The sequence below is a fragment of the Phycicoccus flavus genome (assembly GCF_004025965.2).
Lineage (GTDB): Bacteria > Actinomycetota > Actinomycetes > Actinomycetales > Dermatophilaceae > Phycicoccus > Phycicoccus flavus.
Genome location: NZ_SAYU02000014.1, coordinates 1 through 57,522 on the forward strand (window position 1 = coordinate 1; position 57,522 = coordinate 57,522).

A 57,522-nucleotide genomic window follows, 5' to 3' on the forward strand; every position below is an offset into this window, starting at 1 on the left:
CCGTTCTTCTGGCTCCCGTCCCGGTAGCGGAACGACACCGCGCCCGCGTCCCGGTCCTCCCCACCGGCGATGAGGACGAACGGCACCTTGGCCTTGCTCGCGTTGCGGATCTTCTTGGGGAAGCGGTCGTCGGAGGTGTCCAGCTCGAAGCGCAGCCCCGCGGCCCGCAGCTTCTCGCCGACTTGGGACAGGTACGGGACGAACTCCTCGGCCACCGGGACGCCGAGCGCCTGCACCGGCGAGAGCCACGGGGGGAACGCGCCGGCGTAGTGCTCGACGAGGACCCCGATGAAGCGCTCGATGGACCCGAACTTCGCCGAGTGGATCATCACCGGCTCCTGGCGGGAGCCGTCCGCCGCCTGGTACTCCAGCCCGAACCGGTGCGGCTGGTTGAAGTCGTACTGGATGGTCGACATCTGCCAGGTCCGGCCGATGGCGTCGCGCGCCTGCACGGAGATCTTCGGCCCGTAGAACGCGGCGCCTCCGGGGTCCTCGACGAGGTCGACGCCGAAGGACTCGGCGGTGCGGCGCAGGACGTCGGTGGCGGCCTCCCACTGCTCGTCGGAGCCGATGAACTTGTCCTTCTTCTCGCCCTCGGTGGCCCGGGTGGAGATCTCGAAGTAGTAGTCGTCGAGGCCGAAGTCGGCGAGCAGGCCGACGACGAACCGGAGCAGGTGCTCGACCTCCCCCGGCGCCTGCTCGGCGGTGACGTAGGAGTGGCTGTCGTCCTGGGTCATCGCCCGCACCCGGGTGAGGCCGTGGACCACGCCCGACTTCTCGAACCGGTACACCGACCCGAACTCGAACAGCCGCATCGGCAGCTCGCGGTAGGACCGGCCCCGCGAGCGGAAGATGAGGTTGTGCATCGGGCAGTTCATCGCCTTGAGGCGGTACTCGGAGTGCTCGAGCTCCATCGGCGGGAACATCGTGTCGGCGTAGTACGGCAGGTGCCCGGAGGTGTGGAACAGCCCGTCCTTGCTGATGTGCGGGGTCCCGACGTACTGGAAGCCCTCCTCGATGTGCCGCCGGCGGACGTAGTCCTCCATCTCGCGCTTGACGACCCCGCCCTTGGGGTGGAAGACGACCATCCCGGAGCCGAGCTCGTCGGGGAAGGAGTAGAGGTCCAGCTCCGAGCCCAGCCGGCGGTGGTCCCGTCGCTCGGCCTCGGCCAGCCGGTCCAGGTAGGCCTTGAGGTCCTCCTTGGTCGGCCAGGCGGTGCCGTAGACCCGCTGCAGCTGGGGGTTCCTCTCCGACCCGCGCCAGTACGCCGCGGCGCTGCGCATGAGCTTGAAGGCGTTGCCGAGCACCTTGGTCGAGGGCACGTGCGGGCCGCGGCACAGGTCGCCCCAGGCCACGGAGCCGTCGCGGCGGACGTTGTCGTAGATGGTCAGCTGAGCGCCGCCCACCTCGACCGACGCGCCCTCCCCGAAGGCCTCCAGCGCTTCGCGCTGGTCGCCTCCGTGGGCCCGGGCGGCGTCCTCGGCCGAGCCGCCCTTGAGGCCGATGAGCTCGATCTTGTACGGCTCGTCGGCCAGCTCGACGGCGGCATCGGCGTCCGACACCTCGCGGCGGCGGAAGGTCTGGCCCTCGTTGACGATGCGCTGCATCGCCTTCTCGAGCGCCTTGAGGTCCTCCGGGGTGAACGGGTCCTCGACGTCGAAGTCGTAGTAGAACCCGTCGCGCACCGGTGGCCCGATGCCGAGCCTGGCCGACGGGTTCACCTGCTGCACGGCCTGGGCCAGGACGTGGGCGGCGGAGTGCCGCAGCACGTCGAGACCGTCCTGCTCCGCGGCGGTGACCGGCTCGACCGACTCGCCGTCGGCCGCCGGGAGGTGCAGGTCGCGCAGCTCGCCGTCGACGCGGGCGACGAGCACCGCCCGGTCTTCGCCGACGAGGTCGCCGTAGGTCGTGCCCGCGTCCACCACTCGCTCGCTGCCGGCGACGTGGACGGTGATCTGGGCGGACATGGTCGGCGCTCCTCGTGGGGGTCGGGGCGCGCGCCGGCGTCCCCGGCGCGCCCGACGATGCTATCGAGGCGCTCCATGGCGGGGCGCGCGAGTTCCGCCCGGCCGGCTCAGGGCGTGGGAGGCGGTGCCGGGGTGACGACCCACGAGACGCCGACGGCCAGACAGAACAGGGCGAGCGAGACCATCCACAGCAGCCGTCCCCGCTGCAGGTCGTGGCGGGCGGCGGCCGTCCGGATGTCCCAGCGCCGGGCGGAGGCGTCCGCGTCGAGCTCGCTGAGCCACGTCGGACCGTTGGCCGCCCGGACCATCCGGAAGAGCGAGACCAGCGCCGCCCCGAGCGAGGCGGTGAGCAGCACCATGAGGACGTAGCGGGGGACGCCCTGGTACTTCATGAAGCCCTCGCCGGGCTTGATCGCCAGGCTGGCGAGGACCAGCGTGAACGTCCCGGCCACCCCGTTGCGCCACCCGTCGGCGCGCGTGCGGACGGCCTCGAGCTTGGCCTTCGCGACCGCGACGTCGGTCGGCCGGTCCGGCTGCCCGCGGCCTCTCTTGGCTTCGTCCTCGGCCTCGGCCTCGAGCGCCGCCCGACCGTCGCTCTCCAGTGCGTCGAGCCGTGAGTCGATGCTGGACCTGCGCAGCGCCGCCCGCGCGGACCCGACGGTCATCCTGGCCATGGCGGTCCCTCCTCGCTCGGCCGGCGGGCCGTCCGGGAGGCGGTGCCGGTGGCCGGATTCTGGCCCTGCCGGTGCGTGCCGGCAACCGCAGCGCGGGCCCGTCAGCGCTCGGGTGGGTCGAGGACGAACCGGCCGGTGTCGAGCCAGTGCCGCAGCCGGGTCACCGTGCGTCCGAGGTACTCCGGGAGCATCGCCCGGAACTCCGGGGTCGAGGAGGTGAGCAGGCTGTTGGCGAGCAGCAGCTGGCGCGAGGCGACGAGCGCCTCGAACACCTCCGGGTCGAGGTCCGGCAGGGGCGCGACCTGCGCGTACCCGGCGCGGACGGCCGCCTCGGCGGGGACGCCCTCGGCGTCGCGCAGGTAGAACGTCGCGACGGCGAGGTCGAGCGCCGGGACCGCGAGGCCGGCGTCGTCGAAGTCGAACACCGCGAGGCGGCCCTCGTGCCACTTGAGGTTGCCGCCGTGCAGGTCGCCGTGGACGACGACCGGTTCCGCGCCGGCCAGCACCGTGTCGAAGGCCGCGCGGGCCCGGCCCAGCGCGGTGTCCAGCACGGCGCGGCCGCCCGGACCCGGGACGTCGACGGTGGAGATCCGGTCCGCGTCCCCGAGCAGCGGCTCGGCGAAGAGCGGCAGCGAGGTGCCCTCGGGCAGCCGCCACCGCGCGGCGTGGAGGTGCAGGGTCGCCATGGCCTCCCCGAGGGCGTGCGCCTGCTCGGCGTCGCACTCCTCGACGTCGGGCCCCTCGAGCCAGGCGTGGGCGACGACGAGGAAGTCGCGCCCGGCCGCGGCGGAGGCCACGGTGGTGAAGGGCGCTCCGGTCAGGGTCGGGACCGGGTCCGGGACTCCGACCCCGGTGTCGCGGGCGATGGCGTGCACCCACGCGAGCTGGGCGGTGAGGTGCTCGGGGGTCGCCAGCGAGTTCGTGTTGACCCTCAGCGCGACGTGCCGTCCGTCGCGCGCGGTGACCTCGAAGGTCGTGTTGAAGCCGTGGAGCACGAGCTCGAGGCGCTCGACGTCGAGCCCGAAGTGGGGCGCGGCCGCGGTCGCCACCCCGCGCAGCAGGTCGACCTGGGCGTCGGTCCCGAGGTCGGCGAAGGCGGCGGAGGCGGTCACCGGGCCAGTGCACCAGAACGCCCGGGGCGGCCGCCACGCGGATTCGGCCACGAGGCGGCCACCTCCGGAGCGGGCCCTACGAGCCGGTGGACCCGGGCTCGCAGGTGATGACGAAGCTGATGTCCTTCTCCGAGGTGTAGGTCCCGGCGCCGAACGGGCTCATCGCGACGAGCGTGTAGTCGGTGCCGGCCTTGAGAACGACGAAGCCGCTGCCCTGGGCGACGGTCCACTCGGAGACCCCGTCGGCGAGCTCGACCTTGTCGCACGAGTACTCGCCGTTGTTCTCCCAGTAGGACGGCTTGTTCTGGTCGGGGACGGCCCGGGCGACGGCGGGTGTGGTGCCGGCCAGCAGACCGGCGGCGGCGGCCGCGGCCCCGGCGGCCAGGACCCGGGTGGTGACGCGCATGACGGATCGACTCCTTCGTCGGGGTACCGGCTGCCCTCTGCAACCACCGGTCCGGCGGACCGGAGCCGTCACGCTAGCCAGGCCGCGGTGCCGGGCACCATGGCCCGACCGGGCCACGGCCGGGTCGGGGACGACGTGCCGCGGGGGCGTCCGGGCGTGGGACGTCGCCCGGCACGGACCTCCCGGATCGGCATACTGGCGGGCGTGGACGACCTGCTCGCGCTCTGCGCCGACCTCCCCGTCCGGCAGGTCGCCCCGGGCGAGGTCCTCCTCGAGGAGGGCGCGGCCGCCGGGGCGCTGCTCGTCCTGCAGTCCGGCTCCGTCGTCGTCGAGCGCGGGGGCACTCCCTTCGCCCGCATCGACACCCCCGGCGCCGTCTTCGGCGAGCTGGCCGTCGTCCTCGGCGTCCCCGTGACGGCGACCGTGCGCGCCGACGACGAGGTCGTCGTCAGGGTGGCCGAGGACCCGCGGGCGTTCCTCACCGAACGGCCCGGGGCCGCGCTGGCCGTCCTGCGGACGACCGCGGCGCGGCTCGACGGGCTGACCCGCTACCTGGCCGACGTCAAGGAGCAGTACGCGGGTCTCCCCGGCCACCTGGGCATGGTCGACGGCCTGCTCGACACCCTCGTCCACCACCAGGGCCCGCAGGCCCGGCCGGGCTCCGCCCGCGACCCCGAGGGGCACCTCGGTCACTGACCGTCCGGCGCCCGCAGGTCACCCCCGGTGCGCTCCAGCAGCAGGCGCGCGGCCGCGCGGCCCGCGGAGACCATCCGGTCGAACTGGTGGAACTCCAGCAGCCCCACGCCCATCGACGACGGGGAGACGACCCACGCGCCGTGCCTGCGGGCGGACTGCACGGCGCCCCCGCTGCCGATCATCATCGTGCGCACGAGGGTGTCGCCGAGTCCGGGCACGCGGGGCCGCCCACCACGGTGTGCGCCGGACCCGCCGGTGCCGATGGAGACGGCGACCGTCGGGCCCTCGTCCCGGCGGACGAGCAGGTCGGTCGGCAGGGCGTCCAGGACGCTGCCGTCGACGAGCAGCCGCCCCTCGTCAGTCGGCACCGGTGCCCAGAGGACGGGCAGGCGGCAGGAGGCGACGGCGGCGTCGACGAGCCGGCCGCGCTCGTGCTCGACCCGGCCGCGGCCGACGAGGTCGACGCTCACGGTCCTCAGCGACCGTGGCAGCCCCTCGAGCACCTCGTCGGCGCCCAGCCCGCGCGACAGCCCGACGACGAGGCGGCGGCCCTTGGACAGCGAGGTGATCGGGGCCCGCCAGTCCGAGAACGGTCGGTGCCGGACGAACTCGTCGTAGCAGACCTCCTCCAGCTGTGCCCCGTCGCGGCCGATGGCGTAGGCCGCCGCAACGACGGCCCCGAGGCTGCACCCGGCGAGGCGGTCGATGGTGAAGCCGGCCTCCTCGAGCTCGCGAACCACGCCGATGTGGGCGATGGCGCGGGCGCCGCCGGCACCCATGACCACGCCGAGGGAGGCTCCGGCGAGGCGGTCCGCGAGGGGCCGCAGCCCGGCGGCGAGGTCGCCGTCGACGACCGTCAGCTGCCAGGCGTCGGTGGCGGCCACCCAGTCCGCGCGGCGGGCCGGCACCGGGCGCGGCCCGACGAGGACGAGCTCGGGACGGCGGCCCGGGACCGGTCCTGCGGTCTCGTGCGGGGGGTCGGTGGCCGCGTCGGCGACGAGGACGACGGTGTCGGCCTGCCGGACGCACAGCTCGTGCCAGGCCCGACCGTCGGCGTCGGCGTCCGCGCCGGGAGCGACGAGGACCACGCGGTCGTGGCCGCTCTCGGCCCGGGCCAGGCCCTCGGGGTCGACGCGACCGGGCGCGAGGACCGACACGTGGTGGCCGATCCGGGCCACGAGCCGCTCGGCGACCTCGTGGACCGGCGCCCCCGGGTGCAGGCCGACGACGGAGACCACGGTGGGCCGCTCGGGTGGCGGCGCGGCGACGGCCGGTGCCGCGGTGCGCAGCCGCTCGGCGACCTGGCCGAGGACGAACCGGCTGGCGGCGGCGTCCGTCGCGAGGACGCTCTCGACGGCGTCCCGCGGCAGCTCCAGGACCGTGCTGTCGCGACGGGCGCGCACGGTCGCCGACCGCGGCTCGCCGGTGAGCAGGGCGAGCTCGCCGAGCACCTCCCCCGGACCGACCTCGCGCACCGTCCGCCCCCCGACGAGCACCTCGAGCCGGCCGCGGTGGACGACGAAGGCCGACCCGGAGGGCCCGCCCTCCTCCACGAGGGCGGTGCCCGCCGGGACGTCGCGCAGCCGGGCGGCCTCCTCGAGGCGCTGGCGGGCGGCGACGGGGAGGGCGGCGACGAGCGGGACGGCGGCTAGGTCGGTGGCGCCCGCCCCGACCTGCCCGCGGGCCGACCATTCCGCCGGAGGGTCGGGCGCGTGGACGAGCGGCGGACGGTCGCCGTCGTCCGCCTCGTCCTCGGGGGCGGGCCGCAGGACGCCGAGCGGCAGCGCGAGGACCGCGACGACGACGAAGGCCGTGACCGAGAGCAGCCAGCCGTCGCGGAAGGCGCCGACGGCCTCGGCCGGCGTCGGGTCGCCGATGACGACGACGAGGACGGCGATGCCGAGGACGCCACCGAGCTGCCGGGCCGCGGAGTTGACCGCCGAGGCCGTGGCGTACCGGCCGCCGGGCACCTGGGCCAGGGCGGCACTGCCGAGGAGCGGCAGGGTGGCGCCCACGCCGATGCCGCTCAGCAGCTGTCCGGGCAGCCACTCGGACCAGAAGGCCGGCTCCAGGCCGACCCGCTGGTGGTACCAGAGGTACGCCCCGGCCCACACGAGGGCCCCGGGGACGACGAACCAGCGATAGCCGTGCCGGTCGGCCAGCGGACCCAGCCGGGAGGCGACGACCGCGGCGACGACCGCCCCCGGCACGAGGGCCAGCCCGGCCTGGAGGACCTCGTAGCCCCAGACGTACTGCAGCCACAGGATGTTCGTCAGCAGGTAGGCGTAGAAGCCGAAGCCGGCGACGACCGCGGCGAGCGAGCCGAGGTCGAAGGAGCGCACCCGCAGTAGCGCGGGCGGGACGAGCGGTGAGGGGTGGCGCCGCGAGCTGACGACGAAGAGCGCGAAGACGAGCACCGCGCCCGCGAAGGAGGCGAGGACGCCGGTGCTGCTCCAGCCCCAGTCCGAGCCCTGGACGATCCCGAGGTTGAGCAGCGCGAGCGACAGCGCGAGGGTGGCGGCGCCGAGCAGGTCCGGCAGCACGCGCCGACCGGGGGCCCGGCTCTCGACGAGGTCGCGCCGGGCCAGGGCGAGCGCCGCGATGCCGAACGGCAGGTTGACGAGGAAGGCCCAGCGCCAGCCGCCGACCTCGGTGAGGGCGCCGCCGATGGGCGGTCCGAGGCCGGCGGCCACCGCGGCGGACGCGCCCCACAGGCCGATGGCGTGGGCCCGCTTCTCCCCCGGGTAGGCGGCGATGACCAGGGCCAGCGACGCCGGGACGAGGGCCGCCGCGCCGAGCGCCTGGAGCACGCGGGCCGCGACGAGGAGGTCGACCGAGGTCGCGGCCCCGCACAGGACCGAGGCGACCGTGAAGACGAGCACCCCGCCCGCGAAGCAGCGCCGCCGGCCGATGAGGTCGGTGAGCCGGCCGAAGACGACGAGGAAGGCGGCGAAGACGATGTTGTAGGCGTTGAGGACCCACGAGAGCTCGCCGATCCGGACGGTCGGGAACGACTCGCGGATCGAGGGGAAGGCGACGTTGACGACGGTGGCGTCGAGGAAGGCGAGGAACGCGCCGAAGCAGGCGACGAGGAGGACCCGGCCCGCGGGCACGCGCGCCGAGCGCGGGGTCGGTGCCGGGGCGGCAGGGGCTGCTGAGGTGTGCGGACTCGCGCCCGTGCGTGAGGTCGGCACCCGAGGAAACTATCCCGGCGCGCGGGCGGGGGGATATGGCCCGATGTGACTAGTCCCCCGGCGTGTCGAGCGGCACGGTCTCGGACTCGAAGACGCCGTACCAGAACGCCGTGCGCTCCGCCGCGTCGAGCACGACGTGCGGCGGCACCGGCCCGATCTGCTTGCCCGCGTTGAAGACCCACGTCGGACCGAGCCGGGCCCGCCACGAGCCGCCGCGGGCCCACGGCGCCTGGTGGATGTGCCCGCAGAGGACGACGTCCGGGCGGTGCCGCCCGATCCACGCCGCGAGCTCGTGGTCGGGGAACTCCCGCCGGCCGTCGGTGCACAGCGGGGTGCCCGCGGGCGGCGCGTGGTGCACCCAGACCCACGTCTCCGGTCGGCCGGGCGCCGCCGCGGTCAGCTGCCCGTCGAGCTCGTCCCGACCCAGGGGGCCGTCCCACCACGGGCACACCGTGACCCGCACCGGCCCGAGGTCCAGGCTCGCCCCGTCCGTGACGACGCCGTCGAGCCGCAGCCCCCGCAGCCAGCCGGCCGTCTGCTCGCCGTTCGCGCCCGGACCGTCGAGGTCGTGGTTGCCGGACGCGACGGCGACGACGGCCCGCTCGGCCAGGCGCTCGAGGTAGCCGCGCAGGACCACGGCCTGCACGTGGACCGGCACGGGGTTGACGACGTCCGCGAGGTCCCCGGCGAGGACGACGAGGTCCGCGTCCGCGGCGGCACCGAGCAGCCAGTCGTAGTGGGGCAGCCGGTAGTGCAGGTCCGACACGGAGAGGATGCGCACCGGTCCGCCGTCCGCTCAGGGCGTGAGGACGAGACCTTCGCGGGCGGTCACGACCTCGAGGTCGGTCGCCACGAGGGTGGCCATGGTGTCGAGGGCGTCGTCGACGCGCCCGGGACCGTGGTGGAACAGCACGAGGCGCCCGGCGCCGACCCGCTCGGCCAGCCGGACGGCGTCGTCGACCGTCGCGTGCCCGAAGTCGCGGGCCCGCGGCCGCTCGCCCTCGAGGAACTGCGCGTCGTGCACGAGGACGTCGACGCCCTCGAGCGCTCGCAGCAGGTCCGGCGACACCCCGACCGCCGGGGCGTGGTCGGGGACGTAGGCGACGCGCCGCCCGCCCTCCCCCACGACGTAGCCGTAGGTGCGCCCGCCCTTGTGCTCGACCTCGACGGCGGTCACCTCGAACCCCTCGCGGGTGGACGTGCCCGGGTCGACGGCCTCGAAGGACCAGTCCCCGACGAGGCCCTCGGGCTCGATGGGGAAGGACGGCGGCGACATCTGCCGGGCGAGCAGGTCGCGCCCGGAGGACGAGCCGTCGGACGGCGCGACGAAGGCGACGCGGGCGTCCGGCCGGTCGATGGCCGGGAGGAAGGGCAGGCCCTGCACGTGGTCCCAGTGCAGGTGGCTCACGAGGATCGTCCCGTGGAACGGCCCGCCGTCGAACATGGGCTGGGCCGCCCGCAGGCCCGACCCGGCGTCGAGGAACAGCGTGGGGACCGTGCCGCCGGACGGGGTGACCGCCACGCACGAGGTGTGGCCGCCGTACCGGACGAAGTCGGGGCCGGGCGAGCACGCCGACCCCCGGACGCCGAGAAAGGTCAGCTTCACGCGGGAACCCTCGATCTCCGTGCGGTCGGAACGGTCGGTCCCGCTGGGCAGGCGGAATACTAGCGGGGCCGGCCGCGGACCGCCCGGCCTGACGTCGGAGGGAGCGGACCGAGGTGAGCGACCTGCGACGCCACGTGCCCCCGGTCGCCCTCGCCTGGGACGCCGAGAGCCCAGGGTCGCTGTGGCGCGCGGTCGACGGCACCCTCGTCTTCGCCGACGTCTCCGGGTTCACCGCGCTCACCGAGCGGCTCTCGCGCCGTGGCCGGATCGGCGCGGAGCAGGTCGTCGAGACCCTCAACGGCGTCTTCGGCCCGATGCTCGAGCTGAGCGCCGCCCGGGGCGGGGAGATGCTCAAGTTCGGCGGCGACGCGCTGTTCTTCCTCTTCCGGGGGCCGGACCACGCCGTCCGGGCCTGCGACGCGACGGCCGAGATGCAGGGCTCGCTGCGGACCGCCGCGAGCCGGGTCGGGGACGGCGGGCGGCTGTCGCTCTCGATGTCGGTGGGGATGCACTCGGGCGAGGTCCACCTCTTCCTCGTCGGCTCCCCCACCCGGGAGCTGCTCGTGCTCGGACCCGCGGCGTCCGCCACCGCGGACGCCGAGAAGACCGCCGAGGCCGGCGAGGTCGTCCTCACGCCGGCCACGGCGGCCCTGCTGCCCCGGGACGCGGTCCGCACCCGGGACGACGGCGTGCTCCTGCTGCGCCGCCGGCGGCCCGCGCGGTCCGGGTCGGACTCCCCCGCACCGCTGCCCGCGAGCGACGACCTCCTGCGGGGGCTGTTCCCCCGCACCCTCGGCGAGTACCTCTCCCCCGGGCCGCCGGAGCCCGAGCACCGGCTGGCCACCATCGCCTTCGTCCGCTTCTCCGGCACCGACGCCCTCCTGGCGTCGGCCGGACCGGCCGCGCTGGCGACGACCCTCGACGCCCTCGTCACCGGCGTCGAGGAGGCGCTCGCCACCGAGGGGGTCACCCTCCTGGCCACCGACCTGGACCGTGACGGCGGCAAGTTCTTCCTCGGCTCGGGGGTGCCGGTCAGCCGGGAGGACGACGAGGGCCGGATGCTGCGCGCGCTGCGGCGCGTCCTCGACGCCGACCTCCCGCTGCCGGTCCAGGTGGGCGTCAACCGCGGCCACGTGTTCGTCGCCGAGGTCGGCGTGGACCGGCGGGCCGCGTACTCGGCGATGGGCGACACGACGAACACCGCCGCCCGGATCACCGCGGCCGCCCCCGCCGGCCGCCTCTACTCCCACCCCGGCGTGCTCGACCACGCCCGCACCCGGTTCGCCACCCGCCCGCGCGGGCCCTTCCCGATGAAGGGCAAGGCGGCGCCGGTCCTCGTCCTCGAGGTCGGGGACGAGACCGGCACCCGCGAGGTCCAGGAGGAGCGCCGGCTGCCCTTCGTGGGACGCGAGTCCGAACGCCGGCTCGCCGCGGGCGTCGTCACCGAGGCGCTCGGCGGCGCCGGCGGCGTCCTCGTCGTCGAGGGCGGGACGGGCCTGGGCAAGTCCCGCCTCGTGCACGAGGTGCTCGCCGCCGCGGGACGCGCCGACCGCCTCACCCTCCAGGCCGAGCCGTACGGCGCCTCCAGCGCCTACCGGGTGCTGCGCGACCCGCTGCGCTCCCTCCTCGGGATCGAGCGCGCCGACCCCGCGACCATGGGCGGCGCGCTCGTCCGGGCGGTCCAGGAGTCGGCGCCGGACCTCCTGCCGCTGCTGCCGCTCCTGGCCGACGTCGTCCAGGTGCCGGTGCCCCCGACGCCCGAGGCGGACCTCGTCGACCCGCAGTTCCGCGCCGACCGCACCGCCGACGTCGTCGTCGACCTCCTGGGGCGGCTCGTCGCGGGACCGCTCGTCGTGCTCGTCGAGGAGGCGCACTGGGCCGACGCCGCGTCCTCCTCCCTCCTGGAGCGTCTCGCGGCGGCGAGCACCGGACGGCCCTGGCTCGTCGTCGCCGTCCGGCGGCCCGTCGAGGGCGGCTTCTCCCCGGCGACGGCGACGCACGTCGTGCTCGACCCGATGCCCGCGGCCGCCCTGCGCCGGCTCGTCCTCGCCGCGACGGCGGAGTCACCGCTGCGGCCGCACGAGGTGGACGCGGTCGTCGAGCGCGCCGAGGGCAACCCCCTCTTCGTCGAGGAGGTGACCCGGCTGGCCCGGGGCGAGGTCTCCCTCGAGAGCCTGCCCGAGTCGCTCGCGGCCGCGATGAGCCGCCAGATCGACGAGCTGGGGCCCGCCGCCCGCCGGGTGCTGCGCTACACGGCGGTCCTCGGCCGCAGCTTCCGCCGGGCCATCCTCGACGCGACCCTCTCCGCCGACGGCCTCCACGTCGACCCCGGCACCGAGGACGCCCTGAGCGGGCTCCTGGTCCCCGACGGACCGGAGCGGATGCGCTTCCGCAGCAGCCTCGTCCGCGACGCGGCGTACGAGAGCCTGCCGTACCGGGTCCGGGCCCGGCTGCACCGGACGGCGGGCGAGGTGCTCGAGGAGCTGAGCGAGGACCGGGACGCCGACGCCGCGACGATGGCGCTGCACTTCGACCGGGCGGGCGACGCGGTCCGCACCTGGGAGTACGCGCGGCGGGCCGGGCACCACGCCCGTCGCCGCCACGCCAACGCCGACGCCGCCGACCACTTCTCGGTCGCCCTGGGCGTCGCCCGCCGCGTGCCGGAGGTCAGCGGCCCCGACCGCGCGGCCCTGTGGTCCGTCGTCGGGGAGCTGCGGGAGCTGGCGGGCGAGTTCGAGCAGGCCGTCGAGGCCCAGCGGCAGGCCGCGCGGCTCCTGCGCGACGAGCCGGAGGGCCGGGCCCGGGCCCTCGTGGCCCTCGCGACGGTCCAGGAGCGCACCGGCGCCTACCCGACGGCCCTGCGCACCGTCGCCCGGGCCCGCGCCCTGCTGCCCGGCATGCCCGGTGCGGAGGCCCGGCGGCTCGCCGTGCGGCTCGACACCCTCACCGCCCTGGTCCGACTGGGCCAGAACCGTCCGGCCGACGCCCGCACCTGGGCCGAGCGGGCGGCCGAGGGCGCCCGCGAGGTCGAGGACCACGAGACCCGGGTGCGCGCCCTCATGCTCCTGGACTTCGCCGACCTCCAGACGGGGGCGGCGGGCCTCGGGGAGCGTCACCGCGAGGCGCTGGACATCTGCGTCGAGCACGGCTTCCGGCAGCGCGAGTCGGTCGCCCGCGCCAACCTCGGGGCGTTCGCGTACTACGCCGGCCGCTGGACCGAGGCGGCGCGCTGGTACGACACGAGCCGGACCGTCGCCCTCGAGGCCGGGAACGCCTTTGGTGCTGCCGAGACCGAGGTCAACCTCGGCGAGCTGCTCATCAACCAGGGCCGTCTCGAGGAGGCCGACCGGGTGCTCGCCGACGCCGTTCGCGTCCTGCGGGCCTCGGGGGCGGTGACCTTCCTCGTCCTCGGCGAGCTCCAGCGGGCCCGGCTCCTCGTGAGCCGTGGGGAGCTCGAGGAGGCCGCCCGCACCGCCGAGCGGGTCCACGAGCAGGCCCGCGGGCTCGGCCAGACGACGAGCGCGATGGAGGCCGCCCTCGTGCGCGCCGACGCCGTCTCCCGGGAGGGCCGCGCCGAGGAGGCCCTCGCCCTCGTCGCCACCGCCGAGCGGGAGCTGCGGGCCGACGCCGGCTTCTCCCTCGCCCGGATCTGTCTCCAGCGCGCTCGGGCTCTGCTCACCCTCGGCCGCTTCGAGGAGGCCGACGAGATGGTCCTCACCGGTCGGCAGGCCGCCCGCGAGCTCGGCCTCCCCTACGAGGAGGCCCTCCTGCTGCGCCTCGAGAGCCGGGTGGCGCGCCACCAGGGTGACGACGAGCGCTGGCGCAGCAGCGACGCCGAGGCCCGCGAGATGCTCGAGGGCCTCGGCGTCAGCGTGTGAGCGGCGCGGGCGACCCGCCCCGCCCGCGGGTCAGACCCGCAGCCAGGCGTCCCCCGCGACGTAGACCCCGAAGGTCACGGTCTTGACGCCCTTGACCGTCGTCTTCGACGTCGTCGCGACGCAGGCGTACATCGCCGACGGCGGCGCCGTCGTCCCGGGCACGAAGCCCGTCGGGCACGGGGCCAGGGTCTGGGTCGTCTCGACGACCCGGCCGGCGGCGTCCAGCGACTCGAAGGTGATCCGCGGGGTCGGGACCGGACCGGAGTAGACGAACGACGTCGTCCAGAGCGCCTGGGCGTCGGTCTCGAGCTGCAGCGGCTTCTGGAAGTGCGCGTAGCTGCCTTCGGCGTCGACCCCGGTGGTGTTCCAGTACGGGTAGGCGACGCACGGGCCGCCGTCGAGGTTGCCGAGCCGCTTCCACGTCGAGCTCACCGTGTCGCTGCTCGCCGTCGCCGAGGTCTGCCCGCAGTCGAGGGTCGGGACGAGCTCGAACACCGAGGCGGAGCGGTAGTCGCCGAACGAGGCCGGCATCGGGTGCGCGGGGTCGTCGACCGGGCCGTCGCCGCCGCCCTCGAGCGAGAAGGATCCGGAGTCGGAGGTGAGGACGAGCGCGTCGAAGCCGATGATGCTCTTCGTGCCGCCGGTCCACGTCGGGGCGTTGATCTGCCACCGGCAGTGGTCGTTGGTCCCGCTGTCGGGCCCGGAGTCGGAGACGAGGTTGCACGACTGGGTCGTCGCGGGCAGCGACGTGCCGGCCGCGGTGCCGCTGACGAGCCGGAAGGTCCCGACGGTGACCCCCGCGAGCTGCGCCGTCGCCGTGATCGAGGCGTTCTGCTTGAGGTCGATGTCGAGCGAGGCCGACGAGGCGACGAGCTTGCGGGTGCCCGAGGCGTCCCGGCCGACCGAGACGACGAGCGACTCCCCGGCCGAGGAGTCGACGGCCGCGCACGAGACGCCGGACGCGGTCGCGCGCTCCCGGACCCCGACGCCGCCGGAGGCGTAGCCGACCCCGAAGTCCGCCGGCCGGGCGGCGAACCCGAGCAGCGACCGGCCACCGACGAGGAGCTCGCAGCTCTTGCCCGCGGTGAGGGTCTGGGTGGCCGACGAGGTCATCGTCGCCGGGTCCAGGAGGTCGACCGACCCCGTCGCGCCGGTCCGCAGCGCGAGCAGCGCCGCGACGTGGGAGGGGCTGCCGGGCGGTGCCGGGGCCGCGCTGCTCGGGGCGAGCGCCCCGAGGGTGGTGAGGGCCAGGACGGCCCCCGTGGCGGCGGCCCTGCGGGCGACGGCTCTCATGCTGGTGTCCCTGTCTGCGAGAGGACGACCGGTGCCCGGGCCCGCACCGGCGGGCGCATGTCCCGCCGCCGGGCCGTCGGCTGCCGGCCGAGGTCTCCGCGACAGTAGCCCGGGGTCGGGCTCGTCACCATGACCCGATCGGGCCATGCGGCGCACGCCGCCGCAGGTCAGGGCCCGTCCCCGGCGGGCGGGTCAGCGCTCGGCGGTGAGGACGAGGTGCGTGCCCCCGGGGTCGCGCGACGACCGCAGCGCCGCCGTGACGAGGCCGTCGCCCCCGGCCCGGACGAGCTCGACCGTGGACGGCAGCGGGACCGGCCGGGTGAAGCGCACGTGGGTCGTCACGGCACCCGCCGCGACCCGGCCGAGGGCGGCGACCGTGCGGGCCCAGGTCCACGTCCCGTGCGCGATGGGGCGCGGGAAGCCCAGCGGCCGGGCGGTGAGCGGGTGCAGGTGGATGGGGTTGACGTCGCCGGAGACCGCCGCGTAGCGCCGGCCGAGGTCGGCGGGCAGCCGCCACCGCGCGGCCGGCGGGCCGGTGGGGGCGTCGGGGACCGCGTCCCGGGGCGCGGCGTCCTCCCCCGGGCCGCGGGAGAGGTAGACGTTCTCGCAGGTCCAGACCGTCTCGCCGCCCGCGCTGGCCTCGACCCGGGTCGTGACCGTGCGGCCCCGCCGGTGCGGGCGCAGGTCCCCGGCGGTGACCTCGAGGGTCAGCGGCTCTGCGGCGTCGACCGCCCGGGTGCCCGTCGCGCGGCTGGACAGGTGGACCAGTCCCGGGAGGGCGAGCGGGAAGTCCGGCCGCACCATGAGCGCGGTCTGCACCGGGAGGGCGAGCACCCAGGGGTAGGGGTGCGGCAGGGTGTCGGACACGGGGAAGCCGGTGAGCCGCTGGTAGGCGGCCAGCCGGTGCCGGTCGACCGCCACGTCCGCCACCCGCACGCTGACCGCCGGCACGGTGTCCCCGCCACGCCCCCGCGCGGTGAGGGCGGCGCGCACCAGGAGCGCCCCGGTCGACGGCAGCGCCGGCAGCGTCTCGGTGGCCACGCTCACGCCCCGAGCAGGCTTTGCCCGCAGACGCGGACGAGGGCGCCGGTGACGGCGGCCTGGGCGTCGGCGGCGAGGAACGCGACGGTCTCCGCGACGTCGACCGGCAGCCCGCCCTGGGCCAGGCTGTTGAGGCGGCGTCCGACCTCCCTCGTGGCGAGCGGGATCCGGGCCGTCATCTCGGTCTCGATGAACCCGGGCGCCACGGCGTTGACGGTGACGCCGCGGCGGGCCAGGCCGCGGTCGGCCGCGTAGCCGTCGAGCAGGCCGATCACCCCCGCCTTGGACGCGGCGTAGCTGCTCTGGCCGCGGTTGCCGGCGATCCCGGCGACCGAGGAGACGAGGACGACCCGACCGCCGTCGCGCAGCCCGTCCTTCGCGAGCAGCGCCTCGTCCATCCGCAGGATCGAGCGCAGGTTGACCTCGAGGACCGAGGCCCAGCGGTCGGAGTCGGTGTTGGCGAGCAGCTTGTCGCGGGTGATGCCGGCGTTGTGGACGACGACGTCGAGCCCGCCGTGGCGGGTGCGGGCGTGCTCGGCGATGCGGGCGCCGGCGTCCGGCGAGGTGACGTCGACCTGGAGCGCGGTGCCACCGACCTCGTTCGCCACCGTCGCGAGGTGGGCGCCGGCGGCGGGGACGTCGACGCAGACGAGCGTCGCGCCGTCGCGGTGCAGGGTGCGGGCGATGTCGGCGCCGATCCCCCGGGCGGCGCCGGTGACGACGGCGACCTTGCCGGCCAGGGGGGCCGAGGGGTCGGCGCCCGCGGGGACGGCGGCGTCCCCGACCCGGACCACCTGGCCGTCGACGTACGCCGAGCGCGCGGACAGCAGGAAGAGCACCGTGCCGAGCGCCGCGGCCTCCGCGCCCTCGGTGACGAGGACGAGGTTGGCCGTCGCCCCGGCGCGCAGCTCCTTGCCGACCGAGCGGGTGATGCCCTCGAGGGCGCGGCGGGCGGCGCGCTGCGCCACCCCCGTCGCCTGCTCGGGGTGCCGGCCGACGACGACGACGTGGGCGCACCGGCCGAGGCGCTTCAGCGCCGGCGCGAGCGTGGCCCGCAGCGACTCCAGGTCGGCGGGGTCCTGCGCGGCGGTGAGGTCGACGACGACACCGCCGAGCCGGGAGCCGTCGGGGACGGTCTCGGTGAGGGTCGCGCCTGCGGCGGTGAGCCCGCCGCGCAGGGCCGTGACCGCCGGGGTGTCGCCGTGGCCGCCGACGAGGACGGGTCCCTCGACGAGCGGCGCGCCCGGGGTGTACCGGCGCAGCGGTACCGGCTGCGGCAGGCCGAGGGCGGAGGCGATGCGCCGTCCCGCCCCGGTGCCGACGAAGGTCGTGTACCCGTCCGCGCGCGGCATCTCAGGCCCCCTCGAGGATCGCGACGACGCCCTGCCCGCCGGCGGCGCAGACCGACACGAGCCCCCGCGAGCCCGCGCCCTTCTCGTGCAGCAGCCGGGCCAGCGTGGCGACGACCCGGCCACCGGTCGCGGCGAAGGGGTGCCCGGCGGCGAGCGAGGAGCCGGTGACGTTGAGCCGGTCGCGCTCGATGCTCCCCAGCGGGGCGTCCAGGCCGAGCCGGTCGCGGCAGAAGTCCGGGTCCTCCCAGGCGGCGAGGGTCGTGAGGACGGTGGAGGCGAACGCCTCGTGGATCTCGTAGTAGTCGAAGTCCTGGAGGGTGAGGCCCTGCCGGGCGAGCAGCCGCGGCACGGCGTAGGCCGGGGCGAGCAGCAGGCCCTCGTCGCCGGAGACGTGGTCGACCGCCGCGGTCTCGCCGTCGACGAACCACGCCAGCGGCGCGAGGCCGTGCTCGGCCGCCCACTCCGGCGAGCCCAGCAGCACGGTGGACGCGCCGTCGCTGAGCGGGGTCGAGTTGCCGGCCGTCATCGTCGCGGTGTCGCCCTCGCCGAAGACGGTGCGCAGCGACGCGAGCTTCTCCGGCGTGGTGCCGGGCCGCAGGTTCTCGTCGCGGGTGAGGCCGAGGTAGGGCGTCATGAGGTCGTCGAAGAAGCCGCGCTCGTAGGCGGCGGCGAGGTTGCGGTGCGAGGCGAGCGCGAGCTCGTCCTGCGCCTCGCGGGTGATGCCCCAGCGCTCGGCGGTGATGGCCATGTGCTGGCCCATCGTCATCCCGGTGCGCGGCTCGGTGGCGCCGGGCACCTGGATGCCGAGGTCGGTGGGCCGGATGGCCAGGGCGGCCTTGGCCCGCTCGGCGGTGGTCCGGGCCCGGGTGAGGCGCAGCAGCTTCCGGCGCAGCCGTTCGGGGACGACGATCGGGGCGTCGGACGCGGAGTCGACACCGCCCGCGACGCCGGAGTCGGCCTGGCCGAGCGCGATCTTGTTCGCGACGAGGATCGTCGCCTCGAGCCCGGTGCCGCAGGCCTGCTGCACGTCGTAGGCCGGCGTGGTCGGGGCCAGGCTGGACCCCAGGACGGCCTCCCGGGTGAGGTTGAAGTCCCGGGTGTGCTTGATGACGGCCCCCGCGACGACCTCCCCGAGCCGCTCCCCCGCGAGCCCGTGGCGGGCGACCAGGCCCTCGAGCGCGGCGGTGAGCATGTCCTGGTTGGACGCCTCGGCGTAGGCGCCGAACTGGCGGGCGAAGGGGATGCGGTTGCCGCCGAGGACGGCGGCGCGGCGGGGAGTGGTCACCGGTCTGGCTCCTGGTGTGGCTGGCGGTCCCGGGGCGGGCGGCCACGGGAATCTATCCGGTACCGACGGTATCAGGTACCGCTCGTCCCTGTTACCGTCCACTCTCGTGACGACCTCCCCCGCCGACGGCCGCAGCGCCCGCTGGGACGGGCACCGGCAGGCCCGCCGACGCGAGCTCGTCGAGGCGACGCTGCGGGCGGTCCGCGCGCACGGGGCGGGCGTCGGCATGGACGAGATCGCCGCCGTGGCGGGGACGTCCAAGACCGTCTTCTACCGCCACTTCACCGACCGCGCGGGGCTCTACGGCGCCGTCGCCGACCGGGTCGACGCGACGATCGTGCGCGGTGTCACCCGGGCGGCCGGCGCCGGTGGCGACCCCCGCGACGTCGTCCGCGGGGTCGTCGGGGCCTACCTGCACCTCGTCGAGGACGACCCCGAGGTCTACCGCTTCATCGTCAACGCGCCGATCGTCCCGGCGGGCGAGCGACCGGCGGGCGACGTCACCGCCGGGATGACCGGGCGGGTGGCGGAGCGGGTCGCCGAGATCGTCCGCGGCGTGCTCGGCCCGGGGACCGACGACGACGCCGCCCTCCGGGGGGTCGCGCTCGTCGGGATGGTGCGCGCCGCGGCCGACGCCTGGCTGGCCGCCGGCGGGGCGGCCGGGGGGCGCAGCGCCGACGACCTGGCCGACGCCCTCGCCACCCTCGCCTGGGAGGGCCTCGGGCGCGAGGTCTGAGCCGTGACCGCCGCGGTCACCGGCGCGCCGCCCGCCGGGTCGAGGAGCCACGACGCGCGACACCGAGGTACCGCCGTCCAGCGCGTCACGACTCCTCGACGCCCGGGTCCCCGACGCGGTCGCCGGCGACGCCGGACGGGCTCAGCGCGTCAGGCCGTCCACCAGGGGCGCAGCGGCAGGTCGTGGCGGCCGGCGGCGTCGGTCTTGACGCCGAGCACGTGGTGCAGCTGGATCTCGTTGCGCTCGAACCCCAGCCGCGAGCCCGCCATGTACAGGCCCCAGACCCGGGCGGTGCCCTCGCCGACCTCGGCGACGCAGTCGTCCCAGTTCTCGACGAGGTTCTCGCACCAGCCGGCGAGCGTCCTCGCGTAGTGCTCGCGGAAGTTCTCCTCGTGGACCACCTCGAGCCCGGCGTCCTGGACCTCGGTGATGATCCGCCCGGACCCGGTGAGCTCCCCGTCGGGGAAGACGTAGCGGTCGATGAACGCGCCGGTCTCGATCGAGCGGTTGTGCGGGCGGGTGATGCAGTGGTTGAGCATGAGCCCGCCGGTGCGCAGCCGGTCACGGATGAACCCGAAGTACGCCGGGTAGTTGCGCACCCCGATGTGCTCGGTGAGGCCGATGGACGACACGGCGTCGAAGCCGGTCTCGACGACGTCGCGGTAGTCGCAGTGCCGGATCTCGGCGAGGTCGGATAGGCCCTCCTCGGCGACGGCCTTCTGGCCCCACAGCGCCTGCTGGCGCGAGAGCGTCGCGCCGACGACGCTGACGCCCCGCCGCGCGGCGTAGCGGACCATGCCACCCCAGCCGCAGCCGATGTCGAGCAGCCGGTCGCCCTCCCGCAGGCCCAGCTTGTCGAAGACGAGGCGGTACTTGTTCTCCTGCGCCTCCTCCAGGCTCGCGCCGGCGGACGGGTAGACCGCGCAGGTGTAGGTCATCGACGGGCCGAGGACCTTCTCGTAGAACCGGTTGGACACGTCGTAGTGGTGGTGGATGGCCTCGGCGTCGCGGGTCAGCGAGTGCCGCAGCCCCTCGGCCACCCGGCGCCAGCGGGGCAGGGTCTCCTGCGGCGGCGGGGGCGGCGGGGTGAGGCCCTTGACCCCGAGGGTCCGGGCCAGCTCGAGCACCTGGTCCTTGTGCGGACGCCGGTAGCGGACGCCCGCCATCGTCGACAGCAGCTCGTAGGGGTCGCCGGGGTGCCCGCCCTCGACGGTGAGGTCGCCGGTGACGTAGGCCCGGGCCATCCCGAGGTCGCCGGGGGCGGTGGCGAGGTAGGAGACGCCGCGCTCGTTCTCGATGCGCAGGCGGTAGCGCGCGTCGGCGGGGCCGGCGGACGAGCCGTCGTACGCCTCCAGGCGCAGCGGGAGGGGTCCGTCGACGACGGACTCGACGATCTGGGCGATGCTCACGGTGGTGGTCCTTCCTGCTAGGCGCCGCGCACGGCCTTGGCGTAGAGGTCGGGCAGCCGGTGCCCGGGGTCGTAGCGCTCCTTGAGCGCGGGGTAGTCGGCGCCGCCGTAGTGGCGCCAGAAGGTCTCCTCGTCGTAGAAGGCCTCCGAGTACAGGGACTTGTGGCCGCCGAGGTCGCCGACGGCGGCCTCGATGCGGCGGTTGGTGGCGCCCGGCCCGCCGCGGGGGTCGACCGGCACCGTGGACCAGAAGCCGACGTTGACGTAGGCCTCCCCCGGCTCCAGCGGGTAGAGGGTCCACGTCGCGTCGTCGCGCAGGGTGAGGGGGCAGAGCCACACCGGCTCGATGGGCACCTCGCGCAGGAACCAGCGGAGGAACTCGGCGGTGTTCGCCAGCGGGATCTCGACGTCCTGGACGACCCGCTCGCGCGGCGGGCGCCCCTGCCGGGCCTCGAGCCGGTCGGCGACGTCGAAGCGCCGGTCCAGGGCCACGAGCTTCCAGTACACGCTGGAGCGCAGCCAGCGCCGCGGCCACACCCGCCGCAGGTACGGGTTCTGGGCGCCGAAGGCGCGCGAGCACCAGAACCAGTCGGTGTCCCAGCGCCAGAGGTAGTCCAGCGTGGTCAGGGTGTCGCGGACCGGCCGCGGGCCCTCGTGCTGGATCGACCGGTAGAAGACGTGCCGGCCGGTGTAGTCGCTCGTGGGGCCGGGCTCGTCGCTGCGGCGGCCGAGGACGAGGTAGGACTCGTGGAGGGAGAACACGACGCCGTCGACGTAGTCGACCGGCTCGCCGTCGTACTCCTTCGTCGCCATGACCTCGCCGACGGCGGCCACGAGGGCGTCGAGGTCGTGGAAGCGCACGTGCCGCAGGGAGACGGTCCGTCCGACGGGCTCGAGCTCGATGCGCAGCCGGGTGGCGTAGCCGAGGGTGCCGTAGGAGTTCGGGAAGCCGCGGAACAGGTCCGGCGCCCGGTCGCCGCGGTCGGTGGTGACGACCTCGCCGCTGCCGGTGAGGACGTCCATCTCCAGCACCGACTCGTGCGGCAGGCCGTTGCGGAACGACGTCGACTCGATGCCGAGGCCGGTGACGGCCCCGCCGAGGGTGATGGTCCGCAGCTGGGGGACGACGAGCGGGGTGAGGCCGTGCGGCAGCGTCGCGTCGACGAGGTCCTCGTAGGTGCACATGCCCTGGACGTCGGCCGTCCGCGCCTGCGGGTCGACCGAGACGACCCCGGTGAGACCGGAGACGTCCAGGCCCGGGGCGTCGGTGGCGGTGCGCGCGCGGAAGAGGTTGCTCGTCCGCTTGGCCAGCCGGACCGGGGCGCCCGGCGGGATGGCGCGATAGCTGTCGACGAGGCGCTGCACGGCGGCGTCGTGCGCCGCGGCCCCCGTCGTGGGCGGGCTCTCGAGGGCGGTCACGAGGCGTCCTCCACGACCTCGACGACGTCACCGACGGCGACGGTGCCGGCCTCCCCGACGGCGGCGTACAGCCCCGCGCAGTGGTTGCCGGTCGGCTCGACGGCGAGGAGCACCGGGCCCACCCGCAGCAGCCGGCCCGCGAGGGCCTCGACGTCGGTGGTCGGCGCGTCGAGGACGAGGTTGGCCCGGGTGCCCGGCGAGTCGTGCCCGACGACCGAGACCGCCGCCCGCCTCCGCCGGTCCCCCGCCAGGCCCTGCGCGCCGACGGCGCACGCGTCGTGGGCGATGCCGGGCTGCCGGGGTTCGGGAAAGGTGAGGACCGCCCGCACCGTCATCTGCATAGTCCCTATGAATACACCCGCGGTGTGTCGCCGAGGTCACGCGGTCCGCGCCGGCTCGCGTCGGGGAGGTCGCCGGCCGCACCCGTGCCGAACGGCTGGAGGACGGGCACGGTGCACGGGACGGCCCGACATCGGGGGCGATCCGGTGCTGCCGGCGTCGGTGACGCACCCGGGCCACGACCACTGCAGCCACGAGGACTGCGCCGGTGTGACGTGTCGTCGCCGCCTCCGGGTCAGCGACCTCGTGGCCGAGCACACCTAGGCTGGTGCCGTGCTGATCGAGGACTCCGAGCGGGTGCTGTCGGCGCTGCTCGCGGACGCCGGCGTCACGCCCGGCCCGGTCGACGGTGCTCAGGTCGGTACGGTCGTCGACGTCGTCCGCCGGTTCGTCCTCCTCCCCGTGGAGGACGCCGCAGCGTCGGCCGAGGACGGCGACGGCCTCCTGGCCCAGTACGGCACCTCCACGTCGTGGGGTCCACGGACCTTCGAGGTCGACCTGACCCGCCAGCTCGTCGAGGCCGTCGAACCGGATCCGCGGACGTGGCAGCTGTCCTGCTCACTGAGGTGGGCTCCCACCGAGGAGACCGCCGCCCTGGGCAGCGCGAACCTGTGGTCGTTCGGGACGTCGTGGGACCGGTTCTTCGCCGAGGCCATGGCGCTGCCCGGATGGGAGTGGGCCCTCGGGACGCGCCGTCCGGCGACGTTCGCCGTGGACCTGTCGCTGGTCTGACGTCGGCTCCTGGTCCCCGCGAGGACGGCCCGTGCACGTCCAGGTCCCGCTGGACCTCGACCGGCCGAGCGAGCTGCGACCACCGCAGGACCACGCGTGGGTGCCGGCGCGCATCTGGTCGAACACGTGCCGAACGGACACGGCCCCGTGATCTGCGCTTCCACAGGTCAGGGGCCGTTCACGGTGGTGGATGTGGAGGGACTCGAACCCCCGACCTCTCGCGTGTGAAGCGAACGCTCTAACCAGCTGAGCTACACATCCTGGTGCTGCGGCCTGCCGAGGATACCCGGGCGCCCGACGCCGGGGGAAATCGGGGACCGCGCCGCCCGCCGGCGTCAGAGCCCGAGGTTGGCCTCGAGCCAGGCCGTCGCGACGTCGGGGACGAAGCCCGGGACGCCGAGGACCTTCGCGACGACCCAGACGACGGCCGCGACGAAGGCGAAGGTGGCCGCGGCGACCGCGAGCTGGACCCACCGTGGCTGCTCGCGCATCCACCGCTCCCAGCGCCGCAGCCGGTCCTTGGCGAAGTCCAGCAGCCGCTGCGCGGGCATGATCTCCGAGGCCCAGACGGCGATCCCGACGATGACGATGAGCCAGCCGGGCCCGGGCAGCGGCACGAGCACGAGCCCGCCGCCGACGAGCACGAGCCCGACGAGGGCCACGGTGAGGCGCAGCGCCGGACGGGTCGTCGGGTTGCGCCGGAGCCGAGCCCGCCACGCCCACTCGTCCTCGTCGTCCGCAGGCCGGAAGAACGGGCGCGCCTCCTCCTCCTGGGTGCTCACGGGTCGGCCGTCTCCGCCGAGCGCGTGGACCAGACCTCCATGACCCGCGCCGTCACCGGTCCGGGGACGTCGAGGACGCGGCCGTCGACGCCCGAGACCGGGAACACGTCCTTGATGGAGGAGGTGAGGAAGACCTCGTCGGCCTCGGCGAGCACCTCGACCGGCATCGCCTCCTCGCGCACCTCGAGGCCCGCGTCGCCGCACCACTCGAGCACGAGCTCGCGGGTGATGCCGGCCAGGCAGCCGCTCTCCAGCGGCGGGGTCCGCAGCACCCCGTCGGTGACGACGAAGACGTTGCTGCCCGTGGCCTCGCACAGCTCGCCGCGGGTGTTGGCGAAGATCGCCTCCAGCGCGCCCTGGGCGTGGGCGCGGGCCAGGGCGACGACGTTGTCGGCGTAGGACGTCGTCTTCAGCCCCGCCGTGGCCGAGCGCTCGTTGCGCGTCCACGGGACGACGACGACGGTCCCGGCCACGGGCGGCCGGGCGTGCGGCACGGCGGTGACGACGTAGGTGAGGTTCGAGGCCATCCGGTCCGAGCCGAGCGGGCCCCGGCCGGCCGTCACCGTCCACCGGAGACGGCCGAACTCGATGGGCGCTCCGCCCAGGACGGCGCCCACCCCCTCGCGGATCCGGTCGTGGTCGGCGGCCGGCAGCCCGAGCCCGGCCATCGACCGGTCGAGCCGGGTCAGGTGACGGCCGAGCGCGAATGGGACCCCGGCGTCGACCTTGGCCGTCTCGAACACCCCGTCGCCCACCGTCACCCCGTGGTCCACCGCGCTCACCGCGGGGGCGTCCGCCTCGACCCGGGCGCCGTCGACCCACACCCTGACGTCCGTCATGGGGACACTGTCGCAGAGCCGTCGTCCGCGGCGGAGGCCAACCCGACGAGACGCGCCGCCTTGAGCTCGGTCTCGTGCCACTCCCCCTGCGCCGAGCTGCCCCAGGTGATGCCGGCGCCGGTCCCGAAGCGCAGCACCCGGCGGCCGTCGTCGGCGCGGTCGGCCCAGAACGTGCGGATCCCCACGGCGAGCACGGCCTCGTCGCGGTCGGCGTCCACCCAGCCGACGGCGCCGCAGTACGGCCCGCGGGGCACCGGCTCCAGGTCGCGGATCGCCTCCAGCGCGGTGTGCTTCGGGGCCCCGCTCACCGACCCGGGCGGGAAGGTCGCGGCCAGCACCTCGGGCCAGCCGGCGCCCTCGCGCAGCGTGCCGGACACCTCCGAGACCAGGTGCGCCAGGCCCGGGTGCTCCTCGACCCGGCACAGCGCGTCGACGGCGACCGTGCCGGGCCGGCTCACCGGCGCCAGGTCGTTGCGGACGAGGTCGACGATCATGACGTTCTCGGCGTAGTCCTTGCCCGCGAAGCCGTCCCGCCGGGACGCGGTGCCCTTGATCGGCCCCGACGTCAGCCGGTCCCCGCGGCGCACGAGGAAGGCCTCCGGCGACGCGCACGCGACCTCGAGGCCGGCCTCGGGCAGGTCCAGCGTCGCCGCGTACGGCGCGGGGTTGCCCGCCGCCAGCCGGCGGCCCAACGCCGCGACGGAGGCGTCCGGCGGCAGGTCGTGCTCGAGGACGCGGCAGAGGTTGACCTGGTAGACCGTGCCGGCGGCGACGCGACGCCGGATCTCCTCGACGCCCGCGACGTACGCGGCCTCGTCCAGGCTGCTGCGCCACGCGCCGGCGAGCCCCGGCCAGCGCGGCCCGCCGGAGGCGGTGCCTCCGGCCCCGCGCTCGACCTCGCCCAGGCGGACCGCGGTGAGGCGCCCCTCGAAGGTGAGGACCACCGCCCAGAACCCCGAGCGGAGGTCGGCGACGTCGTGGGTGACGGCCTCGACCCCGCGGGCGAGGACCGACCCGAACCGCGCCTCCGACACGCCGAGCAGCCTAGGGGGTGCCGGGCGTCGCCTCGGGTACCCCTGGGGACAGCCCCCGACGAGCGAGGACCCATGGACGCCACCGGAACGGACGACGGCACGCTGCGCGGTCTGCGGCGCTGGAACCTCGCACTCACCGTGCTCCACGCGGCCCAGGCGGTCGCCGTCCTCGTCCTCGCGGGCGACTTCGCCATCACCGTCACCTCGCAGTTCCCGCAGGGCCCGCCCGGCTCCCCCGCCCCCGCCCCGGAGGCCCTCGTCGACGTGCGCGTCGGGGCGGCGGTGGCGGTGTTCCTCGCGCTGGCGGCGCTGGACCACCTCCTGACCGGCACCGTGCTGCGGCGGCGCTACGAGGCCGACCTGCGCTCGGGCGTCAACCGCTTCCGGTGGGTCGAGTACTCCGTGAGCGCGACGATCATGGTGCTGCTCATCGGCTTCTACAACGGCATCACCGGCGTCGTCGAGGTGATCGCGGTCGTCGGGGCGAACGTCGCGATGATCCTCTTCGGCTGGCTCCAGGAGCTGATGAACCCGCCCGGCCGCACCCGCACGACGATGCTCCCGTTCTGGTTCGGGTGCGTCGCCGGCGCCGCCCCCTGGGTCGCCGTCGTCGTCAACCTCGTCGGCGCCGGGTCCTCCGGCGAGGTGCCGGGCTTCGTCTACGGCATCGTCGTGTCCCTCTTCGTGTTCTTCATGAGCTTCGCGCTGAACCAGTGGCTCCAGTACCGCGAGGTCGGGCGGTGGGCCGACTACGGGTTCGGCGAGAAGGCCTACCTCGTCCTCAGCCTTATCGCCAAGAGCGCCCTGGCCTGGCAGATCTTCGGCGGGTCGCTCGCCGGCTGACCGCCGCCGGGAAGCACCCGGCCGCGCAGGGCGTTGCGCGGGCATGACCCTCGCTCTCACCGGTTCCACCGGCGCCCTCGGCGGCCGTGTCGCCCGCCTCCTCGCCGACCTCCACCCCCGGCTCGTGGTCCGCGACCCCGCCCGCGCCCCCGACCTGGGCGGCGACGTCGTGCGCGCCTCCTACGGCGAGCAGGAGGCGTCGGTCCGTGCGCTGGAGGGGGTCGACACGCTGTTCATGGTGTCCGGCGCCGAGGCCCCCGACCGGCGCGCGCAGCACCGCGCGTTCATCGAGGCGGCGGCACGGGCCGGGGTGTCCCACCTCGTCTACACCTCGTTCTCCGGGGCCGCTCCGGACGCCACCTTCACCCTCGGCCGGGACCACGTCGACGCCGAGGAGGCGATCGCCGGGTCGGGGATGACCTCGACGGTGCTGCGCGACAACTTCTACGCCGAGATGGTCCCCCTCTTCGCCGACGAGGCCGGCGTCGTCCGGGGGCCGGCCGGCGACGGGGCCGTCGCCCTCGTCAGCCGGCTCGACGTGGCCGACGTCGCGGCCGCGGTCCTGCGCACGCCCGCCGCGCACCGCGGCGCCGTGTACGAGCTCACCGGCCCGGAGGCCCTGACCCTGGCCGAGGCCGCCCGCCGGGCCGGGGCCCCGCTCGGCCGGGACCTGCGCTACGAGGAGGAGACGGTGGAGGAGGCGTACGCCTCGCGGCGGGCGGCCTTCGACGCCGAGGACTGGCAGCTGGACGCCTGGGTCAGCACGTACACCGCGATCGCCGACGGGTCGGTCTCGCGGGTGACCGGCGACGTCGAGCGGGTTACCGGCCACCCGGCCCGGACCCTGGAGGACGCGCTGCGCGGCGCCTGACCCGGCGGCGACCGGACTCGTCGCCCTCGCCCGGCCGGCACCGGGCCGGCGCCGGGCGGGCCGGCCGTGCGGACCACGGCCGACCCGTCCGGTCAGGCGGTGACGCTGGCCTCGTGCTCCAGGGCGGCGGCGACGCGGCGGTGGGCGGCCCAGATCTCCTCGGGCAGGTCGGGGAACTGGCTCAGGTGCTCCTCGCGGTGGGTCATCTCCTCGCGCCAGCGCTCGACGTCGACGGTGAGGATCCGCTCGAGATCGGCGGCGGGCAGGTCCAGGCCCTCGAGGTCGAGCTCCTCCTCCCGTGGCAGGATGCCGACCGCGGTGGGCCGGCCGGTGACCTCGCCCTTGCGCAGCCGGACCAGCCACAGCAGCGCGCGCAGGTTCTCGCGGTAGCCCGGCCACAGGAAGTGCCCGTCCTCCTCGTCGCGCTGGAACCAGTTGACGTGCGCGAACAACGGCTGCTCGCTCGCCGCGCCGACGACGTCCAGCCAGTGCCGGGCGTACGCGCCCTCGGGGTAGGACATGAACGGGCGCATCGACATCGGGTCGTAGCGCAGCTTGCCGTCGACCCCCTCGGCGGCGAAGGTCGCCTCGGCGCCGAGGGTCAGCCCGTCGTAGACGCCCTCGGCGAGGTCGGTGATGGCCCGCACCAGCGGCTCGCGGTCACGGGTGCGCCCGCCGAAGATCACCGCGTCGATCCGCACGCCCCGCGGGTCCTCGAAGTCCCCGGCGACGTTCGGCACGTTGGCCAGGGTCGTGGTGAACCGGCTGTTCGGATGCGCCCAGGGCTCGTCCTGCTCGTCCGGTCCGCGGTCGGCGACGAGCTCGCCCTTCCAGTCGCGCCACCCGGTCGCGTCCGCCGGCGGGCTCGGGGTGCGGCCCTCCCACCAGACCTCGTGGGTGTCCTCGTTGTAGGCGACGTTCGTGAACAGGGCTCGGGTGCCGGCGCCGACGGAGTCCAGGGCGCCGGGGTTGGTGCGCTCGTTGGTGTCCCGGGCCACGCCGAACACGCCGTTCTCCGGGTTGAGCCCGTAGAGGTGACCGTCCTTCCCCACCCACAGCCAGGCGATGTCGTCGCCGTAGAACGACACGTGGTACCGCTCGCCCAGGGCGTCCGGGGCCAGGGTCATCGCGAGGTTGGTCTTGCCGGACGCGCTCGGGAAGCCCCCGCAGACGTGGTGGGTCTCCCCGGTCTCCTTGTCGGTGATGCCGAGGAGCATGAACTGCTCGCCGAGGAACTCCCCCGACGCCCACCCGTCGTACGCCGCCTGGCGCAGCCCGTGGGCGATCTTGCCGAGCAGGGCGTTGCCGCCGTAGCTGGACCCGAAGTGCAGGATCGTCCGCTCGTCGGCGACCGTGACGAAGTAGCGCTGGTCCTCCTCGGTGCCCTGGCCCAGGTTGGGCAGGTCCCCCGTCACGTGGACGGCGCGGACGAACATGTCCGGGTCCGCCAGGTCGTTGATGAGGTCGATGCCGACCCGCGCCATCCGGATCATGTGCAGGCACACGGTGCGGTTGTCGGTCAGCTCCACCCCAGCGGCGAACCGCTCCAGCGGGCTACCGGGCGGGGCCATGAGGTACGGGATGACGTACATCGTCTTCCCCGCCATCGCCCCCTCCATGAGGCCCTCGACCACCGGGCGGATCTCGTCGGTGTGGCGCCAGTTGTTGTAGACGCCCTCGTCCTGCGGCCGGCTCGTCGCGACGATCGTCCGCTCCTCGGAACGGGCCGTGTCCTTGCTGTAGCTGCGCGAGTAGTAGACCCCCTCCCCCGCCGGCTCGATCTCCCCCGCCTTCAGCGACTCCCGGACCAGGCGGGCGTCGTCGGCGGCGCTGACCACCTCGACCCGCTCGGCGCCGAGGAACTCCGCCCAGTGCAGGACGTACTCCCGCACGGCGGTGTTCGTCAGCCCCGCCTCGTCCAGTGACTGCTCCAGCTCGGCCACGATGCTCACCCTTCTGTCGTCGGTACGCGGTGAAGCCCGAGACCGGACTCCGCGCCGTCGAGGTGTCCGCTCTGCGAGACCGCCATTGCACCGCACGGCCCGGGGAGGCGACCACCGCCGCGGGTGACCCCGGGAGAGTCCTTCCTCACACTGACGGCGGGCCGCGAGACCTGGGTCACACGTACCCGTCGGTAGGTCGGTGCGTAACCGGTTGCACGTCCCTGACAACGTTGTCAGTGGTGAGGTCGAGCCCGTCGTCGCGGAGGGCGCGGGGCGTCCGCGGCGGCCACCGCGAAGCGGTCCAGCTCGCGGGCGGTGACGAGGTCCGGCGCCGTGCCGCCCCGGTGGGCCGGCCACCACCAGGCGTCCTCACCCGGCCGGGGCGGGTCCGGGTAGCGGTCGAGCAGCTCCTCGACGAGGTCGGCCAGGGCGAGGTGCAGGCGTCCGGTGAGCTCGGCCACGCCCTCCCCCGGCCGGGCGTGCAGCGGCTCGCCGACGACGACCTCGACCGCGCGGCCCCGGCGCAGGGACCACCGGCCACCGACGGTGAGCACCCGGTGCAACCCGACGTGGGCGACGGGCAGCAGCGGCACCCCGGCACGCAGCGCGAGGAAGGCCGCGCCGTCCTTGAGGTCCTCGCGGGCCTTGAGGGCGAAGGCGTGCCCGATCGTCGCCTCCGGGTAGACCCCCACCAGCTCGCCCGCCCGCAGGGCGCGCCACGCGGAGCGGGCGGCGGGCGCCCCGGACCGCCGGTCGACGGGGATGTGCCGCATGGCGCGCATGAGCGTCCCCGCCACCGGCCACCGGAAGACGGCCTCCTTGGCCATGAACCGCACGAGCCGCCCTCGCCGGACGGCCGGCTCGCCGACGACGAGGAAGTCGAGGAAGCTCTGGTGGTTGGCGGCCAGGACGGCCGGACCGGTCGTCGGGACCCGCTCGGCGTGCCGCACCGTGAGGCGCAGGCCGAGGACCCGGAAGAGGACGTGCGCGGCCCGGACCACCACGCGGTAGACGACGTCGGTCACGGGCGCTGTTCGGAACCGAGCGGCGCGGTGGACGGCTCGGCCGCCCGGTCCCCCTGCTCGACGTGACGGCCGACCGCGCACCCGCCGGGATGTGTCATGGGCCCAGTGTCGCCCTCGCCACCGGCGGCCGGGGCGGTGTCGGTCCGTCTCCCGGCCACAGGCCACCCACAGGCGAGGGACCTAGCCTGCAGCGGTGAGCGACGACGTGGCGACCCGGACCCGGCGGCCGCGGACGTGTCGGCACGTCCGCGTGATGAAGGTGGGCGGCGTCCTCGCGGCCGTGGCCGTCGCCGCGCTCGCCGCGGGGTGCGGGTCCCCGGCACCGCCCCGCCCCGCCTCGCCGTCGTCGGCGTCCGCGGGCACGAGCACCGGGCCCGCCCCGTCCACCTCGGACGCGTCGGAGACCGCGGCCGCGGACGGCGCGGTGTCGGGCGTGGCCGTCGGCGACATCGTCTGCGAGGCCGGCGACGAGCCCTCGTCCGAGGCCTGCCGCCAGCAGGACACCGCCGACCTCGCCGCGGGGCTGCACCCGCGGTTCGTCCTGGCCCTCGGCGACCTGCAGTACCAGCAGGGCGCCCTGGACCAGTTCGAGGCGGCGTGGAGGCCGTCGTGGGGCCGCTTCGACGACATCCTCGCGCCGGTGCCGGGCAACCACGAGTACGAGACACCGGACGCCGCCGGCTACACCGCGTACTTCCACACCCCGCCCTGGTCGGTGCGCACCATCGGCTCGTGGCGGGTGTACCTGCTGGACTCGGACTGCGACCACGTCGACTGCGGCGCCGAGGCCGCCTGGCTCGCCGCCGACCTCGCCGCCCACCCCACGACCTGCAGCGCGATCACGATGCACCACCCCCGGGTGTCCTCCGGCCCGCACGGGGACAACGAGATGGTGCAGCCGCTGTGGCAGGCGGCGGTCGACGGCGGGGTGGACCTCGCCCTCATGGGCCACGACCACGACTACGAGCGCTTCGCCCACCTCGACGCCTCCGGCGCGCCGACCGACCCCGACCGGGGCATCCGCGAGTTCGTCGTCGGCACCGGCGGCCGGTCGCTCTACCACCTGGGGGACCGCAAGGCCGGCTCGGAGTTCTCGCAGGACTCCACGTTCGGGGTGCTCGACCTCACGCTGGAGGACGGCGCGTACTCCTGGTCCTACGTCGCCCTCGGCGGCGACGTCCTGGACTCCGGCAGCGACTCCTGCCGGGCCTGACCGCGCGCCCGTCCGGACGGCCGGCAGGGCGCCGGCCCCCGGCCGGAACACCCTGCCGGCCTCGCGCCGGGGGTCCCGGTCCCGGGGCGGGGCGCCGATAGGCTGCCGGGCATGGTCGGCCACCAGCCGGGAGGGGTCCCGGACCGGGTCCGCCGGCCCGCCGACCGCGCGCTGCTCGTGCTCGCCCTCGCGGCCCTGGCCGTCGTCGTGCTCGGCGTCGTGGCGGCGTCCCGCTCCGCGACAGGGCTCGACCAGGGCCTGACCCGCGCCCTCGACGGCCTGCCCCGCGTCGTGCTCTCCGCCGTGAGCATCGTCGGTGGCCTCGGGGCGGTGCTCCTCCCCGTGGCCCACGCCGTCGACCTCGGGCGGCGCGGCCGGCTGCGCTTCCTGCCCGACCCGATCCTCGCCGCGGCGACCGGCGCCCTCCTCGCGGCCCTGGTCGAGACCGTGGTCGGCCGGGGGGTGCTGCCCCGCGACCTCGTCGGCGCCCTGACCCAGCCGGTCGGGGGCGGCGAGGCCACGAGCGCCGTGTCCGAGGTGGTGGTGGCCACGTGCGCGTTCCTCGTGGCGATGACCGGCGGCGCCCTGCTCGTGCGCCTCGGGGCGGGCGTGGTGCTCGCGCTCGGCACGACCGCGGTCGTCGGTGGCGACAGCACCCTGGCCGCGCTCCTGCTCAGCGGCGCCCTCGGGGTCGCCGTCGGGGCGGCCGTCCGGGTCGGGGTCGGACGCCCCGCGACGATGGCCCCGCTCGCCGACGTCCTCGCGGCCCTCGGCCTCGTCGGCCCCGCGACGGGGCAGGTCGCGACCGACCCGCCGCGCTGGGACGGCGTCCGCCGGCTGCGGGGCACCGCCCCCGGTCTCGTCGTCGACGTCTGGGACCGCGATGCCGTGGGCGCCGGACTGCTGCGGCGGTCCGGCCGCTACCTGCTGCTGCGGCCCGGCGCCGGCCGGGGGCCCGAGGTCGCGACCCGCGCCCAGGTCGAGCACGCCCTGCTCATGTCCTACGCCCTCGCGGACGCCGGGGTCGCCGCGCCCCGCGTCGTCCGGGCGGCCGACGTCGGCGGCGACTCGCTCGCCGTCGCCTGGACCGTCCCCGACGGCGTCGCCGTCCCCGTCGACGGCAGCGCCGACCCCGCCTCCGTGGTCTCGGTGTGGCGGCTGCTCCGGGCGCTGCGGGCGGGCGGCCTGGCCCACCGGGCCCTCGGCCCCGAGACCGTGCTCGTGGACGCCGCCGCCGACGCCGACGACCCCGCGGCCCTCACCGACGTCGGGCGCGGCGACGTGGCCTCGCCCGAGCTCGCGCAGCGGCTCGACGTCGCCGCCGTCCTCGCCTTCACGGCGCTGGCGTCCGACGCCCCCACGGCGGTCCGGCACGGCATCGAGGCGGTCGGCCTGGACGCGGTCCGGACCGCCCTGCCGGTGCTCCAGCCGATCGCGCTGCCGGCGGCGACCCGCGCGGCGCTGCGCGAGCGTCCCGGTCTGCTGACCGAGGTGCAGCAGGCGGTCCTCGACGCCTCGGGCGAGACCGAGCCGCCGCCGGAGACCGAGCTGCGCCGCGTCACGCCGCGGACGGTCCTCAGCGTCGTCGGCGGCGGGGTCGCCGGCTACCTGCTGCTGGGCCAGCTGTCCCGGGCCGACCTCGTCGGCACCGTCCTCGGCGCCGACCTGCGCTGGGTGGCGGGCGCGGTCGGCTTCGCGGCCCTGACCTTCGCCGGCGCCTCGCTGACCCTCGTCGGCGCGAGCCCGGTCCGCCTCAGGCTCCCGCAGGCCGCGCTCACCCAGCTGGCCATCGCCTTCGTCGGGCTCGTCGCGCCGGCCATGCTCGGGAACGTGGCCCTCAACTCGCGGCTGCTGCGCCGCGCGGGCGCCGGGCCGGGGGCCAGCGCGGGAGCGCTCGGGCTCATCGGGCTCACCCAGTTCGGCAGCTACTCGCTGCTGCTGGCCGCGTCCGCCGTCGCCGCGGGCGTCGGGCCCCGCGCCTCCTTCACCCCGTCGCCGGTCGCCGTCGTCCTCGTCCTCGCCGCCGTCGCGGCCGGGGCGGTGGCGCTGGCCCTGCCGTCGGTGCGCGGGTGGCTGGCGCGCCGCTTCCTCCCCGAGCTCGCCGAGGTGCTGCCCGCCGTCGTGTCCGTCCTGCGGCGGCCGGCCCAGGTGGTGCGGCTCGTCGGCGGCGCGCTGCTGCTCGACGCCTCGTTCGTCGCCGCCCTCTTCTGCGCCACCCGGGCGGTCGGCGCCGAGACCCCGGTGGCGTCGGTGGCCGTCGTCTACTTCGCGGGCGCCATCATCGGGTCCGCGGTCCCCACCCCCGGCGGCCTCGGCGGCATCGAGGCCGCCATGACGGCGGGGCTCGTCGCCGTGGGCACGGCCGCGGGACCGGCCCTCTCCGCGGTGCTCCTCTACCGGGTGGCGACGTACTGGCTGCCCATCCCCCTCGGCTGGGCGGCGCTGCACCGGCTGCAACGCGCCCGGGTCCTCTGAGCCGGGCCGCGCCCGGACTCCCCCACCACCCCGGCCCGGCCGCTCAGCCGGGTGGGAGGACGTCGAGCGCCGCGAACAGGGGCCCCGCGGCCACACCGAGCAGCACCGAGACCGCCGCCGCCACCCCTGCCGTCCACGCCGACCACGGCCGCACGCTGGCGAGACCGGCGGCGGGCTCGGTGCGGCGCAGGGCCGGCGCCACCCAGCGCAGGTAGTAGAAGAGCGAGGCGAGGGTGTTGACGAGCACGACGACGACGAGCCAGGCCATCCCGCCGTCCCAGGCCGCGGTCGCCGTCGTGAGCTTGCCGACGAACACGGCCGTCGGGGGCGTCCCCACGAGCCCGAGCAGCGCGACGACGAGCGCCACCGCGAGCCCCGGCCGCACCCGGACCAGACCGGCGTAGCCCGAGAGGTCGCGCACGTCCGGGAGGGCCGTCGTCACGGCGAAGGCGGCGACGTTGGTCACCGCGTACCCGGCGAGGTAGACGAGCAGCGAGGGCAGGGCGAGGTCGCTCACCCCCGCGACGGCGACGGGCACGAGCAGGTACCCCACCTGGCTCACCGTGGACCAGCCGAGGAGCCGGCGCGGGTCGTCCTGTGCGAAGGCGGCGAGGTTGCCCAGCGTCATGCTCGCCACCGCGAGCACGGCCACGAGGACGCCCCAGGCCAGGACGTCCGGCAGGGCCTCGACGAGCCGGAAGGCCGCGAGCACCGCACCGACCTTCGGGACGGTCGTGACGAACGCGGCGGCCAGGCCGGTCGCGCCCTGCGCGGCGTCCGGCACCCAGAAGTGCGCCGGGACGGCCCCGGCCTCGAAGGCCACCCCGGCGACGACGAGGACGACCCCGGCGGCCAGCGGGACGAGGGGCGCCCCGGCGAGCGCGCCGGCCAGCTGCGGGTAGGAGCTCGTCCCGCCGACGCCGTACAGCAGGGTCACCCCGAGCAGCAGGAGGATCCCGAACAGCGCGCCGACGAGGTAGGCCTTGAGCGCGGCCTCGGCGCCCCGGGCCGTGCGGCGCAGCCCGACGAGCCCGTAGAGCGGGATGCTGGCAAGGAGGAACCCCACGGCGAGCACGAGCAGGTCGGCCGCGCCGGCGAGGACGAGCGTCCCGGTGGCCGCCAGCAGGACGAGGCAGTACGTCTCGCTCTCGCGGTCGTCCCCGGCCACCTCGTCGCCGGCCAGGAGGAGCACGAGCAGGGTCGCCCCGGCGACGACCACCCGGGCCGCCGTCGTCGCGCCGTCGACGACGAAGGACCCCTCGAAGGCCGGGCCGGACGCGCCGCCCACGACGGCGGCCACCGCCGACCCCAGGAGGGCCAGTGCCGCGACGACCCGCAGCCGCCACTGCCGCCGCCGGGGGGTGAAGGACCCACCGAGCAGGCAGACCAGCGCGCCCGCGAGGAGCAGCATCTCCGGGAGCATCGCCAGCGGACGCATGGCCGACCCCACGCCGGTCAGCCCCCGAGCACGGCGACGACGGCGGCGGCGGCCGGCTCGACGACGGCCAGCAGCGCGCGCGGGGCGATGCCGATGACCAGGGACAGCACCAGCAGCGGGGCGATGGCCCAGAGCTCGTGGGCGCGCACGTCCGTGAAGGTGGCGGACGCCGGGCCCGCCTCGCCGGTGAACAGCCGCTGGAGGGTCCACAGCAGCAGCGCGGCGACGAGCAGGATGCCGAGGAGGGCGACCGCGCTCCACGGGACGGCGGCGATGCTGCCGGTGAAGACCTGGAACTCGGCGACGAACCCGGACAGGCCGGGCAGCCCGAGCGAGGCGAACGCGGCGACGGCGAACAGGCCGGTGGTCCGTGGGGCCGGGCCGGCGAGGCCGCCGAAGGCGGAGATCTCGTAGGTCCCCGACCGGTTCCAGAACAGCCCGGCCAGGAGGAACAGGGCCGCGGTGACGAGGCCGTGGCTGACCATCTGGGTGACGGCGCCGGACACGGCCACCGAGCGGGCCTGCGCGGTGCTGCCGCCGACCACCCCGACCGCCCCGACGGCCAGCACGACGTACCCCATGTGGTTGACCGAGGTGTAGGCGATCATCCGCTTGAGGTCGCGCTGGGCCAGGGCCACGAGCACGCCCCACAGCACCGAGACGACGCCGACGACGAGGACCACCCACGCCCAGGACCGCCAGGCGTCCGGCAGCAGGGTCATCCCGAGCCGGACGAACCCGTAGGTCCCGAGCTTGAGCAGGACGCCGGCGAGCACCGCGGACCCGACCGCGGGGGCGTCGGTGTGCGCCGGGGGCAGCCACGTGTGGAACGGCACGGTCGGCGTCTTCACGGCGAGGCCGAGCAGGATCGCGCCGAGCACGACGACCCCGGCCGTGCCGCCGCCGGCGAACGGGTCCTGCCGGGCGAGCTGCACCATGTCGAAGGTGTGCGGGTCGGCGGCGAGGTAGAGACCGATGAACCCGGCGAGCAGCGCCAGCGAGCCGAGGAAGGTGTAGAGGAAGAAGGTCAACGCCGAGCGGGCCCGGTCGCCGTGGCCCCAGCCCGCGATGACGACGTACATCGCGACGATCGAGAGGTCGAAGAAGACGAAGAAGAGGATGAGGTCGGCCGCGGCGAACACGCCCACCGACACCGTCTCCAGGAACAGGAAGAGCGCCGCCCGTGAGGCGGGCCGGTCCTCGTCACGCAGCGCGAAGAGCGCACAGGCGAGGAAGACCACCGCGGTCATGGCGACGAGCGGCAGGGACAGCCCGTCGAGCCCGACGTGGTAGCTGGAGCCCACCCCCGGGATCCACGGTACCTGCTCCTCGAACGCCAGCGCGCCGGGCGCCGGCGTCTCGTACCGGGCCCAGAGGACACCGACGAGAACGACCTCGGCGAGGGACGCCGCCACCCAGCCCCAGCGCACGACGGCGGACGGCAGCCCCGGCAGGAGCAGCACGGCCGCGAGAGCGAGAGGGAGGAAGATCGTCAGGGAGAGCACGGTCACCTCGTGAGGACGAGCAGGACGGCGCCGAGCGCCACGAGGGCGACGGCCTGGACGTAGTACTGGTGGAGCTGCCCGGTCTGCGGTCGGCGAGCGGCGGCCCCGGCCCGCCGGACCGCACCGGCCAGCGCCACGACCCCGCCGTGCACCCCGCGCTCGTCGGCCACGCGCGCCCAGCCCGCGAGCGCCCGCACCGGGCGGGCCGTCCCGACGACGCCGCCCGCGAACCCGTGGTCGGCGCGGTCCGCCGCCGGTGCGGCAGCCTCCCGCACCGGCCCCGCCGCCCCGTGCAGCGCCGCGCCGAGGTGGGCGTCGACCCGGTCCGCGACCCGCGCCAGGGCGAGCGTGGGCCGCACGAGCGCGCGGTGCGCGGCGGTCTCGACCCCGCCCCAGGACCCGGCCCACGTCCCGAGTCGTACCGGGCGCCACCACACCGCCGCGACGACGAGCAGCGACAGCGCCCCGGAGCCGACCACCTCGAGGACGCCCGGCTCGACGAGCGGACCCCCGACCACCCGGGCCAGGCGCTCGGCGACGGGCGGCAGCGCGAGCACCCCGAGCCCGCCCGCGACCGCCGCGAGGAGCACGACCGCCGCAGTCAGTATCCCCGGGACGACGCCCCGGGCCTCCTCCTCGGTGCCCCGCAGGGCCCGCGCCGCCTCGGCCTCGCCGGGCGCGAGCGGTGCCCACAGCACCCGCAGCACGGTCCCGGCGTACGCGGCGGACAGGGCCGCCCCGGCGAGCCCGACGACCCCGAGCACCGGGGAGTCCCGCCAGGCGGCGGCGAGGACGAGGTCCTTGGTCGCCCACAGCGACAGCGGCGGCACTCCCGCGAGGGAGAACAGGGCGACGGTGGCCGCCACGCGCAGCACCGGCGAGGTCGCCACCTGGCCCCGCAGCCCGGCCAGCGCCTTGGTCCCGAGCGCCGACAGCCACGCCCCGGCGGCGAGGAACAGCGCCGCCTTGGTCGCCGCGTGGGCGACGAGGTGCGCCGTCCCGGCCGCCGGCGCCCCGACCCCGGCGGCGAGGACGACGAACCCCAGCTGGGCGGACGTGGAGGCTGCGAGGAGCTGCTTGAGGTCGCCCTGGCCGAGCGCGACGAGCCCGAGCGCGACGGTCGTCAGCGCCCCGGCCCAGGCCGCGGCGGGACCGGACCACGTCGTCGCGGCGAGCAGCGGCTCCAGCCGGACCAGGAGGTAGCCGCCCATCGCGACCATGGCCGCCGAGTGCAGCAGGGCGCTGACCGGCGCCGGGCCGTCCATCGCCCGGGAGAGCCAGAAGGCCAGGACGACCTGGGCGGCCTTGCCGAGCGCGGCGACCAGCACGCCGGCCGCGACGAGGTCACGCCGGCCGGGCGCCACGCCGGCCAGGGCGTCCAGCGCCAGGTCGCCGCCCCCGGCCATCGCCGCGCCGGCGGCGAGGTAGAGGCCGAGGTCGGTCGTGCGGGTCGTGACGAAGGCGGTGAGGCCGGAGGACACCCGCCGGGCCTCGCGCCACTGCAGGCCGATGAGCGCGTACGACGTCGCGCCCATGACCTCCCACCCGAGCAGCAGGGCGGGCAGCGTCGTCGCGGTGACGGTGAGCAGTGCGGCGGCGGTGAAGAGCAGCATGAGCCCGTGGAAGCGGGCGCGGCCGGTGCGGACGTCGGCCGCTCCGCCGAGCAGCACCAGGGCCGCGACGCCGGCGACGGTGGGCGCGACGACGACGGCCGGCCCGCCGACGGCGAGCCCGAGGTCGGCGCCGGCGAGGAAGGGCACGCCCACCTGCGGCCGGGCGACCGCCACGACGACGGCGAGCACCGCCGTCACCGCCGCGACGCCCACCGCCGTCACGGGCGCCACCCGGTCCGCGAGGCCGCGCGGGAGGACCAGCAGCACGCCCCCGACGAGGGCCGGGAGCCCGGCGAGCGCCCACAGCGAGGCCTCGGCGGGGCTCACGACGACCCGCTCATCCGGCCAGGTCCGTCGCCGAGTCGGTCATGTCGCTCCCCCGGTGGCGGTGGACGAGGGTCGCCACGGCGAACCCGGCCGCCATCTCGACCGTCATCGCCGCGAGGACGACGAGCAGCAGCACCTGTCCGGCGGGGTCCGGCGCGAGGAACCACCACATCGCCCCGGCGGCGAGGAGGACGGCGTTGACCATGACCTCGAGGCCCATCATCACCATGACGACGACCTGCTGGGAGATCGCGCCGTAGAGGCCGACCGCGAAGAGGGCGGCGGCCACGAGCAGGACGGTCTGGAGGGTCATCGGCCCACCCCACCCCGGTGGGGGTCGCGCGGCGGCGAGGCGTCGAGGTCGTCGCCGAACCGGTCGTAGCGGGTGCGCCCGGCGGCCAGGACGACGCCGGTGACGATGGTGGCGACCATCACGGGGCTGACGACGACCATGACGAGCATCTGCCGGCCCATGAGCGCCTCGCCGAGGGCAGCCGTGACGTCGGGCGCGGGCACCCCGCGGCGCACCGGCCACGGCACGAGCAGGGCCCCGGCCGCGAGGACGACGAAGGTGGCCGCCGAGACGCCGAGGGCCGCCCGGTTGTCGTGGACCATCGACATCGGCATGAGCGCCGGGTTCATCCCCATGTACATGACCATGTAGACGCCCATGACGGCCATCTCCATGAGCATCATCAGCACGGTGACGACCCCGACGTAGCTCTGCTCGAGCAGCAGCAGGGCCAGCCCGACGGCGACGAACGACAGCGCCAGGGCGTAGGTGGCCCGGGCCATCGAGTCGACGACGAAGACGAGGACCGCCGAGGCGACGGCCACGAGGCCGAGGACCCAGAAGGCGACGTCGAGGAGCATCCCGGTCATCCTCTCGCGGCGACGACGACGGCGACGACGAGGTCCTGCACGAGCACGGCGGGCAGGAGGACGACCCAGCCGACCTCCATCGCGAGCTCGGGCCGCACGGCCGGCAGCCGTCGGCGCAGCGCGACGAGCGCGCCGAGCAGCAGCACCGTCTTGACCAGGACCCAGGCCCAGCCCGGCAGCACCGGACCGCTCCCCCCGCCGAGGAACATCGGCACGGCGAAGGCGGCGCCGGCCGCGAGCAGCGCGTACCGCCCGGCCTGGACGAGCAGCCGGTCGACCCCGCTCAGCTCGGCGAGGACCCCGCCCGCGACGTCGCGCCCGAGCGGCACCGCGAACGGCCCCCAGAGCGAGAACGCGAGGACCCCGAGGCAGTAGACGACGAACGCGACGGGCATCCACACGACGAACCAGAGCCCTTCCTGCGCCGCGGCCACGTCGGCGACCCGCAGGCTCGCGGCCCCGACGGCGGGCGCGACGATCGCGAACATCAGCGGCAGCTCGTAGGCGAGCGCGAGGGCGAGGAAGCGGTAGCCGCCGACGAGGGAGTGCACCGAGTTCGGCCCCCAGCCGACGAGCCACACGAGCACCCAGACGGCGACGTCCATGGCGTTGAACCAGACGACGCCGACGTCGAGGTCGGCGACGACCCAGCGGCCGAGCGGCACGACCGCGACCATGAGCAGCGCGACGACGACGAGCCCCCCGCCGCCGAGCCGCCACAGCAGCACGTCGGACGACACCGGGGCCCGGCGTCGCTGGCGCAGCAGGCGCACGGTCTCGTCCAAGGGGCGGGCGACGGCGGCGCCGGCGGGCAGGCCGGCGGCACGCGCCGCGAGGACGCCGTCGAGGACGACGGCCGCGAGGGCGAGGGCGAGGAGGATGCCCCCGGCGGCCGCGACCCCGCCCGGGCCGACCGTCACCGGCTGCGGGTCAGGCACCGGCGGCCTCCCGCTGCGGCACGGGGTCGGGCACGAGGTCGGACCCGAGGCTCGCGACGACGAGTCGCGCGGCCCCGAGGTCGCACCCCTCGAGAAGGGGGCCGACGGCGGTCAGCGGGACCGCCGGGACGTCCGGCACGGGCGCATCGAGCCCGGACGCGCCGTAGCGACGGGCGGCGGCCTCGGCCCGGGTGATGAGCACGAGCAGCCGGTCGCGGCAGTCCCCCACGACGTCCTCGGCCAGGCCGAGATCGCGCGCCCGCTCGGGCGTCACCGTCCCGGTGCCCGCGAGGGACCAGCGCAGCCACCGGGAGTGCTCGACCCGGTGGCGCAGGTCGACCAGCGTGGCGCGGGCGTCGTCGCCCCGGCGGGCGAGCAGCACGTCGCGGGCCGAACGGGCGGCGCGGGCGCCCTCCTCCCAGCCGGCGAGCGCGAGGACGGCGGCGACGTCGTCGCACCGGGCGGCGGCGACCGTGGCGGTGTCCTCCGGCAGCGGCTCGGACACCGGGTCGTGCTCCGGACCTCCCACGGCCGCGGCCGCCGCCGTGACGACGAGGTCGCCGTGCAGGACGACGTCGATCACGAGCCCGGCGGGCCAGTCCGGCAGGACCGGGCCCAGCCGCACCGGCAGCGCGTCCATCTCCAGGCCGTCCCGGTCCTGCTCGGCGCCCTCGGCGAGCGGGATGCCGTCCGGGGCCATGTCCATGTCGTCGTGGTCGTGACCGCCCGTGTCGTCGTGGTCGTGACCGCCCGTGTCGTCGCCGGGCCCGGCGCCTGCGGCGTCCCGCTGCTCGGCGTCCGCGCGCTGGCCGCGCCCGTCGACCAGGACGGCGGCGGCGCGGGCCAGGGCCGCGGCGGCGTCGCCCTCGGTGCGCACGTCGGCACGCGCCCGGGGTCCGGGCAGGGCCTCCCAGAGCCGGTCCACGACCTCGTCGAGTCCGCCGCGGACCTCGCCGACGACGAGCAGGACGTCCGCGCTCGCGGGCGTCTGCGCGATCCGCCAGCCCCGCGCGGCGACGGCCTGCTCGGCGGCCATCCGTGCCGGGCGGGCCCCCGGGCACTCGACGACGAGCACCCGGGCCGCGCGCACGGCCCGTCCCACGACCCAGCGCCTCAGGCCCACCGCAGCGCCCCCTCGCGCCAGGCCCAGGCGACGGCGACGAGCAGCGCGCCGAGGAACACGAACATCTCCGTGACGGCGCTCGCGCCGAGGTCGGCGACGACGACGGCCCACGGGTACATGAAGAGCATCTCGACGTCGAAGGCGAGGAACAGCAGGGTCGCGAGGTACCACCGCACGTGGTAGCGCGAGAGGGCGTGGGCCTGCGGCTCCCAGCCCGACTGGAAGGGCAGCGGCCGCAGCACCCCGCTCCAGGGCACGAGCAGCCAGTGCGCGAGGTACACGACGACGACGGCCGTCACACCGAGCCCGAGGGTGAGCAGGAGCCCGGTCACGACCGTCCCTCGTCCGGCTCGTCCTCGCAGGTCACGGTCCCAGTCTGTCCGACGCCGTGACGGGAGCGGGCTCCCGGGTGCCGCGCGACCCTCACTCCTCCGGGAGCAGGTCGACCGACCGGGCGTGCTCGAGAAGGTCGCGTCCGGCCAGGCGCCGCTCGACGACGTCGCCGGCGACCTCGCCCAGCCTGCGTCCGTGGTCGCGCGCGTACCGTCGCATCACGCGGAAGGCGTCCTCGACGGTGAGGTCACCGACGTGGGCGATGACGCCCTTGGCCTGCTCCAGCACGACGCGGCTGGTCAGGGCGTGCTGCAGCTGGGCGTTGACCGTGGCCGAGTCCGCGGCGGCCCGTTCGTTGACGACGGCGACGCTCGCGACGTGCGCCAGCGCCTGCCCCAGGTCGAGGTCGCTCCGGTCCAGGCTGCCGACCTGGCTGCCGAACAGCCCGAGGGTGCCGAGCACCGTCGTCTGCAGCCGCATCGGCACCGCGTGCACCGACCGGAACCCGACCCCGTCGGCCGCGGCGCAGAAGGCCGGCCACCGGTCGGCCGTCGCGGCCAGCTCGGGGACGAGCACCGGCGTCCCGGTCCGGAAGCAGTCGAGGCACGGCCCCTCGTCCCGCTGCAGCTGGAAGAGCTCCAGGAGCCGGGTCCGCTCCGAGGACGCGGCGACGAGCCGCAGCACCCCTCGACCGTCGGACAGCAGCACCCCGGCGGCGGCCACGTCGAGCAGCCGCACGCAGTTCTCGCTGAGCCCGGCCAGCAGCTCGACCATGTCGTAGCCGCTCACCAGGTCGTTCGTCAGGTCCACGAACGCGTGGATGACGTCCTGTTCCCTCGTCGTGCTCACGTGCCCTCACCTCCCGGGGTGTCCGGGGGCGGGTCACGCTCCAGGACGAGTCGTCGTTCGATGATGTCCCACGCCACCTCGCTCGCGGTCCGACCGGTGGCGACAGCATGGCCCCTGAGCCGCATCGACGCCTCCGCCGCGTCGACGTCGAGCTGGCTGATGAGCATCCCGGTCGCCTGGTGGACCTCGATCCGGTCCAGGTCCCCGAGTCGCTCGTAGTCGTCGTCCCGCGCGACCGACCGGCTGTCGGCGGCGAGCTCGACCAGGGGCAGGGCGGCCAGCTCGGCCGCGAGCATCCCCCCCGCCAGGTCGTCGTCGGTGAGATGCCCGGGTGCGGCTCGGAAGAGGTCCAGCGCCCCGACGCACACCGATGCCAGGACGATGGGCAGCGCGAAGACGGCGTGGATGCCGTCCCGCAACGTGGCGTCGGTGAAGCCCGGCCAGCGCAGCTCGTGCGGGGAGTCCAGGTCCGCCACGAGCACCGCGGTGCTCGTCCGGACCGCGTCGAGGCAGGGACCCTCGCCGAAGGTGAACTGGTACTCGTCGACGCGTCGGCTCTGCGCGCCACTGGCGCCGTAGGTGCCGCGCGACAGACCCTGGTGGACCATCGAGATGGCCGCCCCGTCGACCCCCAAGAGGTCGACGCACGCCAGGCAGAGCAGGTCCGCCGTGGCGTGGCCGGGCTGCGAACCGGAGACGATGGACCCCAGTCGGGCACGGACGTCTCGGCGGGACGTCGTCATGGAGCGGGCCTCCCTCGCTCGTCCCGGCCCGGCGTCCTCACGCGGTGCCCCGGATCGCGGGGTGACGCCGGTCGGCGGACCCCGTACAGGTCACGACCGTACCGTGGCCCGTCCCTCGACCCCCCGTCACGGACGCGTCGGACGAGACCCGCCACGGACCCGTGGCCCCGTCCTACACCCCTGCTGGTGGTCGGGACCACGGGCCGGTCATGGGCCCGCCGGCCGGGCCGGCGCGCGGGCGGGCGGCGGTCGGTCGTCGCGGACGGCCGAGGCCCCCGAGTTCTCGTCGTCCCCCGCCCCGTCCACGAGTGCACTGGCCACGTCACGCAGCTTGCGGTTGGCACGGCAGCTCGTCTCGACCAGCAGAGTGAAGGCACGGTCGGCGGGCACGTCGTGACGCGCCATGAGGATTCCGGTGGCCTGCCCGATGACCGTGCGGGTCTTCAGGGCCTCCTCGAGCTGCCTCACCTTGGCGGTCAGCTCGCTCCGCGAACAGGGAGACTGATCCGACGTGGCTGCGCCGTCCGCCGGGGAGGTGCCGTCGTCCGGACGCGGACGCCGCCCCGTGTCGACGCTGCGGTCCCTCCGGCGGCGTACCGTCGCGAGCTCGTCGGGCACGGCCGACGGCGCATCGCTGGTGACCGGTACGGACGGTGTGGTGTGCTGCTCGGGACCCATGTCGTGCTCCCCTGGTCATGACGGAAGACGTCACCGGGGTCTCGGGCGACAACCCGAGGAAAGTACCACGGACCACGGAGCACGGACCTGGCGCGGCGCGTCGTCGCTCACAGCGCCCGTCGCTGCGCGACCAGCGGACAGAGGAACGGGTCGACGCGCCCGGACCCGACGGCGTTGAGATGCCGCACGACCTGCCCGTAGGCCGGCAGGAGCCCCGTCTCGGTGTACGGCAGGTTCCGCTCGGCGCAGAAGGCCCGGACCACCGGCCGGGCCCGCACGAGGTTCGGCCGCGGCATCGACGGGAACAGGTGGTGCTCGATCTGGTGGTCCAGGCCGCCCATCGCCACGGAGACCATCGGGCCGCCACTGATGTTGCGGCTGACGAGCACCTGTCGGGCGGCGAAGTCGACGGTGGTTCCCGCCCGGACGACGGGCATCCCGATGTGGTTGGGCGCGAACGCGGCCCCCATGAGGAACCCGAAGACCGCCAGCTGGACGCCGAGCGCGGCCGCGGCCTTGCCGGGCGGCAGGACGACGAGCAGGAGGGCCGGCAGCGACCCCAGCCGGGCACCGAGGAGCACGGCTTCGACGCCGCGCCGGGCCAGCCGTTCGCGCGAGAGCACGCGGCGGATCCCGTCCGCGTGCAGCGAGACCCCCTCGAGGAGGATGAGCGGGAAGAACAACCAGCCCTGGTGGGCCGCGAGGAAGCGCAGGACCGGGACGCGGCTGCGACGGGCGTCCTCGACGGTGTAGGACAACACGCCCGCGGACACGTCGGGGTCGTGGCCCGCCCGGTTGGGGTGGGCGTGATGACGGGTGTGCTTGCCGCGCCACCATCCGTACCCGACGCCCACGAGGAGGTCCGCCACGACGAGGCTCACCCAGTCGTTCCAGCCCGCGGAGGCGAAGATCTGGCGGTGCGCGGCGTCGTGCCCGAGGAAGGCGACCTGGGTGAGGACGACGCCCAGGACGGCCGCCCACCCGAGCTGCCACCAGGTGTCGCCGATGACGACGCAGCCGCCGACCCAACCGGCGAGCACGAGCACGGAGCCCACGAGCCGCGTCCAGTACCACCCGTGTCGTCGGCGCAACAGCCCGAGGTCGCGCACGTCGCGCAGCAGCACCGCGTAGTCCGAGCCGGGCCGGGGACCGGCCGGGGACCGCGGGGTGAGGTCGTCGGGGGTCGAGGGCATCGGCCGGATCCGTTCTGGGTCGTCGACGAGCGGCGACGAGTCCGGGGTCCGGGGAACCGTCGGGGGCCAGGTACCCTCGGGTGGGCCCCGCCAACCGGGACGGTGTTGCCGGGACGGTGTCGACGACGGGGCCGGGAACCTCGGCCGCGCCTCGGACGCTGGGACCAGCGACCGTGTTTCCTCTCCCCGCAGGAGTACCCCCGTGGCCCGCGCCGACCGTCCGTCCCGCGCCCGACTCGAGGAGCTGCAGAAGCAGCAGCGCGCCAAGGAGCGCCGCACCCGCATCATCTGGGTCGGTGCCACGACCGTCGTCGTCCTCGCCATCGTCGGGGTCGTCGGGTTCGTCGTCGCGCGCGACGTGTCGACCCGTCCGACCCTGGACGCCGTGCAGACCTACGAGGTCGGTGCCGGGCACGTGACGACCCCCGTCACCTACGAGCAGTCCCCGCCGGTGGGCGGCGAGCACAACCCGGTGTGGCTCAACTGCGGGGTCTACGACGCGCCGGTGCCGAACGAGCTCGCGGTCCACGCCCTCGAGCACGGCGCCGTGTGGGTCACCTACCGCCCGGACACCCCGAAGGCCCAGGTCGACGCCATGGTCGCGGACCTGCCGGACGAGTACATGGTCGTCTCGCCCTACGACGACCTCCCGGCCCCGGCCGTGGCGTCCGCGTGGGGCCACCAGCTGATGCTCGACGGGGTGGACGACCCGCGCCTCGCCGAGTTCGTCCGCGAGTACCGCCAGGGCCCGCAGACCCCCGAGCCCGGTGCGGCCTGCACCGGCGGCAGCGACGGCACGACCAACCTGCCCGAGACGCAGACGCCGGCGCCGTGACCGGCGCGGACCGTCCGGAGCCCGACGACGCGCGCGAGGCCCCGACGGCGGTGCGCGCGGTGCCGCTGGCGCTGGCCGTCGGCGGGCTCGTCGTCGCGATGGTGCTCGGCGCGCTGGCGTCCTTCCTCGTGCTCCGCGCCACCGACGGTCCCGGCGTGCTCGACACCGGTGCCGACGCCGGGTTCGCCCGCGACATGCAGACCCACCACCGGCAGGCGGTCGAGATGGCCTTCCTCGTGCGCGACCGCACCGACGACGAGGAGGTCCGCCGCCTCGCGTTCGACATCATCACGAGCCAGCAGCAGCAGGCCGGTCAGATGTACGGGTGGCTCGTGCAGTGGGGGCTCCCCCAGACCGGGCCCCGGGCACCGATGGCCTGGGTGGGCGGCGAGCACGCCGCGCACGGAGCCACCGGGGCGATGCCCGGGATGGCGACCGACGCCCAGCTCGACGACCTGCGGGCCGCCCGGGGCGTCGAGGCCGAGCGGGTCTTCCTGCGGCTGATGATCGCCCACCACGTCGGCGGGGTCGAGATGGCGGACGCCGCGCTCGCCGACGCCCGCACCGACGAGGTCAGGGTCCTCGCCGGCGCGATCGCCACGGCGCAGACGTCGGAGATCGAGCTCATGGAGTCGATGCTCGACGCCCGCGCCTGACCGACGTCGTCAGTCCCCGAGCCCGGCGCGGTCCACCCGGCGGTGGAAGCGCATCCCGGCGACCCCGCCGAGCAGCGCGCCCGCGAGGGCGGCCAGCGCGACGACGACGAGGGCGACGATGCCGCCGGTCGTGAGGTCGCCGGTGCTCACCGGCAGCCGGGGGAAGGCGTCGAGACGGCCGAGGACGTCGAACTGCGCCCCGGCCACGGCCGCGAGGACCGCGACGACGATGGCGACGACGACCGCCCACAGCCACACCCCGAGGCCCTGCCGGAGGCCGTCGAAGCGGGCCATCCGGCCGGCGACGTACCCGCCGCAGAAGTACGCGAGGAGCAGGACGAGGACGAGGACGACGCCGCTGACGATGCCGACGGTGCCGGCCGAGGAGGAGGCCTCGTCGGCGGCCGTGCCCGGGTCGGTCCCGGTGCCGACCCCGACGGCCGCGCCGGCCGCCGCGACGAGGGCGGTGAGCAGGACCGCGGTCCCGGTGGCGGTGAGCCACCCGAAGAACGCGGCGCCGATCTTCATGCCGCCGAACTGCTCGCGCTCGCGCTCGAGCACGGCGTGCCGGTCCACTCCCGCCCCCGGCGGCACGGGGTCGTGCGCCGGGTCGTCGTCGTAGCGCTCCTCGCGGCGCCCGGTGTCGTGGGTCCGGGCCCCGCGCTCGTCCGCGGGGTCGTGGGCGTCGTTCCTCGTGCTCATGGTGTCCTCTCGGTGGTACGGGCGGCCGGGGCGGTCGCGCCCGCGGGGGTGGGTCAGAGCTCGCGCCAGCCGGTGGCCCGGTCGTGGCCGTGGGCGGCCATGAGGGAGAGCCCGCCGTCGACGACGACCGAGGCTCCGGTGAGGTAGGAGGAGCGCGGGGAGGCGAGGAAGGCGACGGCCGCGGCGACCTCCTCGACGTGGCCGGGCCGGCCGAGCGGGTTGCCGGGGCGGGTCGTCGACCACGCCTCGGACTCGTCCATGTCGTTGATGGGGGTCGCGATCTCGCCGGGCGCGACGGAGCTCACGAGGATGCCGTGCTCCCCGAGCTCGAGGGCGAGGCACTTGGTGAGCATCCCGAGACCGGCCTTGGCGACGCAGTACGCCGACGCGCCGAAGCGCGGGTGGTGCTCGTGGACGGAGGTGACGTTGACGATCCGTCCGCCACGGCCCTGGCGGACCATGTGCCGGGCCGCGACCTGGCAGTTGAGGAAGGCCCCGGTGAGGTCGGTGGCCAGCACGGTGTCCCACTGCTCGCGCTCGAGCTCGAGCACGGGGGTGGCCAGGCCGGTGCCGGCGTTGTTGACGAGGACGTCGATGCCGCCCAGCCCGTCGACGAGCTGCTCCAGGACCTCGGCGGTGGACGGGTCGGCGGTGTCCTGCCGGGCGACCAGGCACCGCTGCCCGCGCTGCTCGATCCCGCGACGGGTGTCCTCCGCCCCGTCCTCGTCGCTGTGGAAGGTGATGGCGACGTCGTGGCCCTCGGTGGCGAGAAGGTTGGCGACGGCCTTGCCGATCCCGGAGTCCCCACCGGTGACGACGGCGAGCGGCGTGTGTCGTGTACTCATACCGCCCCGGTACCCGGCGCGGCGGTCCGCAACCCCTTCCACGCGTGGCGACCGCGACGGGCGGGTACCCGGTCCGTACCGATCCCAGGAGGTCCCGTGCCCCGACCCCGACCCGTCACCGGTGCCCTCGTCACCGGCGCCTCGAGCGGGATCGGCCGTGCCGTCGCGCTGCGGCTCGCCCGCGACGGCGTCCCGCTCGTCCTCGCCGCCCGGTCCGGGCAGGCGCTGGAGGAGGTGGCCGCGGGTTGCCGGGCCGCCGGCGCCGAGGCGCGCGTGCTCGTCCTCGACGTGCGCGACGACGCCGCCGTCGCCGAGGCGGTCGATGCCGCGGCGGACGCGTACGGCGCCGGGCTCGTCGTCGTCCACGCCGCCGCCGTCGTCGCCTACGGGCACGTCGAGGAGGTCCCGGGCGAGGTCATCGACGAGGTCGTGCGCACCGACGTCCTCGGCACCCTGTCGGTCTGCCGGGCCGCGCTGCAGGCCTTCCGCCGCACCGGGGGCGGGCACCTCGTCGTCGTCGGGTCGCTGCTCGGTGAGATCGCGACGCCGTACATGGGGTCCTACGTGCTGTCGAAGTGGGCCGTCCACGGGCTGGTCCGCACCCTGCAGATCGAGACCCGCGACCGCGTGGACACCCACGTCTCGCTCGTCGCCCCCGGCGGCATCGACACCCCGGTCTACCGGCAGGCCGCCTCGGTCATGGGACGGCACGGGCAGCCCCCTCCCCCGGTTCTCGGGGCCGACGACGTCGCCGACCGCGTGGCCCGCGTCCTGCGCCGGCCGCGGCGGCTCACCCACGTGGGGCCCGCCAACCTGCTCGCGGTCGCCGGCTTCCGCCTGGCCCCGGGCCTGTTCGACGTGCTCGTCACCCCGATGATGCGCACCCTGGGCCTCGCCCCCTGGACCGGTCTCGACGCGACGGCGGGCAACGTCCACGACCCGCGCCATCCCGCACCGCCCCCGACCGACGACCCCGAGGAGACCCCGATGACCGAGCACCGCGAGCTGCACCGACCCCGGGTGTCCCGGACGGTGGCCGCGCCGGCGTCGGCGGTGTGGGACGTCATCGCCGACGGCTGGCAGTACTCGACGTGGGTCGTCGGCACCGCCCGGGTGCGCGACGTCGACCCGCAGTGGCCCGCCCCGGGCAGCCGGCTGCACCACAGCGTCGGCCCTTGGCCGCTGACCCTGTCCGACTCCACCTCGGTCGAGTCCGCCGAGCCGCCGCACCGCGTCGTGCTCACCGCGCGCGGCTGGCCGGCCGGGGAGGCGCGGGTCGAGATCGAGATCGTGCCCGACGGGCCGGCGACGTGCACCGTCTCCATCGCCGAGGACGCCTCCACCGGACCGGCCCGGCTCGTCCCGCTGCCGGTCCGACAGGCCGGGATGCTGCCGCGGAACCGGGAGACCCTGCACCGGCTGGCGCTCGTGGCCGAGGGCCGGCACCGCGAGCAGCTGCGCGCGGACGGCTGAGCGCCGCCGCTCAGTCCTCGCGCAGCACCCGGGACCAGGCGGTCCGCACGAGCGCGCGGCGCACCGGACCCAGCGTGCCCTCCTGCCGCAGCGCGGCGACGGCGGCGTTCCAGCCGCAGGCCCCGTGCACACCGCCGCCGGGATGGGCGGCGGCCCCGGCCAGGAAGAGCCCGGCGACGGGGGTCTCGGGGCGCCCGAGCCCCCGGGTGGGGCGCAGGACGAGCTGCTGGTGCAGGCCGGCGGTGCCCCCGTTGAGCGCGCCGACGGAGAGGTTGGCGTCCCGCCCCTCGAGGTCGCGCGGTCCCTGGACGTGGCGGGCGACGACGTGCCCGCCGAACCCCGGCGCGACCTGCTCGACCGCCGCCTCGACCCCGCGCACGACGGCCTCGACGGCGTCCGGGTCGCCCGCCGCGTCCCGCGGCACGTGGGTGTAGCCCCACGCGGACTCGGTCCCGGCCGGCGAGCGGGTGGCGTCGGCGGTGGTCATCTGGCCGAAGAGGACGAACGGCGGGTCCGGGACCCGCCCGACGGCGAGGTCGGCCGAGACGTCGACGAGGCCGTCGTCGTCGCGGCCGAGATGGACGGTGCCGGCGCCTCGGGCCTCGCCCGCCGTCCACGGCACCGGGGCGTCCAGGGCCCAGTCGACCTTGAGCGTCGCCGGGTCCCACTGGAAGCGGTCGAGGTCGTGCAGCAGGCGCGGCGGCAGGTGCCGCTCGCCCACGAGGTCGCGGTAGAGCGACGGGGCCGAGACGTCCGCGAGGACCGCCCTGCGGGCCCGCAGCCGCTCCCCGCCGCGCAGCCGGACGCCGCGGGCCCTGCCTCCGGCGACGAGCACCTCCTCGACCGGGCTGCCGCACCGCACCTGCACCCCGGCCGCCTCGGCCCGTCGCCGCAGCGCGGTCGCGAGCACCCCGGCCCCGCCGCGCGGCACGGGGAACCCGACGTCCTGCGCCAGCATGACGAGCAGCCAGCCGAACACGGCACTGCCCGCGCCCTCGGGCGGCAGGTCGCTGTGCATGGCGTTGCCCGTGAGCAGGGCCCGCGGGCCCTCGCCGCGGAACTCCTCGCGGCCGAGGCGCCGGGCGGACAGCGCGGCGAGCCGGGCCAGGTCCAGCGCCCCGGACACGCGGGTCCGGCCGAGCAGCCGCAGCCCCGCGCGGACCGGCGGGAACGGGGTGAAGAGCAGGTCGAGCAGGGGGTCGCGCACGGCGTCCCAGCCGGCGACCATGCGCAGCCAGGCGTCGCCGTCCCCGGCGGCCTGCGCCTCGAACCCCGCGGCGCTCCGGTCGGGGTCGTGGTGCACGACGGCGCCCCGGCCGTCGGGGAAGGCGTGCGCGACCGGGGACGGCGCGCGCTCCCAGCGCAGACCGTGCGCCCCGAGGTCGAGGTCGCGGATCACCGGGCTGGCCGCGGCCAGCGGGTAGAACGCGCTGAAGAGGTCGGTGACGAAGCCGGGCGCCGTGACCTCGGCGCTGCGCACCGCGCCGCCGACCTCGTCCTCGGCCTCCACCAGCACGACGTCCCACCCGGCGTCGGCCAGCGCGATCGCGGCCACGAGCCCGTTCGGGCCCGCGCCCACGACCACCGCGTCACTCGTCACCGCGCCCACCCTACGGTCGGCGACGGGACGGCTCCTCGGGTCCGGGGTCGTCCCGGCCGCTCGGCGCGGGAGGGGGCCACGGCGGGGTCAGGCCCCGGCCGGACGCCGCCCCGGCTCCAGGACGACCTTGACCATGCCGTCCTCCTTGGCCTGGAACGTCGCGTACGCGTCCGGTGCCTCCTCCAGGGTCAGGCGGTGCGTGGCGAAGTCGTCGACGCCGAGCGGGTCGTCGTCGGTGAGCAGCGGCAGGATCTCGGGCACCCAGCGCTTGACGTTGGCCTGCCCCATCCGCAGCGTGACCTGCTTGTCGAAGAGGGTCATCATCGGCAGCGGGTCCGTCATGCCGCCGTACACGCCGCTGAGGGACACGGTGCCGCCCCGGCGGACGGCGTCGATCGCGGTGTAGAACGCCGCGAGGCGGTCGATCCCGACGCGGGTCATCACCGGCTTGGTCACCGCCGACGGCAGCGCCCCGATGATCTTGTGCGACAGCTTGGCCACGCCGGAGCCGTGCGCCTCCATCCCGACGGCGTCGACGACGCCGTCGGCGCCCCGGCCCTGGGTGAGGTCGCGCACGGCGTCGCCCACCTCGTCGACCTCGCGCAGGTCGATGGTCGTCACGCCGCGGGCCCCGGCCCGGTCGAGGCGGGCGTCGACGAGGTCGACCCCGATGACCTGGCGCACGCCGCGCTGCTGGGCGATGCGGCAGGCCATGTCGCCGATCGGCCCGAGCCCCAGCACGAGGAGCGTGCCGTCGGGGTCCGGGTCGGCGTACTCCACGCCCTGCCAGGCGGTCGGCAGCACGTCGGAGAGGTAGACGAAGCGCTCGTCGCCGGGCCCCTCGGGCACCTTGACGTGGGTGTAGGAGGCGTGCGGCACCCGTAGGTACTCCGCCTGCCCGCCCGGGAGGGCGCCGTACAGCTCGGAGTAGCCGAAGAGCGTCGCCCCGGTCCCCTGGTCGGTGTTCTGGGTGGTCTCGCACTGGCTCTGCAGCCCGCGCTCGCACATCCAGCACGTCCCGCAGCAGACCTGGAACGGGATGACCACCCGGTCCCCCACGGCGAGGTCCGTGACGTCGCCGCCGACCTCCTCGACGACACCCATGGCCTCGTGGCCGAGCACGTCACCGGGCGTCATGAACGCCCCCAACGGCTCGTAGAGGTGCAGGTCGGACCCGCAGATGTTCGTGCTCGTCACCCGGATGACGGCGTCGCCCGGCTCCTCGATCCGTGGGTCGGGCACCTCCTCGACCCGGACGTCCTTCGTTCCCTGCCACACCACTGCTCGCACTGTCGGCCTCCTGCCGTCGGTCGTCATGGACACCTACCCGCGTCCGGGTGCGGGCACACCCGCCGTCGAGGGTCGGCGGGCCGCGGTGTCCCGGAGGGGCGCGCCGGGTACTCCCCCGGCGTGACCCCGACGACCGTCGCCCGCCCCCGCCCGACCCCATCCCCGCCGTCCGCCGAGCACCCGGTGGCGATCGTCGCCGGCGCCTCCCGCGGCCTCGGCCTCGAGATCTCCCGCGTCCTCGTCGCCCGCGGCTGGCGGGTGCACGGCCTGGCCCGCGACGGCGCCGAGCTGGACCGTGCCGTCGCGGCCGTCGGCGGACCCGACGGCGCCTACGTGCCGCACGTCGCCGACGTGCGCGACCCCGACCGCGTCGCCGCCGTCGTCGACGCCGTGCTCGGTGAAGACGGCCGGGTCGACGCCGCCTTCCACGTCGCGGGCGTCATCGAGGTGGGCGGCATCGAGGGGGTCACCCTCGGCCACGTCCACGAGGCGGTCGACACCATGCTCTACGGCCCGCTGCACCTCGCGCTTGCGGTGCTGCCCGCCATGCGCGAGCGGGGGGTCGGGCGCATCGGCGTCGTCGCGAGCGTCGGCGGGCTCGTCGCGGTGCCGCGGCTCCTGCCCTACTGCGTCGCGAAGTTCGGGGCCGTCGGGCTCGCGGAGGGGCTGGCCGCCGAGCTCGCCGGGACCGGGGTCACCGCGACGTCGGTCACCCCGTGGCTCATGCGCACCGGCGGCCACGTGCACGCGCGCTTCACCGGCGACGCCCCGGTCGACCACGCGTGGTTCTCCGCGGGTGCCTCCCTGCCGGGCGTCAGCCTCCCGGTCGACCGCGCCGCCCGCCGCATCGTCGACGGCGTCCTGGCCGGCCGTCCGACCGTCGGCACCTCGCCCTACGTGGCGCTGGCCCGCCGCGTCCACGGAGTGGCGCCCGCGACGACCGTCCGCGCGATCGGCCTGGCCGCCCGGCTGCTGCCCGGCCGCGCGCCGGAGCGCGACTGGCGCCGGACGGACGCGCCCGGGCCCGAGGGTGCCGCCGTGGCCCGACGCCACCCCTCGCGGGTGCGCGACGTGGTGACGACGCTGGGACGGCGGGCCGCCCGCCGTCAGAACGAGCTCGGCTGAACGGCGCCGGCGGTCACGCCGGGTGGCGGACGGCGTGCCGGAGGAGGACGACGCCACTGTCGAACGCCCGCGACTCCAGCAGCTCGAGGTCCAGGTGTACACCCCGCGGGAGGGCGGGCTTGCCGCCGCCGACGAGCACGGGGCAGAGCACGAGCACGCACTCGTCGACGAGGCCGTGGCGGAACGCCTCCACGGCGATGCCGGCGCCGCCGATGCTCAGCCCGGCCTCGGAGGACTCCTTGAGGGTCCGCACGGCCTCGGGGTCGAAGCGCGCCTCGACCCTCGTGCGCGCCGTGCTCGGCTCGGTCAGCGTCGTCGAGTAGACGACCTTGTCGGTGTCCCGCCAGATGTCGGCGTACTCGCGGACCACGGCGGGCTCGTCGGCCAGCCAGTCGTCGTCCTCCCAGACCCGCATGGTCTCGTACATGCGGCGGCCGTAGAGCGAGGTCCCGATCCGCCGCTCGTGCTCGTTCCAGATCGCGTGCAGCTCCTCGTCCGGCACCGACCAGTCGAACCGGCCGTCCTCGTCCTCGAGGAAGCCGTCGAGGGAGACGTTCGCCGCGTAGACCAGCCTGCCCATGGGAGCCCTCCGCCCGGATGCCGCCGCCGGCCGCGGCGTGCCGCCCAGTCAACCGCATCGGGGGACCCCGCCGCCATGCACCGGGATCCCGGGCAGCGCTCCGGCCCGGGACCCCGGTACACGTCAGCGCCCCCTCCGCGAACGGAGGGGGCGCCGGTGTCGTTGGGTGGCCTACATCCCTGCAGTGCCGGCCAACGGGTGCCGAGCCGAACCCCCTGCGGTTCGCCCAGCGGCGGCGGCCCTGACCCCTGCAGTCCTGACCACCTCTGCGCTGTACTTTACCTTCTCTTTACCTTCGGTGACCACTGGCCGAACGGACGACCTTCCTCGGACGAACGGCCGGACCGCGCCAAGGTCCTGCGGCGCCGGGCCCGGGTGTCTAGCGTTTGTCCAGGCCGGTCCGGATCGCCGCCCCCCTGCACGTCGATCCGGGCCGGCCTTCGTCATGTCGCGGGACGGCGGCGTCGCCGGGGTCCCGGCCGGACGTGACCTCCTGATGCAGATGCACCAGACTCGCCCGGAGCGGCTGCGTCTACCGCGGCCGCCGGAGACGACGGAGGATCGGATGACCGACCGTGGGAAGCGCGACATGACAACGGCTACCGAGGAAACCACCCGATCCGCGACGGACATCGTCTCCGTCGTGATCGTCGACGACCACCTGCTCGTCGCGGACTCGCTCGCCTCCGCCCTGGCGGCGAGCGACCGCATCGACGTCGTGGCGGTCGCCGCCACCTGCGCCGAGGGCGCCGCGGCGGTCGGGCGCCTCAACCCGACGGTGTGCCTGCTGGACCAGCGGCTGCCGGACGGCACCGGGACCGACCTCATCCCCCGCCTGCGGGCGGCGAGCCCGGACACCAAGGTCGTCCTCGTCACCGGCGACGACAGCGTCGACGTCCTCCGTCTGGCCCTGGAGGCCGGCGCGACGGGCGTGGTCAACAAGGGGCGCCGGGCGCGGGCGCTCCTCGACGCGGTGCTGCACGCCGCCGAGGGCACCCTCGTCCTGGCGCCCGAGGACGTGCTGCGCCTCCTCCCCACGCCGGGGGGCGGCCTGCCCGCCCTCGGTCACGACCTGACCCCCCGCGAGCGGGAGGTCCTCCGCCTCCTCGTGCGGGCGCGCTCCACCCGCGAGATCGCGGCCGAGCTCGTCATCTCGCACGCGACGGCCCGCAACCACATCCAGGCGGTCATCACCAAGCTCGGCGCGCACACCAAGCTGGAGGCGGTCACCATCGCCGTCCGCGAGAACATCGTGAGCGGGCCGTGAGACGCGCCGGGCTCCGGGCCCCGACGCCGCGGGGGCGAGGCCGGTGACGACGGCCGTCACCCCCCGGCGCGTCCTCCTCTGCGACGACCAGGCGGAGGTCCGCGAGTCGCTGCGCGTCGTCCTCGCCGACCTGCCCGGCCTCGACGTCACGGCCGAGGCGGCGACCGGCCCCGAGTGCCTCGCCGCCCTGGACGCGAACGCCGTCGACGTCGTCGTCCTCGACGTCGCCCTGCCCGGCGGTGGGGCCGGCCTCGCCGCCGAGATCCGCCGGCGACGGCCCGACGTGCGGATCGTCGTGTTCTCGGCCCACGTCGAGGAACGGGTCCAGCGCGAGATGCTCGCCGCCGGCGCCGACGTGTTCGTGCCCAAGACCGGCCGCCTCGCCCCGCTGCGCGAGGCCCTGTCCGCGCCCTGACCGCGGCCCCACCTGCGCCACCCACCCTTCCCGGGCGGGTCGTGTCGTCCTAGCATGACGACGCGGCGACCGTGCGGGAGAAGGGGACACCATGGCCGACGACGCCCGGAGCGGCGCCGGGAGCGATGGCGCCCTGTCGCCCGGGTCCGGGAGGGCGGCCGCGGCACGGCCCGACGCGACCTCGGCCCCCTCCGGTGACACCGGCGGGCCGTCCGACCGTGCCCGCCTGACCGAGCGCCGGTACCTCGAGATCCTCGACGCCATCGACCAGGGCGTCGTCGAGACGGGCCCCACCGGCACGTTCGTCGTCGTCAACGAGGCCTTCGCCCGGATGCTCGGGTACGACGACACCGCCGCCTTCCTGGCCGAGGTGTCGACCTCTGCCGACCTCTACGTCCACGGCCGGGACCGGGACCTGCTGGTGAGCCGCGTCGCGACGCACGGTCCGCGCAGCGCGGAGCTCGAGCTGCGGCACCGGGACGGCGGGACCGTCTGGGTGCGCGCGCGCGTGTCGCCGGCCCGGTCCGAGAGCGGCGGGCTGCTGGGGCTGCGGGCCGTCGTCGAGGACATCACCGAGGAGCGGGTGGCCGACCGGCGCCGTCGCGAGGCCGACGAGCTGGTCGAGGAGCGGGAGAGGCGGCTCCTCGCCGAGGCCGTCCACGACGAGCCGCTGCAGCTCGTCGTCGCCGCCATCCTGCGCCTGGACGGTATGGAGCCGCGCCTCCCGCCGGAGCTCGTCGAACCGGTGGAGCACGTCGTGTCCCTGCTCGAGCAGACGGTGGAGGGGCTCCGGGACCTCGTCGTCGCGCTCCGGCCGCCGGACTTCACCGAGGGCCTCGGGCCCGTGCTCGCCGTCCTCGCCGACGGGCTGTTCCGGGGGACGGAGACGACCGTGCAGGTGACCGGGGGCCCGCACGTCCCCCTGCACCCGGACATGAAGGTGCTGGCC

Annotated in this window: 51 protein-coding genes and 1 tRNA gene (1 of these 52 only partly in view); 15 read left to right on the top strand and 37 right to left on the bottom strand. The window is 75.8% G+C overall.

The window, feature by feature from the left end; all coding sequences use genetic code 11:
* From thrS to EPD83_RS06130, 4 genes are all read right to left on the bottom strand, one after another.
* The coding region (gene thrS / locus EPD83_RS06115; RefSeq protein ID WP_128368309.1) for a threonine--tRNA ligase at window positions 1-1,967 on the bottom strand (1,967 nt) is incomplete at its 3' end.
* A gap of 107 nt (window positions 1,968-2,074) precedes the next feature.
* Window positions 2,075-2,641, bottom strand: coding sequence for a hypothetical protein (locus EPD83_RS06120; protein WP_128368664.1), 567 nt, complete (start codon window positions 2,639-2,641; stop codon window positions 2,075-2,077).
* Between the two features lie 101 nt (window positions 2,642-2,742).
* A complete protein-coding gene (locus EPD83_RS06125; RefSeq protein ID WP_128365764.1) occupies window positions 2,743-3,753 on the bottom strand; it encodes a phosphotransferase enzyme family protein in 1,011 nt (336 codons plus the stop codon).
* Window positions 3,754-3,829: 76 nt separating this feature from the next.
* Window positions 3,830-4,159 (bottom strand): hypothetical protein, encoded by a 330-nt coding sequence (locus tag EPD83_RS06130; protein WP_128365763.1) that lies wholly within the window; start codon window positions 4,157-4,159, stop codon window positions 3,830-3,832.
* A gap of 204 nt (window positions 4,160-4,363) precedes the next feature.
* Between EPD83_RS06130 and EPD83_RS06135 the strand changes: the two genes are divergently transcribed.
* Window positions 4,364-4,855 (top strand): Crp/Fnr family transcriptional regulator, encoded by a 492-nt coding sequence (locus EPD83_RS06135; protein WP_164896169.1) that lies wholly within the window; start codon window positions 4,364-4,366, stop codon window positions 4,853-4,855.
* Here the strand turns inward: EPD83_RS06135 and EPD83_RS06140 are convergent.
* From EPD83_RS06140 to EPD83_RS06150, 3 genes are all read right to left on the bottom strand, one after another.
* Entirely contained in the window at window positions 4,849-7,968 is a 3,120-nt protein-coding gene (locus tag EPD83_RS06140) for an MFS transporter (RefSeq protein ID WP_164896168.1), read from the bottom strand. The two genes, EPD83_RS06135 and EPD83_RS06140, sit on opposite strands and share 7 nt — an antisense overlap.
* 130 nt (window positions 7,969-8,098) lie before the next feature.
* Window positions 8,099-8,830, bottom strand: coding sequence for a metallophosphoesterase family protein (locus EPD83_RS06145; protein WP_128365760.1), 732 nt, complete (start codon window positions 8,828-8,830; stop codon window positions 8,099-8,101).
* Window positions 8,831-8,845: 15 nt separating this feature from the next.
* A complete protein-coding gene (locus EPD83_RS06150; protein WP_128365759.1) occupies window positions 8,846-9,655 on the bottom strand; it encodes an MBL fold metallo-hydrolase in 810 nt (269 codons plus the stop codon).
* A gap of 113 nt (window positions 9,656-9,768) precedes the next feature.
* On the opposite strand from EPD83_RS06150, the gene EPD83_RS06155 reads away from it, so the two are divergent.
* Entirely contained in the window at window positions 9,769-13,533 is a 3,765-nt protein-coding gene (locus EPD83_RS06155) for an adenylate/guanylate cyclase domain-containing protein (protein ID WP_165566347.1), read from the top strand.
* 30 nt (window positions 13,534-13,563) lie between these two features.
* Here the strand turns inward: EPD83_RS06155 and EPD83_RS06160 are convergent, their stop codons facing one another.
* From EPD83_RS06160 to EPD83_RS06175, 4 genes are all read right to left on the bottom strand, one after another.
* A complete protein-coding gene (locus EPD83_RS06160; protein WP_165566348.1) occupies window positions 13,564-14,826 on the bottom strand; it encodes a hypothetical protein in 1,263 nt (420 codons plus the stop codon).
* A gap of 192 nt (window positions 14,827-15,018) precedes the next feature.
* Window positions 15,019-15,873 carry a MaoC family dehydratase gene (locus EPD83_RS06165; RefSeq protein ID WP_128365756.1) on the bottom strand — a complete coding sequence of 285 codons (855 nt, stop codon included), beginning with the start codon at window positions 15,871-15,873 and terminating at the stop codon, window positions 15,019-15,021.
* Window positions 15,870-17,219 carry a 3-oxoacyl-ACP reductase gene (locus EPD83_RS06170; RefSeq protein WP_128365755.1) on the bottom strand — a complete coding sequence of 450 codons (1,350 nt, stop codon included), beginning with the start codon at window positions 17,217-17,219 and terminating at the stop codon, window positions 15,870-15,872. The genes EPD83_RS06165 and EPD83_RS06170 overlap by 4 nt, the downstream gene beginning before the upstream one ends.
* A 1-nt stretch (window position 17,220) precedes the next feature.
* Window positions 17,221-18,504 (bottom strand): acetyl-CoA C-acetyltransferase, encoded by a 1,284-nt coding sequence (locus EPD83_RS06175; protein ID WP_205859436.1) that lies wholly within the window; start codon window positions 18,502-18,504, stop codon window positions 17,221-17,223.
* A gap of 106 nt (window positions 18,505-18,610) precedes the next feature.
* On the opposite strand from EPD83_RS06175, the gene EPD83_RS06180 reads away from it, so the two are divergent.
* Window positions 18,611-19,240 carry a TetR/AcrR family transcriptional regulator gene (locus tag EPD83_RS06180; RefSeq protein WP_235950370.1) on the top strand — a complete coding sequence of 210 codons (630 nt, stop codon included), beginning with the start codon at window positions 18,611-18,613 and terminating at the stop codon, window positions 19,238-19,240.
* 149 nt (window positions 19,241-19,389) lie between these two features.
* Here EPD83_RS06180 and EPD83_RS06185 read toward each other — a convergent pair whose 3' ends face one another.
* The 3 genes from EPD83_RS06185 to EPD83_RS06195 are packed head-to-tail and all read right to left on the bottom strand — an operon-like array spanning window position 19,390 to window position 22,402.
* Window positions 19,390-20,649: a class I SAM-dependent methyltransferase gene (locus EPD83_RS06185; protein ID WP_165566350.1), complete on the bottom strand. Its 1,260-nt coding sequence runs from the start codon at window positions 20,647-20,649 to the stop codon at window positions 19,390-19,392.
* A 17-nt stretch (window positions 20,650-20,666) separates the two neighbouring features.
* Window positions 20,667-22,067, bottom strand: coding sequence for an FAD-binding oxidoreductase (locus EPD83_RS06190; protein ID WP_165566351.1), 1,401 nt, complete (start codon window positions 22,065-22,067; stop codon window positions 20,667-20,669).
* Window positions 22,064-22,402 carry a hypothetical protein gene (locus tag EPD83_RS06195; RefSeq protein ID WP_165566352.1) on the bottom strand — a complete coding sequence of 113 codons (339 nt, stop codon included), beginning with the start codon at window positions 22,400-22,402 and terminating at the stop codon, window positions 22,064-22,066. Before EPD83_RS06195 ends, EPD83_RS06190 begins: the two co-directional genes overlap by 4 nt.
* Before the next feature lie 277 nt (window positions 22,403-22,679).
* Between EPD83_RS06195 and EPD83_RS06200 the strand changes: the two genes are divergently transcribed.
* Window positions 22,680-23,138 carry a hypothetical protein gene (locus tag EPD83_RS06200; protein ID WP_165566353.1) on the top strand — a complete coding sequence of 153 codons (459 nt, stop codon included), beginning with the start codon at window positions 22,680-22,682 and terminating at the stop codon, window positions 23,136-23,138.
* Between the two features lie 184 nt (window positions 23,139-23,322).
* Here EPD83_RS06200 and EPD83_RS06205 read toward each other — a convergent pair.
* The 4 genes from EPD83_RS06205 to EPD83_RS06220 form a co-directional block, all read right to left on the bottom strand.
* A tRNA-Val gene (locus tag EPD83_RS06205) sits at window positions 23,323-23,399 on the bottom strand.
* Between the two features lie 74 nt (window positions 23,400-23,473).
* On the bottom strand, window positions 23,474-23,920 hold the full coding sequence (locus EPD83_RS06210; RefSeq protein ID WP_235950371.1) for a PGPGW domain-containing protein: 447 nt from the start codon (window positions 23,918-23,920) through the stop codon (window positions 23,474-23,476).
* A complete protein-coding gene (locus EPD83_RS06215; protein ID WP_165566354.1) occupies window positions 23,917-24,759 on the bottom strand; it encodes an aminotransferase class IV in 843 nt (280 codons plus the stop codon). The genes EPD83_RS06210 and EPD83_RS06215 overlap by 4 nt, the downstream gene beginning before the upstream one ends.
* Window positions 24,756-25,793 carry a chorismate-binding protein gene (locus EPD83_RS06220; RefSeq protein WP_235950372.1) on the bottom strand — a complete coding sequence of 346 codons (1,038 nt, stop codon included), beginning with the start codon at window positions 25,791-25,793 and terminating at the stop codon, window positions 24,756-24,758. Before EPD83_RS06220 ends, EPD83_RS06215 begins: the two co-directional genes overlap by 4 nt.
* A gap of 72 nt (window positions 25,794-25,865) precedes the next feature.
* Between EPD83_RS06220 and heR the strand changes: the two genes are divergently transcribed.
* Both heR and EPD83_RS06230 read left to right on the top strand, forming a co-directional pair.
* Entirely contained in the window at window positions 25,866-26,636 is a 771-nt protein-coding gene (gene heR, locus EPD83_RS06225; RefSeq protein ID WP_128366636.1) for a heliorhodopsin HeR, read from the top strand.
* A 43-nt stretch (window positions 26,637-26,679) separates the two neighbouring features.
* On the top strand, window positions 26,680-27,507 hold the full coding sequence (locus tag EPD83_RS06230) for an SDR family oxidoreductase (protein WP_128366635.1): 828 nt from the start codon (window positions 26,680-26,682) through the stop codon (window positions 27,505-27,507).
* A 92-nt stretch (window positions 27,508-27,599) separates the two neighbouring features.
* Here EPD83_RS06230 and EPD83_RS06235 read toward each other — a convergent pair whose 3' ends face one another.
* The gene (locus tag EPD83_RS06235) at window positions 27,600-29,459 is read right to left on the bottom strand and encodes a phosphoenolpyruvate carboxykinase (GTP) (RefSeq protein WP_235950373.1); all 1,860 of its coding nucleotides are present in this window, start codon (window positions 29,457-29,459) and stop codon (window positions 27,600-27,602) included.
* 224 nt (window positions 29,460-29,683) lie between these two features.
* On the bottom strand, window positions 29,684-30,475 hold the full coding sequence (locus tag EPD83_RS06240; RefSeq protein ID WP_128366634.1) for a lysophospholipid acyltransferase family protein: 792 nt from the start codon (window positions 30,473-30,475) through the stop codon (window positions 29,684-29,686).
* Between the two features lie 193 nt (window positions 30,476-30,668).
* Here EPD83_RS06240 and EPD83_RS06245 point away from each other — a divergent pair, with 193 nt between their 5' ends.
* Together EPD83_RS06245 and EPD83_RS06250 are read left to right on the top strand one after the other, a co-directional pair.
* Window positions 30,669-31,688 (top strand): metallophosphoesterase family protein, encoded by a 1,020-nt coding sequence (locus EPD83_RS06245; RefSeq protein ID WP_128366633.1) that lies wholly within the window; start codon window positions 30,669-30,671, stop codon window positions 31,686-31,688.
* A gap of 111 nt (window positions 31,689-31,799) precedes the next feature.
* Window positions 31,800-34,163 (top strand): lysylphosphatidylglycerol synthase transmembrane domain-containing protein, encoded by a 2,364-nt coding sequence (locus EPD83_RS06250; RefSeq protein ID WP_165566355.1) that lies wholly within the window; start codon window positions 31,800-31,802, stop codon window positions 34,161-34,163.
* A gap of 43 nt (window positions 34,164-34,206) precedes the next feature.
* Here EPD83_RS06250 and EPD83_RS06255 read toward each other — a convergent pair whose 3' ends face one another.
* From EPD83_RS06255 to EPD83_RS06310, 12 genes are all read right to left on the bottom strand, one after another.
* On the bottom strand, window positions 34,207-35,601 hold the full coding sequence (locus EPD83_RS06255; RefSeq protein WP_165566356.1) for an NADH-quinone oxidoreductase subunit N: 1,395 nt from the start codon (window positions 35,599-35,601) through the stop codon (window positions 34,207-34,209).
* Between the two features lie 17 nt (window positions 35,602-35,618).
* A complete protein-coding gene (locus EPD83_RS06260) occupies window positions 35,619-37,106 on the bottom strand; it encodes a complex I subunit 4 family protein (protein WP_165566368.1) in 1,488 nt (495 codons plus the stop codon).
* Between the two features lie 2 nt (window positions 37,107-37,108).
* A complete protein-coding gene (locus tag EPD83_RS06265) occupies window positions 37,109-39,046 on the bottom strand; it encodes a proton-conducting transporter transmembrane domain-containing protein (protein ID WP_165566357.1) in 1,938 nt (645 codons plus the stop codon).
* Window positions 39,047-39,056: 10 nt separating this feature from the next.
* Window positions 39,057-39,359 (bottom strand): NADH-quinone oxidoreductase subunit NuoK, encoded by a 303-nt coding sequence (locus EPD83_RS06270; RefSeq protein WP_128367194.1) that lies wholly within the window; start codon window positions 39,357-39,359, stop codon window positions 39,057-39,059.
* Window positions 39,356-39,919 (bottom strand): NADH-quinone oxidoreductase subunit J, encoded by a 564-nt coding sequence (locus tag EPD83_RS06275; protein ID WP_128367193.1) that lies wholly within the window; start codon window positions 39,917-39,919, stop codon window positions 39,356-39,358. Before EPD83_RS06275 ends, EPD83_RS06270 begins: the two co-directional genes overlap by 4 nt.
* Before the next feature lie 5 nt (window positions 39,920-39,924).
* The gene (locus EPD83_RS06280; protein ID WP_165566358.1) at window positions 39,925-40,866 is read right to left on the bottom strand and encodes an NADH-quinone oxidoreductase subunit H; all 942 of its coding nucleotides are present in this window, start codon (window positions 40,864-40,866) and stop codon (window positions 39,925-39,927) included.
* Window positions 40,859-41,968 (bottom strand): hypothetical protein, encoded by a 1,110-nt coding sequence (locus tag EPD83_RS06285; protein ID WP_205859430.1) that lies wholly within the window; start codon window positions 41,966-41,968, stop codon window positions 40,859-40,861. The genes EPD83_RS06280 and EPD83_RS06285 overlap by 8 nt, the downstream gene beginning before the upstream one ends.
* Before the next feature lie 11 nt (window positions 41,969-41,979).
* Window positions 41,980-42,321, bottom strand: coding sequence for an NADH-quinone oxidoreductase subunit A (locus EPD83_RS06290; RefSeq protein ID WP_128366492.1), 342 nt, complete (start codon window positions 42,319-42,321; stop codon window positions 41,980-41,982).
* Between the two features lie 91 nt (window positions 42,322-42,412).
* Window positions 42,413-43,171 (bottom strand): GAF and ANTAR domain-containing protein, encoded by a 759-nt coding sequence (locus EPD83_RS06295; protein WP_205859431.1) that lies wholly within the window; start codon window positions 43,169-43,171, stop codon window positions 42,413-42,415.
* A complete protein-coding gene (locus EPD83_RS06300) occupies window positions 43,168-43,914 on the bottom strand; it encodes a GAF and ANTAR domain-containing protein (RefSeq protein ID WP_128366491.1) in 747 nt (248 codons plus the stop codon). Before EPD83_RS06300 ends, EPD83_RS06295 begins: the two co-directional genes overlap by 4 nt.
* Window positions 43,915-44,121: 207 nt before the next feature.
* Window positions 44,122-44,592, bottom strand: a complete 471-nt coding sequence (locus EPD83_RS06305) for an ANTAR domain-containing protein (protein ID WP_128366490.1) — start codon at window positions 44,590-44,592, stop codon at window positions 44,122-44,124.
* 107 nt (window positions 44,593-44,699) lie between these two features.
* Complete coding sequence (locus EPD83_RS06310) at window positions 44,700-45,785, bottom strand: fatty acid desaturase family protein (RefSeq protein ID WP_128366489.1); 1,086 nt, start codon at window positions 45,783-45,785, stop codon at window positions 44,700-44,702.
* Between the two features lie 202 nt (window positions 45,786-45,987).
* Here EPD83_RS06310 and EPD83_RS06315 point away from each other — a divergent pair, with 202 nt between their 5' ends.
* Together EPD83_RS06315 and EPD83_RS06320 are read left to right on the top strand one after the other, a co-directional pair.
* On the top strand, window positions 45,988-46,620 hold the full coding sequence (locus tag EPD83_RS06315) for a DUF3105 domain-containing protein (protein WP_128366488.1): 633 nt from the start codon (window positions 45,988-45,990) through the stop codon (window positions 46,618-46,620).
* Window positions 46,617-47,276: a DUF305 domain-containing protein gene (locus EPD83_RS06320; protein WP_235950374.1), complete on the top strand. Its 660-nt coding sequence runs from the start codon at window positions 46,617-46,619 to the stop codon at window positions 47,274-47,276. Before EPD83_RS06315 ends, EPD83_RS06320 begins: the two co-directional genes overlap by 4 nt.
* A gap of 9 nt (window positions 47,277-47,285) precedes the next feature.
* Here EPD83_RS06320 and EPD83_RS06325 read toward each other — a convergent pair whose 3' ends face one another.
* The gene (locus tag EPD83_RS06325) at window positions 47,286-47,978 is read right to left on the bottom strand and encodes a hypothetical protein (protein ID WP_165566359.1); all 693 of its coding nucleotides are present in this window, start codon (window positions 47,976-47,978) and stop codon (window positions 47,286-47,288) included.
* 53 nt (window positions 47,979-48,031) lie between these two features.
* On the bottom strand, window positions 48,032-48,823 hold the full coding sequence (locus EPD83_RS06330) for an SDR family oxidoreductase (protein WP_128367338.1): 792 nt from the start codon (window positions 48,821-48,823) through the stop codon (window positions 48,032-48,034).
* A 96-nt stretch (window positions 48,824-48,919) separates the two neighbouring features.
* Between EPD83_RS06330 and EPD83_RS20335 the strand changes: the two genes are divergently transcribed.
* Window positions 48,920-50,296 (top strand): SDR family NAD(P)-dependent oxidoreductase, encoded by a 1,377-nt coding sequence (locus EPD83_RS20335; protein WP_205859432.1) that lies wholly within the window; start codon window positions 48,920-48,922, stop codon window positions 50,294-50,296.
* A gap of 10 nt (window positions 50,297-50,306) precedes the next feature.
* Here EPD83_RS20335 and EPD83_RS06345 read toward each other — a convergent pair whose 3' ends face one another.
* Both EPD83_RS06345 and EPD83_RS06350 read right to left on the bottom strand, forming a co-directional pair.
* Window positions 50,307-51,896, bottom strand: a complete 1,590-nt coding sequence (locus tag EPD83_RS06345; protein ID WP_235950375.1) for a phytoene desaturase family protein — start codon at window positions 51,894-51,896, stop codon at window positions 50,307-50,309.
* 87 nt (window positions 51,897-51,983) lie between these two features.
* On the bottom strand, window positions 51,984-53,186 hold the full coding sequence (locus tag EPD83_RS06350) for a zinc-dependent alcohol dehydrogenase (RefSeq protein WP_165566360.1): 1,203 nt from the start codon (window positions 53,184-53,186) through the stop codon (window positions 51,984-51,986).
* Window positions 53,187-53,306: 120 nt separating this feature from the next.
* Here EPD83_RS06350 and EPD83_RS06355 point away from each other — a divergent pair, with 120 nt between their 5' ends.
* Window positions 53,307-54,311, top strand: a complete 1,005-nt coding sequence (locus tag EPD83_RS06355) for an SDR family NAD(P)-dependent oxidoreductase (RefSeq protein ID WP_128368395.1) — start codon at window positions 53,307-53,309, stop codon at window positions 54,309-54,311.
* A 13-nt stretch (window positions 54,312-54,324) separates the two neighbouring features.
* Here the strand turns inward: EPD83_RS06355 and EPD83_RS06360 are convergent, their stop codons facing one another.
* The gene (locus EPD83_RS06360) at window positions 54,325-54,891 is read right to left on the bottom strand and encodes a dihydrofolate reductase family protein (RefSeq protein WP_128367015.1); all 567 of its coding nucleotides are present in this window, start codon (window positions 54,889-54,891) and stop codon (window positions 54,325-54,327) included.
* Window positions 54,892-55,534: 643 nt separating this feature from the next.
* Between EPD83_RS06360 and EPD83_RS06365 the strand changes: the two genes are divergently transcribed.
* The 3 genes from EPD83_RS06365 to EPD83_RS06375 all read left to right on the top strand — a co-directional run.
* Window positions 55,535-56,158 (top strand): response regulator, encoded by a 624-nt coding sequence (locus tag EPD83_RS06365; protein WP_164896477.1) that lies wholly within the window; start codon window positions 55,535-55,537, stop codon window positions 56,156-56,158.
* Between the two features lie 43 nt (window positions 56,159-56,201).
* Window positions 56,202-56,573 (top strand): response regulator, encoded by a 372-nt coding sequence (locus EPD83_RS06370; RefSeq protein WP_128367017.1) that lies wholly within the window; start codon window positions 56,202-56,204, stop codon window positions 56,571-56,573.
* 91 nt (window positions 56,574-56,664) lie between these two features.
* Window positions 56,665-57,522 carry the 5' portion of a PAS domain-containing sensor histidine kinase gene (locus EPD83_RS06375; RefSeq protein WP_128367018.1) on the top strand. 267 nt of this gene lie beyond the right edge of the window, so 858 of the gene's 1,125 nt are visible here — the first part of the coding sequence; its start codon is at window positions 56,665-56,667; its stop codon lies off the right edge, out of view.

What these genes read in the sequence shown, in the direction of transcription:
- EPD83_RS06215 (WP_165566354.1), bottom strand. Translation starts at nt 24,759, where the DNA reads ATGACGGACGTCAGGGTGTGGGTCGACGGCGCCCGGGTCGAGGCGGAC.
- EPD83_RS06195 (WP_165566352.1), bottom strand. Translation starts at nt 22,402, where the DNA reads ATGACGGTGCGGGCGGTCCTCACCTTTCCCGAACCCCGGCAGCCCGGC.
- EPD83_RS06250 (WP_165566355.1), top strand. Translation starts at nt 31,800, where the DNA reads ATGGTCGGCCACCAGCCGGGAGGGGTCCCGGACCGGGTCCGCCGGCCC.
- EPD83_RS06310 (WP_128366489.1), bottom strand. Translation starts at nt 45,785, where the DNA reads ATGCCCTCGACCCCCGACGACCTCACCCCGCGGTCCCCGGCCGGTCCC.
- EPD83_RS06130 (WP_128365763.1), bottom strand. Translation starts at nt 4,159, where the DNA reads ATGCGCGTCACCACCCGGGTCCTGGCCGCCGGGGCCGCGGCCGCCGCC.
- EPD83_RS06160 (WP_165566348.1), bottom strand. Translation starts at nt 14,826, where the DNA reads ATGAGAGCCGTCGCCCGCAGGGCCGCCGCCACGGGGGCCGTCCTGGCC.
- EPD83_RS06255 (WP_165566356.1), bottom strand. Translation starts at nt 35,601, where the DNA reads ATGCGTCCGCTGGCGATGCTCCCGGAGATGCTGCTCCTCGCGGGCGCG.
- EPD83_RS06230 (WP_128366635.1), top strand. Translation starts at nt 26,680, where the DNA reads ATGACCCTCGCTCTCACCGGTTCCACCGGCGCCCTCGGCGGCCGTGTC.
- EPD83_RS06120 (WP_128368664.1), bottom strand. Translation starts at nt 2,641, where the DNA reads ATGGCCAGGATGACCGTCGGGTCCGCGCGGGCGGCGCTGCGCAGGTCC.
- EPD83_RS06270 (WP_128367194.1), bottom strand. Translation starts at nt 39,359, where the DNA reads ATGACCCTCCAGACCGTCCTGCTCGTGGCCGCCGCCCTCTTCGCGGTC.
- heR (WP_128366636.1), top strand. Translation starts at nt 25,866, where the DNA reads ATGGACGCCACCGGAACGGACGACGGCACGCTGCGCGGTCTGCGGCGC.
- EPD83_RS06305 (WP_128366490.1), bottom strand. Translation starts at nt 44,592, where the DNA reads ATGGGTCCCGAGCAGCACACCACACCGTCCGTACCGGTCACCAGCGAT.
- EPD83_RS06275 (WP_128367193.1), bottom strand. Translation starts at nt 39,919, where the DNA reads ATGCTCCTCGACGTCGCCTTCTGGGTCCTCGGCCTCGTGGCCGTCGCC.
- EPD83_RS06330 (WP_128367338.1), bottom strand. Translation starts at nt 48,823, where the DNA reads ATGAGTACACGACACACGCCGCTCGCCGTCGTCACCGGTGGGGACTCC.
- EPD83_RS06300 (WP_128366491.1), bottom strand. Translation starts at nt 43,914, where the DNA reads ATGACGACGTCCCGCCGAGACGTCCGTGCCCGACTGGGGTCCATCGTC.
- EPD83_RS06325 (WP_165566359.1), bottom strand. Translation starts at nt 47,978, where the DNA reads ATGAGCACGAGGAACGACGCCCACGACCCCGCGGACGAGCGCGGGGCC.
- EPD83_RS06360 (WP_128367015.1), bottom strand. Translation starts at nt 54,891, where the DNA reads ATGGGCAGGCTGGTCTACGCGGCGAACGTCTCCCTCGACGGCTTCCTC.
- EPD83_RS06170 (WP_128365755.1), bottom strand. Translation starts at nt 17,219, where the DNA reads ATGCCGCGCGCGGACGGGTACACGACCTTCGTCGGCACCGGGGCGGGA.